The 56,652-nt window shown below is 61.3% G+C and carries 54 protein-coding genes (2 of these 54 running past the window's edge); 26 read left to right on the top strand and 28 right to left on the bottom strand.

The window, feature by feature from the left end; all coding sequences use genetic code 11:
* From ACXHXG_RS17810 to ACXHXG_RS17825, 4 genes are all read left to right on the top strand, one after another.
* A protein-coding gene (locus ACXHXG_RS17810; protein WP_457900149.1) for an ABC transporter substrate-binding protein crosses the window boundary here: on the top strand, positions 1-580 show its end. It extends 728 nt beyond the left edge of the window; 580 of the gene's 1,308 nt are visible here — the last part of the coding sequence; its start codon lies beyond the left edge, outside the window; it ends in the stop codon at positions 578-580.
* Between the two features lie 72 nt (positions 581-652).
* Entirely contained in the window at positions 653-1,591 is a 939-nt protein-coding gene (locus tag ACXHXG_RS17815) for a carbohydrate ABC transporter permease (protein ID WP_457900150.1), read from the top strand.
* Positions 1,584-2,432, top strand: coding sequence for a carbohydrate ABC transporter permease (locus tag ACXHXG_RS17820; RefSeq protein ID WP_104824765.1), 849 nt, complete (start codon positions 1,584-1,586; stop codon positions 2,430-2,432). The genes ACXHXG_RS17815 and ACXHXG_RS17820 overlap by 8 nt, the downstream gene beginning before the upstream one ends.
* 122 nt (positions 2,433-2,554) lie before the next feature.
* Positions 2,555-3,625, top strand: coding sequence for an ABC transporter ATP-binding protein (locus tag ACXHXG_RS17825; RefSeq protein WP_260303200.1), 1,071 nt, complete (start codon positions 2,555-2,557; stop codon positions 3,623-3,625).
* Here the strand turns inward: ACXHXG_RS17825 and ACXHXG_RS17830 are convergent.
* A complete protein-coding gene (locus ACXHXG_RS17830) occupies positions 3,622-3,999 on the bottom strand; it encodes a DUF427 domain-containing protein (protein ID WP_260303199.1) in 378 nt (125 codons plus the stop codon). The two genes, ACXHXG_RS17825 and ACXHXG_RS17830, sit on opposite strands and share 4 nt — an antisense overlap.
* A gap of 116 nt (positions 4,000-4,115) precedes the next feature.
* The gene (locus ACXHXG_RS17835; RefSeq protein WP_457900151.1) at positions 4,116-4,751 is read right to left on the bottom strand and encodes a TetR/AcrR family transcriptional regulator; all 636 of its coding nucleotides are present in this window, start codon (positions 4,749-4,751) and stop codon (positions 4,116-4,118) included.
* 279 nt (positions 4,752-5,030) lie between these two features.
* Here ACXHXG_RS17835 and ACXHXG_RS17840 point away from each other — a divergent pair, with 279 nt between their 5' ends.
* The 4 genes from ACXHXG_RS17840 to ACXHXG_RS17855 all read left to right on the top strand — a co-directional run bounded on the left by ACXHXG_RS17840 (position 5,031) and on the right by ACXHXG_RS17855 (position 9,981).
* Positions 5,031-5,522 carry a (2Fe-2S)-binding protein gene (locus ACXHXG_RS17840; protein ID WP_457900289.1) on the top strand — a complete coding sequence of 164 codons (492 nt, stop codon included), beginning with the start codon at positions 5,031-5,033 and terminating at the stop codon, positions 5,520-5,522.
* Positions 5,519-6,502: an FAD binding domain-containing protein gene (locus ACXHXG_RS17845; protein ID WP_457900152.1), complete on the top strand. Its 984-nt coding sequence runs from the start codon at positions 5,519-5,521 to the stop codon at positions 6,500-6,502. The genes ACXHXG_RS17840 and ACXHXG_RS17845 overlap by 4 nt, the downstream gene beginning before the upstream one ends.
* Positions 6,499-8,787 carry a xanthine dehydrogenase family protein molybdopterin-binding subunit gene (locus tag ACXHXG_RS17850; protein ID WP_457900153.1) on the top strand — a complete coding sequence of 763 codons (2,289 nt, stop codon included), beginning with the start codon at positions 6,499-6,501 and terminating at the stop codon, positions 8,785-8,787. Before ACXHXG_RS17845 ends, ACXHXG_RS17850 begins: the two co-directional genes overlap by 4 nt.
* 270 nt (positions 8,788-9,057) lie before the next feature.
* Positions 9,058-9,981, top strand: a complete 924-nt coding sequence (locus ACXHXG_RS17855) for an SMP-30/gluconolactonase/LRE family protein (protein ID WP_285168309.1) — start codon at positions 9,058-9,060, stop codon at positions 9,979-9,981.
* Here ACXHXG_RS17855 and ACXHXG_RS17860 read toward each other — a convergent pair.
* From ACXHXG_RS17860 to ACXHXG_RS17870, 3 genes are all read right to left on the bottom strand, one after another.
* Positions 9,978-10,406 (bottom strand): GFA family protein, encoded by a 429-nt coding sequence (locus ACXHXG_RS17860; protein WP_457900154.1) that lies wholly within the window; start codon positions 10,404-10,406, stop codon positions 9,978-9,980. The genes ACXHXG_RS17855 and ACXHXG_RS17860 overlap by 4 nt on opposite strands.
* Before the next feature lie 173 nt (positions 10,407-10,579).
* The gene (locus ACXHXG_RS17865) at positions 10,580-12,415 is read right to left on the bottom strand and encodes a M23 family metallopeptidase (protein ID WP_457900155.1); all 1,836 of its coding nucleotides are present in this window, start codon (positions 12,413-12,415) and stop codon (positions 10,580-10,582) included.
* 132 nt (positions 12,416-12,547) lie between these two features.
* Complete coding sequence (locus ACXHXG_RS17870; protein ID WP_457900156.1) at positions 12,548-13,903, bottom strand: Nramp family divalent metal transporter; 1,356 nt, start codon at positions 13,901-13,903, stop codon at positions 12,548-12,550.
* Positions 13,904-14,103: 200 nt separating this feature from the next.
* On the opposite strand from ACXHXG_RS17870, the gene mntR reads away from it, so the two are divergent.
* Positions 14,104-14,559 carry a manganese-binding transcriptional regulator MntR gene (gene mntR / locus ACXHXG_RS17875; protein WP_104824756.1) on the top strand — a complete coding sequence of 152 codons (456 nt, stop codon included), beginning with the start codon at positions 14,104-14,106 and terminating at the stop codon, positions 14,557-14,559.
* Between the two features lie 18 nt (positions 14,560-14,577).
* Here the strand turns inward: mntR and ACXHXG_RS17880 are convergent, their stop codons facing one another.
* Positions 14,578-15,330, bottom strand: coding sequence for a tryptophan 2,3-dioxygenase family protein (locus tag ACXHXG_RS17880; RefSeq protein ID WP_457900157.1), 753 nt, complete (start codon positions 15,328-15,330; stop codon positions 14,578-14,580).
* A 154-nt stretch (positions 15,331-15,484) separates the two neighbouring features.
* On the opposite strand from ACXHXG_RS17880, the gene ACXHXG_RS17885 reads away from it, so the two are divergent.
* Complete coding sequence (locus ACXHXG_RS17885; protein ID WP_457900158.1) at positions 15,485-15,955, top strand: Lrp/AsnC family transcriptional regulator; 471 nt, start codon at positions 15,485-15,487, stop codon at positions 15,953-15,955.
* A 34-nt stretch (positions 15,956-15,989) separates the two neighbouring features.
* Here the strand turns inward: ACXHXG_RS17885 and ACXHXG_RS17890 are convergent, their stop codons facing one another.
* From ACXHXG_RS17890 to ACXHXG_RS17920, 7 genes are all read right to left on the bottom strand, one after another.
* Positions 15,990-16,397 carry a type II toxin-antitoxin system VapC family toxin gene (locus ACXHXG_RS17890; protein ID WP_104825261.1) on the bottom strand — a complete coding sequence of 136 codons (408 nt, stop codon included), beginning with the start codon at positions 16,395-16,397 and terminating at the stop codon, positions 15,990-15,992.
* Position 16,398: 1 nt separating this feature from the next.
* Positions 16,399-16,632, bottom strand: a complete 234-nt coding sequence (locus ACXHXG_RS17895; RefSeq protein ID WP_104824754.1) for an AbrB/MazE/SpoVT family DNA-binding domain-containing protein — start codon at positions 16,630-16,632, stop codon at positions 16,399-16,401.
* Positions 16,633-16,809: 177 nt separating this feature from the next.
* Positions 16,810-17,064, bottom strand: coding sequence for a hypothetical protein (locus ACXHXG_RS17900; protein ID WP_104824753.1), 255 nt, complete (start codon positions 17,062-17,064; stop codon positions 16,810-16,812).
* A gap of 112 nt (positions 17,065-17,176) precedes the next feature.
* Positions 17,177-17,953 (bottom strand): molybdopterin-binding protein, encoded by a 777-nt coding sequence (locus tag ACXHXG_RS17905; protein ID WP_283047968.1) that lies wholly within the window; start codon positions 17,951-17,953, stop codon positions 17,177-17,179.
* Entirely contained in the window at positions 17,950-18,807 is an 858-nt protein-coding gene (locus ACXHXG_RS17910; protein ID WP_104824751.1) for a cytochrome b/b6 domain-containing protein, read from the bottom strand. The genes ACXHXG_RS17905 and ACXHXG_RS17910 overlap by 4 nt, the downstream gene beginning before the upstream one ends.
* 186 nt (positions 18,808-18,993) lie before the next feature.
* A complete protein-coding gene (locus ACXHXG_RS17915; RefSeq protein WP_457900159.1) occupies positions 18,994-19,617 on the bottom strand; it encodes a hypothetical protein in 624 nt (207 codons plus the stop codon).
* A 207-nt stretch (positions 19,618-19,824) separates the two neighbouring features.
* Positions 19,825-20,409, bottom strand: coding sequence for a TetR/AcrR family transcriptional regulator (locus ACXHXG_RS17920; protein ID WP_104824749.1), 585 nt, complete (start codon positions 20,407-20,409; stop codon positions 19,825-19,827).
* 179 nt (positions 20,410-20,588) lie between these two features.
* On the opposite strand from ACXHXG_RS17920, the gene ACXHXG_RS17925 reads away from it, so the two are divergent.
* Positions 20,589-20,741, top strand: coding sequence for a hypothetical protein (locus ACXHXG_RS17925; RefSeq protein WP_158704499.1), 153 nt, complete (start codon positions 20,589-20,591; stop codon positions 20,739-20,741).
* A gap of 109 nt (positions 20,742-20,850) precedes the next feature.
* On the opposite strand, the gene hutC is transcribed toward ACXHXG_RS17925, so the two are convergent.
* Positions 20,851-21,570: a histidine utilization transcriptional repressor HutC gene (hutC, locus tag ACXHXG_RS17930; protein ID WP_104824748.1), complete on the bottom strand. Its 720-nt coding sequence runs from the start codon at positions 21,568-21,570 to the stop codon at positions 20,851-20,853.
* Between the two features lie 83 nt (positions 21,571-21,653).
* Positions 21,654-22,997: a formimidoylglutamate deiminase gene (locus ACXHXG_RS17935; RefSeq protein ID WP_457900160.1), complete on the bottom strand. Its 1,344-nt coding sequence runs from the start codon at positions 22,995-22,997 to the stop codon at positions 21,654-21,656.
* 101 nt (positions 22,998-23,098) lie between these two features.
* Between ACXHXG_RS17935 and hutI the strand changes: the two genes are divergently transcribed.
* The 3 genes from hutI to hutU are packed head-to-tail and all read left to right on the top strand — an operon-like array spanning position 23,099 to position 27,574.
* Positions 23,099-24,355, top strand: coding sequence for an imidazolonepropionase (hutI, locus tag ACXHXG_RS17940; RefSeq protein WP_457900161.1), 1,257 nt, complete (start codon positions 23,099-23,101; stop codon positions 24,353-24,355).
* A complete protein-coding gene (gene hutH / locus ACXHXG_RS17945) occupies positions 24,352-25,887 on the top strand; it encodes a histidine ammonia-lyase (RefSeq protein ID WP_457900162.1) in 1,536 nt (511 codons plus the stop codon). Before hutI ends, hutH begins: the two co-directional genes overlap by 4 nt.
* Before the next feature lies 1 nt (position 25,888).
* On the top strand, positions 25,889-27,574 hold the full coding sequence (gene hutU, locus ACXHXG_RS17950) for a urocanate hydratase (protein ID WP_104824744.1): 1,686 nt from the start codon (positions 25,889-25,891) through the stop codon (positions 27,572-27,574).
* A gap of 3 nt (positions 27,575-27,577) precedes the next feature.
* On the opposite strand, the gene ACXHXG_RS17955 is transcribed toward hutU, so the two are convergent.
* Together ACXHXG_RS17955 and ACXHXG_RS17960 are read right to left on the bottom strand one after the other, a co-directional pair.
* A complete protein-coding gene (locus ACXHXG_RS17955) occupies positions 27,578-27,964 on the bottom strand; it encodes a type II toxin-antitoxin system VapC family toxin (protein WP_457900163.1) in 387 nt (128 codons plus the stop codon).
* Complete coding sequence (locus ACXHXG_RS17960) at positions 27,961-28,233, bottom strand: type II toxin-antitoxin system Phd/YefM family antitoxin (RefSeq protein ID WP_457900164.1); 273 nt, start codon at positions 28,231-28,233, stop codon at positions 27,961-27,963. Before ACXHXG_RS17960 ends, ACXHXG_RS17955 begins: the two co-directional genes overlap by 4 nt.
* 90 nt (positions 28,234-28,323) lie before the next feature.
* On the opposite strand from ACXHXG_RS17960, the gene ACXHXG_RS17965 reads away from it, so the two are divergent.
* The 4 genes from ACXHXG_RS17965 to ACXHXG_RS17980 all read left to right on the top strand — a co-directional run bounded on the left by ACXHXG_RS17965 (position 28,324) and on the right by ACXHXG_RS17980 (position 31,682).
* A complete protein-coding gene (locus ACXHXG_RS17965; RefSeq protein ID WP_457900290.1) occupies positions 28,324-28,887 on the top strand; it encodes a HutD/Ves family protein in 564 nt (187 codons plus the stop codon).
* Positions 28,888-28,964: 77 nt separating this feature from the next.
* The gene (locus ACXHXG_RS17970) at positions 28,965-29,627 is read left to right on the top strand and encodes a sulfite oxidase-like oxidoreductase (RefSeq protein ID WP_457900165.1); all 663 of its coding nucleotides are present in this window, start codon (positions 28,965-28,967) and stop codon (positions 29,625-29,627) included.
* A gap of 203 nt (positions 29,628-29,830) precedes the next feature.
* A complete protein-coding gene (locus ACXHXG_RS17975; RefSeq protein ID WP_104825260.1) occupies positions 29,831-31,270 on the top strand; it encodes an MFS transporter in 1,440 nt (479 codons plus the stop codon).
* Positions 31,271-31,373: 103 nt separating this feature from the next.
* A complete protein-coding gene (locus ACXHXG_RS17980; protein WP_104824741.1) occupies positions 31,374-31,682 on the top strand; it encodes a hypothetical protein in 309 nt (102 codons plus the stop codon).
* A gap of 16 nt (positions 31,683-31,698) precedes the next feature.
* Here ACXHXG_RS17980 and ACXHXG_RS17985 read toward each other — a convergent pair whose 3' ends face one another.
* Complete coding sequence (locus tag ACXHXG_RS17985; protein ID WP_104824740.1) at positions 31,699-32,094, bottom strand: type II toxin-antitoxin system VapC family toxin; 396 nt, start codon at positions 32,092-32,094, stop codon at positions 31,699-31,701.
* Positions 32,094-32,318, bottom strand: coding sequence for a type II toxin-antitoxin system VapB family antitoxin (locus ACXHXG_RS17990; protein WP_104824739.1), 225 nt, complete (start codon positions 32,316-32,318; stop codon positions 32,094-32,096). Before ACXHXG_RS17990 ends, ACXHXG_RS17985 begins: the two co-directional genes overlap by 1 nt.
* A 193-nt stretch (positions 32,319-32,511) precedes the next feature.
* On the opposite strand from ACXHXG_RS17990, the gene ACXHXG_RS17995 reads away from it, so the two are divergent.
* The gene (locus tag ACXHXG_RS17995) at positions 32,512-33,702 is read left to right on the top strand and encodes an acetyl-CoA C-acyltransferase (protein ID WP_285168314.1); all 1,191 of its coding nucleotides are present in this window, start codon (positions 32,512-32,514) and stop codon (positions 33,700-33,702) included.
* Positions 33,703-33,907: 205 nt separating this feature from the next.
* Here the strand turns inward: ACXHXG_RS17995 and cueR are convergent, their stop codons facing one another.
* Together cueR and ACXHXG_RS18005 are read right to left on the bottom strand one after the other, a co-directional pair.
* A complete protein-coding gene (cueR, locus tag ACXHXG_RS18000; RefSeq protein WP_104824736.1) occupies positions 33,908-34,294 on the bottom strand; it encodes a Cu(I)-responsive transcriptional regulator in 387 nt (128 codons plus the stop codon).
* Between the two features lie 91 nt (positions 34,295-34,385).
* Entirely contained in the window at positions 34,386-36,896 is a 2,511-nt protein-coding gene (locus tag ACXHXG_RS18005; protein ID WP_457900166.1) for a heavy metal translocating P-type ATPase, read from the bottom strand.
* Between the two features lie 171 nt (positions 36,897-37,067).
* Between ACXHXG_RS18005 and ACXHXG_RS18010 the strand changes: the two genes are divergently transcribed.
* The 6 genes from ACXHXG_RS18010 to ACXHXG_RS18035 all read left to right on the top strand — a co-directional run bounded on the left by ACXHXG_RS18010 (position 37,068) and on the right by ACXHXG_RS18035 (position 47,531).
* Positions 37,068-38,174: an RHE_PE00001 family protein gene (locus ACXHXG_RS18010; RefSeq protein ID WP_457900167.1), complete on the top strand. Its 1,107-nt coding sequence runs from the start codon at positions 37,068-37,070 to the stop codon at positions 38,172-38,174.
* Between the two features lie 100 nt (positions 38,175-38,274).
* A complete protein-coding gene (locus ACXHXG_RS18015) occupies positions 38,275-39,438 on the top strand; it encodes an amidase (protein WP_457900168.1) in 1,164 nt (387 codons plus the stop codon).
* Positions 39,438-39,575, top strand: a complete 138-nt coding sequence (locus ACXHXG_RS18020; RefSeq protein ID WP_285168318.1) for a hypothetical protein — start codon at positions 39,438-39,440, stop codon at positions 39,573-39,575. Before ACXHXG_RS18015 ends, ACXHXG_RS18020 begins: the two co-directional genes overlap by 1 nt.
* Before the next feature lie 227 nt (positions 39,576-39,802).
* Complete coding sequence (locus ACXHXG_RS18025) at positions 39,803-41,311, top strand: efflux RND transporter periplasmic adaptor subunit (protein WP_104824732.1); 1,509 nt, start codon at positions 39,803-39,805, stop codon at positions 41,309-41,311.
* Positions 41,308-44,427 (top strand): efflux RND transporter permease subunit, encoded by a 3,120-nt coding sequence (locus tag ACXHXG_RS18030; RefSeq protein WP_457900169.1) that lies wholly within the window; start codon positions 41,308-41,310, stop codon positions 44,425-44,427. Before ACXHXG_RS18025 ends, ACXHXG_RS18030 begins: the two co-directional genes overlap by 4 nt.
* Positions 44,424-47,531 (top strand): efflux RND transporter permease subunit, encoded by a 3,108-nt coding sequence (locus tag ACXHXG_RS18035; RefSeq protein WP_457900170.1) that lies wholly within the window; start codon positions 44,424-44,426, stop codon positions 47,529-47,531. The genes ACXHXG_RS18030 and ACXHXG_RS18035 overlap by 4 nt, the downstream gene beginning before the upstream one ends.
* Positions 47,532-47,558: 27 nt before the next feature.
* On the opposite strand, the gene ACXHXG_RS18040 is transcribed toward ACXHXG_RS18035, so the two are convergent.
* From ACXHXG_RS18040 to ACXHXG_RS18050, 3 genes are all read right to left on the bottom strand, one after another.
* Positions 47,559-48,581 (bottom strand): zinc-binding alcohol dehydrogenase family protein, encoded by a 1,023-nt coding sequence (locus ACXHXG_RS18040; RefSeq protein WP_457900171.1) that lies wholly within the window; start codon positions 48,579-48,581, stop codon positions 47,559-47,561.
* A 140-nt stretch (positions 48,582-48,721) separates the two neighbouring features.
* Positions 48,722-51,868, bottom strand: a complete 3,147-nt coding sequence (locus ACXHXG_RS18045; RefSeq protein WP_283047949.1) for an efflux RND transporter permease subunit — start codon at positions 51,866-51,868, stop codon at positions 48,722-48,724.
* A gap of 8 nt (positions 51,869-51,876) precedes the next feature.
* Entirely contained in the window at positions 51,877-53,187 is a 1,311-nt protein-coding gene (locus ACXHXG_RS18050) for an efflux RND transporter periplasmic adaptor subunit (protein ID WP_457900172.1), read from the bottom strand.
* A gap of 85 nt (positions 53,188-53,272) precedes the next feature.
* Between ACXHXG_RS18050 and ACXHXG_RS18055 the strand changes: the two genes are divergently transcribed.
* On the top strand, positions 53,273-53,956 hold the full coding sequence (locus tag ACXHXG_RS18055) for a TetR/AcrR family transcriptional regulator (RefSeq protein ID WP_104824726.1): 684 nt from the start codon (positions 53,273-53,275) through the stop codon (positions 53,954-53,956).
* A 134-nt stretch (positions 53,957-54,090) separates the two neighbouring features.
* Here the strand turns inward: ACXHXG_RS18055 and ACXHXG_RS18060 are convergent, their stop codons facing one another.
* From ACXHXG_RS18060 to ACXHXG_RS18075, 4 genes are all read right to left on the bottom strand, one after another.
* Positions 54,091-54,333 (bottom strand): hypothetical protein, encoded by a 243-nt coding sequence (locus ACXHXG_RS18060; protein WP_104824725.1) that lies wholly within the window; start codon positions 54,331-54,333, stop codon positions 54,091-54,093.
* Positions 54,334-54,465: 132 nt separating this feature from the next.
* Positions 54,466-55,191 (bottom strand): TfuA-like protein, encoded by a 726-nt coding sequence (locus ACXHXG_RS18065; protein WP_457900173.1) that lies wholly within the window; start codon positions 55,189-55,191, stop codon positions 54,466-54,468.
* Positions 55,188-56,408, bottom strand: a complete 1,221-nt coding sequence (locus ACXHXG_RS18070) for a YcaO-like family protein (RefSeq protein ID WP_457900174.1) — start codon at positions 56,406-56,408, stop codon at positions 55,188-55,190. Before ACXHXG_RS18070 ends, ACXHXG_RS18065 begins: the two co-directional genes overlap by 4 nt.
* A gap of 26 nt (positions 56,409-56,434) precedes the next feature.
* Positions 56,435-56,652, bottom strand: partial view of a hypothetical protein gene (locus ACXHXG_RS18075; RefSeq protein WP_457900175.1) — the 3' portion only. Its footprint extends 67 nt past the window's final position; only the last 218 of its 285 coding nucleotides appear in the window; the start codon falls outside the window, past its right edge; it ends in the stop codon at positions 56,435-56,437.

Raw genomic sequence — 56,652 nt, forward strand, 5'->3', positions numbered from 1 at the left:
GCAGCTTGCCGAACTCGGCAAGCTCGAGCCGTTCCAGCCCGGCTATCTCGGCACCACCTGGCCGCAGGCGCTCGGCGTCTTCGGCGACGGCAAGGCCGCGATGATCCTTGGCTTCGAAAACACCGCCGCCAACCAGCGCACCAATGCCGGCGACGGCAAGGGTCTCGCCGACGACAATATCGGCCGCTTCGCCTTCCCGGCGGTTACCGGTGGTGCCGGTCTTCCGACCGATACGCTCGGCGGTCTGAACGGCTGGGCCGTGACCAAGAAGGCCCCGCCTGAAACCCTCGATTTCCTGGCCTATCTGACCAATGCCGAGAACGAACGCACCATGGCGCAGGCCGGCATGATCATCCCGGTCGCCGTCGGCGCGGAAGACGGCGTCAAGAGCCCGTTGATGCACGCCTCGGCCGACCAACTGGCGCATTCGACCTGGCACCAGAACTTCTTCGACCAGGATCTCGGCCCCTCCGTCGGCCGCGTCGTCAACGACATCTCGGTCGGCATCGTCTCGGGCCAGATCGCACCGAAGGATGGCGCGCAGCAGGTCCAGGACGCCTTCGAGCAGGACCAGCTCTAGCACCATCCGGCGCCGGCCTCTCCCTTGTGCCGGCGCCGGTTTTTCTTTGAACTGCAATTGTCGAGACCGCCCATGACCGATGTCAGCGCAACGACCGCCATACCGACCATCGCCAGAGCGAAACCCGCAGCGCGGCGAAAATCGCCGGCCGCACGCGGCCGCATGCCCGTCATCCTGCTGTTCTTGCCGCCGGCGCTGCTGCTTTTCACCATCTTCGTCATCCTGCCGATGGGAGAGGCCGCCTGGTACAGCCTTTACAAATGGAACGGCTACGGCCCACCGACGGAGTTCATCGGGCTGCGCAACTTCCAGGTTCTGTTCAAGAACGGCGCCTTCCTGACCTCGCTGAAGAACAATGCGCTAATCATCCTGGTCTCGATCGCCCTCCAGGTGCCGCTTGCCATATGGCTTGCGACGATGCTGGCAAACCGCATTCGCGGCGTCGTGCTCTACCGGCTGATCTTCTTCCTGCCCTATGTGCTGGCGGAAGTGGCAGCGGGCTTGATCTGGCGCTTCGTCTATGACGGAGACTACGGCCTGTTTGCCGCGATCTCGCATTTTCTCGGCACCGCCACCCCTTACGTGCTCGCCGATAAGGATCTGGCGATGTATGCGGTGCTGGCGGTGATCGTGTGGAAATATTTCGGCTTCCACATGATGCTGTTCATCGCCGGCCTGCAATCCCTCGACAAAAGTGTGCTGGAAGCCGCCGAAATCGACGGCGCCACCGGCTGGCAGAAGTTTCGCTACGTCACCCTGCCGCTGCTCGGCTCGACACTGCGCCTGTCCGTCTTCTTCGCCGTCGTCGGCTCACTGCAGCTTTTCGATCTGATCATGCCGCTCACCGGCGGCGGACCGTTCAACTCGACCCAGACGATGGTGACCTTCCTCTACAATTTCGGCGTCACCCGCATGCAGGTCGGCGTCGGCAGCGCCGTCGGCGTCGTGCTGTTCGTGATCTGCGTCACCCTCGCCTTCGGCTACAAACGGATATTTATGCGCAATGACTGATATGGCCTCATCCGTTCGCATGACCACCGGCACGAAGATCTATCTCTACGTGTCGCTGACCATCATCGCCGCCATCGTGCTGATTCCGCTGTTGACCACGGCGCTCGGCGGATTCAAGTCGCTCGGCGATCTCCGAACCAATCCCTTCGGCCTGCCGGCCGAGTGGCATTTCGAGAACTATACCGGCATCCTCTTCGGCGATCGCTATTGGCGGCAGATGATGAATTCGCTGATCATCGCCACCCTGACCGTGTTCCTGACGGTCACCGTCTCGGCCATGGCAGCCTTCGCCTTTGCGCATGTGAAGTTCTTCGGCTCGAACTTCCTGCTGAATTATTTCCTGATCGGCCTGATGTTCCCGGCGGCAACCGCCATCCTGCCGCTGTTCATCCGCATCCGCGATCTCGGCCTGCTCAATACCTATTGGGGCGTGGTGCTGCCGCAGGTGGCTTTCGGCCTCGGCATGAGCATTCTTCTCTTTAGAAACTATTTTCGCAACCTTCCGGAAGAATTGTTCCAGGCGGCTTTCGTCGATGGTTGCGGCTATATCCGCTTCTTCTGGCATATCTCGCTGCCGCTCTCCCGGCCGATCGTCGCCACCGTCAGCATCATCTCCTTCGTCGGCAGTTGGAACAGCTACATCCTGCCGCTGATCATGCTGAATTCGGATTCAATCTATCCCTGGCCGCTCGGCATGATGGTCTATAGCGGCGAATTCGGCACGGAATGGGAACTGGTGCTCGCCTTCATCACGCTCACCATCATGCCCACCATCATCGTCTTCTTCCTGGCGCAGAAACACATCATCGCGGGTCTCACCGCCGGTGCCGTGAAATCCTGAGCCTAGAGCGGTTCAGCTTTTCACGGAAACTCTGAACCGCTCTATTTCTTTGTTTTCCAGCAATTCCGGACGGAAAACCGCTATGCACTTTTCCTGGAATTGCTCTCATCGGAGCAAACAACATGGCATCCGTCGAACTGCATAACATCCACAAGGCCTATGGGGCGCTTCCGGTCATCCACGATATCTCGCTGGCGATCGATGATGGCGAGTTCATCGCGCTTGTTGGCCCCTCTGGCTGCGGTAAGTCCACGCTGCTGCGGATGATCGCCGGGCTCGAGGAAATCACCGATGGCGACGTTTCGATCGGCGGGCAGGTGGTCAACAGCATGACGCCCCGCGAGCGCAACATCGCCATGGTCTTCCAATCCTACGCGCTCTATCCGCACATGACGGTGGCCGAGAATATGGGCTTCAACCTGAAGCTCTCGGGTCAGCCCAAGCCGGTGATCGAGCAGCGGGTCAACGAGGCGGCGCGCATGCTCGACCTCACCAAGCTGCTCGATCGCAAGCCGGCGCAGCTTTCCGGCGGCCAGCGCCAGCGTGTCGCCATGGGCCGCGCCGTGGTGCGCAATCCCGCCGTCTTCCTGTTCGACGAGCCCTTGTCGAACCTCGACGCAAAACTGCGCGTGCAGATGCGCTCGGAGATCAAGGCACTGCATCAGAAGGTGCAGACCACGTCGATCTATGTCACCCACGACCAGATCGAAGCGATGACGCTCGCGGACCGCATCGTCGTGCTGAACCAAGGGCGGATCGAGCAGCAGGGGACGCCGATCGAGCTTTATCGCCAGCCGGCCAATCTCTTCGTCGCCGGCTTCATCGGCTCGCCTGCGATGAATTTTCTCGATGGCATGGTGAATGGTGTTGACGGCTCACCGTCGGTGCGGCTCACAGACGGCACGCAGGTTCGCATCGCAGGCGAGCGCAGAGTGAAGTCCGGTCAGAGCGTGAAGATCGGCCTACGGCCGGAACATCTCAGCCTGACGGGCAGCGGCTCGCCGCTCACCGGCCAGACCTTGCTGGTCGAACCGACGGGCGCGCAGACCCATGTGCTGTTCGATCTGGCCGGCGAGCAAGTGACGGCCGTCGTCGACGGTGAGGCTCCGGTTCGCTATGGCGAGCAATTGAAGGTCAACGTCAATGCCGATCAGGTCTATGTTTTCGACAGCGGAAGCGGGATGGCGCTTTAGACATCGACCGTTATGGCATCCACCCGATCCGGGTAGAAGGCCATGTAATCCTTGATCTGGCTGACGGCGGCGCGCGGATTTTCGTAGGTCCAGACCGCATTCACCGAGCGCTCGCCGCCGACGGGGATGCTGTAATAGGAGCAATCGCCCTTATAGGGACAGTAAGTGGCATGGTCGGTCCTCTTGAGCGCGGACATGTCGATATCTTTGCGCGGCACATAAATGACCGCGGGATAGGAGGCTTCCTTCAGGGACAGCGCCTCACGCGTATCGGCAATAACCTTGCCGGCGACGGAGACGGTGACATGGGCACGCTTGTTCTCGATCGTGATCGGATGATCGGGACCGGGAATCTTGACCAGCTTTTCGGACATTTTGCTTTCCTCAGCTTTGGTGAATGTTAAGGGAGTTTGGCTCTGCCGCAGCAAGAAACTCGCCTGACGATCTCAGCTCAAAAGCATATAGGAAGTGCCCCGCCGATTATCAGGCCCTACGGCGCCCGCATTTTCGGTGCACCCCAGCGCAGGCCGTCCATCAGCAGGCGGACGAGGCGGCGGGAGCGGTCGTGCCATTCCGGTGAAGTGGGCATGGAATAGGTGCCGGACAGCGCATGCAGCACGTCGGTGCTGTCGACATCCGCGCGGATCGAGCCGTCGGCGACGGCCCGTTCGATCAGGCCGCGGAGCGCGATCGGCACCATGCCGTAGCTGTCGGCGAAGAGTTCGGAATTGCTGTTGAGCAGGATGCGCAGGCTGTCGGCCATGCCGCGCTTGGTGGCGATATAGCCGACGAAACGGTGCATCCATTCCTCCAGCGCCTGATCCGGCGCACGCTCGCGCGAAAGCTCTTCGGCCGCGTTGCAGAGCACCTCAACTTCATGGCGATAGACGACTTCGACCAGATGTTCGCGGGTTGGAAAATGACGGTAGAGCGTTCCGACGCCGACACCGGCGCGCCGCGCAATGTCTTCGAGCGAGGCAGCGGTGCCGTGGCTGGCGAAGGCTTGCGCCGCGGCTTCGATGAGCTTGTCGCGATTGCGACGCGCATCCGCACGCAGGGTTTTTGCGTCTGGCGGCGTTTCGTCTTTGAGCCCTGGCGATGGCTTCGAAGCCAATTTTTGCTCCATGCGGATTGCGACTTGACGATACCAGACAAGTCTCTAAGTTAATAAACGGAGGCGCCTCCGTTTATTCTGGAGTACCGAAGGATTGTTACCGCATTAAGGGCCGGGACGCCATTGCCGTCTGATCGGAGGATTAGGGACGGTGAAAGCGCAGCCTCCCCTCGGGCGTCCCACCACAACCGCACGCGCCGGCGAAAGCGCTGTCGCCTGATTACCTGGCGCCGGTCGGGCCGACATCAAGAGCGGATGTCATGACCGGCAGATCCTGATGATTGCAAGATGATGACCCGAACAGGGAGTGACCTGATGACTATTGTCCATCTCGATATCAACGGACGCGAGCACGAGCTTTCGCTCGATCCGCGTGTCACGCTTCTCGATGCCCTTCGCGAGCATCTCTGTCTGACCGGCACCAAGAAGGGCTGCGACCAGGGCCAATGCGGCGCCTGCACCGTTCATGTCGACGGCGAACGTGTGCTCTCCTGTCTGACGCTGGCCGCCCAGGCTGAGGGCCGCAAGATCACGACGATCGAAGGGTTGGCGGCGGAAAACGGCGATCTGCACCCGGTCCAGGCCGCTTTTCTGGAGCATGACGCTTTCCAGTGCGGTTATTGCACGCCGGGACAGATCATGTCCGCCGTTGCCTGCATCCGTGAGGGCCATGCCGGCTCGGATGACGAAATCCGCGAATATATGGCCGGCAATCTCTGTCGTTGCGGCGCCTATCCGCACATCGTCGCCGCCGTGCGCGAAGCAGCGGAGGCCAGCCGATGAAAGAGTTCTCCTATCTCCGCGCCGGCTCCGTCGATGAAGCCCGGCAAGCCGCGGCCTCTTCCGCCACCATGCTGCTCGCCGGCGGCACGACGCTGCTCGATCTCGCGAAATGCGGCGTCGCCGAGCCCGAGACGGTGGTGGATATCAGCCACCTTGCCGGCCTCGATACCATTTCTCTCACCGATCGGACCATAACGATCGGGGCGCTCGCCAGGATGAGCCGGGTCGCCGACGATGCCAATATCAAGGCGCAATTCCCGGCCGTTTCGCAGGCGCTGTCGCTTGCCGCCTCGGCGCAGATCCGCAACATGGCGACGATCGGCGGCAATCTGATGCAGCGCACGCGCTGCCCCTATTTCCGCGATCCGGCGACCTTTCCGGCTTGCAACAAGCGCGCGCCCGGTTCCGGCTGCTCGGCAATCGGCGGCGTCACGCGCAATCATGCCGTTCTCGGCACGAGCGAGGCCTGTATCGCTACCAATCCCGGCGATCTGGCGGTCGCTCTGGTGGCTTTCGATGCCGTCGTGCATCTCGGCAGCCGCCAAGTCGCGATTGACGATTTCTTCCTTTTGCCGGGAACGACGCCCGATCGGGAACATGCGATCGAGCCGGGCGAGATGATCACGGCGATCACCATTCCGACATCCGCGGCCGCACGCCGTTCGACCTATCTCAAGGTGCGCGATCGGCAGTCCTATGAGTTCGCCGCCGCCAGCGCCGCGGTCGGGCTCGAACTGGAGGCGGATGGCCGAACGATCCGCGATATCAGGGTGGCGCTTGGCGGCGTCGCCACCAAGCCCTGGCGCGCCCGCGCCGTCGAAGAAGCATTGAAGGGCCAGGTGCTTGATGCAGCCGCTGTGAAGCGCGCCAGCCTGCTCGCCGTCAAAGGTGCCGTCTATCACGGTGCCAATCATTACAAGATTACGCTTGCGCCGCGTGTCGTCGAGCGTGCCATCCTGACGATGGGAGAATTGGCATGACCATCATGGAAACCAGAAAACACAGCGCCGCCGACGGCGCGCTCGGCGGACGACTGTCGCGCCTTGACGGAACGGCGAAGATCAAGGGCGAGGCCGACTATGCCGTCGAGCACGATCTTGAAGGGCTGACCCATGCGGTGATGGTGCAAAGCACGATCGCCGCTGGCCGCATCGTCGGCATGGATATATCGGCGGCGGAGAAAGCACCGGGCGTGCTGCTGGTGCTGACGCCGGATACGATGCCGGACCTGAACTCGCCGACTACCTGGCTCGACACCCCCGGCCCGGAAGGCCCGTATCGGGCGCTTGTCACGGACATTACCTATAGCGGCCAGCATGTCGCCGTCGTCGTCGCTGAAACTTTTGAGCAGGCGACAGCGGCGGCGGCGTTGGTCAAGGTGACCTATGAGGAGACCCCGGCTATCTTCAGCCTCGATGATCCAAAGGGCGGCGAAGGTTTTCCCATCGATCCGATGACCAGGGAATGGGGCGATGCCGCAGCCGCCCTGGCCGCAGCTCCGGTCAAGATCGAGGCGGAATACAAGACGCCGCGCGAATACAATGTGCCGATCGAGCCGCATGGGCTGATTGCCAAGTGGGATGGTGACATGCTGACCCTCTGGGAGCCGAGCCAGTGGATCGACGGCATGGCGCGCACCTATGCCGAATGGTTCGGTATTCCCTTCGAGAATGTGCGGATGATCTCGCCCTATATCGGCGGCGGCTTCGGCTCCAAGGCGTTGGCCTTGCCGCATGGGGCTGTTGGTGTCATGGCGGCGAAATTGCTCGGCCGTCCGGTGAAGCTAGTCATCACACGGCCGCAAACCTTCACGTCTTTCGGCGGTCGGCCCGGCACGCGCCAGACGATCGCTCTAGGGGCGACGAAGGACGGCAAGCTTCTGTCCATCGTTCATAGGAGCGCCAACGAGACTTCGGTGGGCGACGTGGCGGTCGAGCCGCTGGGTGTCGTAACCTCGATCATGTATGCGACGCCCAATCTCTCGTCGCGGCAGAACATCGTGCGGGTGAATACGGTAAAGCCCGGCGCATTACGCGCGCCCGGCGAAAATCCCAGCGCCTGGGGCATCGAAAGCGCCATCGACGAGCTCGCCTACCAACTCGGCATGGACCCGCTGGAAATTCGGCTGAAGAACTATGCCGAGCGCGATCAGGAAGCGGACAAGCCCTGGTCGACAAGGCAATTGCGCGAGGCTTTCGAGGCCGGTGCCAGGGCTTTCGGCTGGGCGAAGCGCTCGCATGCGCCGCGCTCCATGCGGGACGGCAAGCATCTGATCGGCTGGGGGGTGGGCGCCGGCACCTATCCGGTGCGCCGCACGCCGGGCGAAGCGCTGGTGCGCATCCTCGCCGACGGCTCGGCGGAGGTGGCGAGCAGCGGCATCGACATGGGGCAGGGTACCTATACGATCCTGGCCCAGACGGCGGCCGAAACGCTCGGCATTCCGATCGAACAGATCCGCGTCAAGCTCGGCGATTCCGCCCTGCCACGCGCGCCCGTCGCGGGCGGTTCGCAGCTTGCAAACCTGATGACCGGCGCCGTCTACAAGGCGGCAGTCGCCGCCCGTGAAGAGCTGGTGGGTCTGGCGATCAACGATCCCAACTCGCCGTTCCGAGATCTACAGGCCAATACGCTGATCGTTTCGGAAGGCCGCATTCTGCCGCCACGCGACGGCGGTAATGGCATCGCTATTGCCGATCTGCTGCGGCAGATCGGCCGCGACAAGATCGAGGTGCTGCGCAATACCCTGCCGGAAGACAAGCAGAGCAAGGCGGATCATTACCGCAACTTCTCGACCATCGCGACCATGCTGTCGCCGACGGAGGGCGACTATTCGATGCATAGCTGGTGCGCGCACTTCATCGAAGTGCGTGTCGACGAGGATTTCGGCACAGTGCGCGTCTCGCGCGTCGTTTCGGCGCTCGATTCCGGCCGGCTCTACAATCCGAAGCTCGCCGAAAGCCAGTGGAAGGGCGGCATTATCATGGGCATCGGCCAGGCGCTGCTTGAAGAGGGCATTGTCGATGAGCGCTACGCGCGCGTCATCAACAACAACCTCGGCGACTATCTCGTGCCGACCAATGCCGATATTCCCGACATCGAAGTGATTTCCGTCGGCATCCCCGATCCGCATGCCTCCGTGCTCGGCGGCAAAGCGGTCGGCGAACTGGGGATCGTCGGCGTTGCGCCGGCGATTGCCAATGCGGTTTTCCACGCGACGGGCAAACGGATACGCGATCTGCCGATTACGTTGGAGAAGTTGCTGTAATTTTTGAGGGATTTGGGGATGGTCGGGCAAGCGTGGTTTCGCCGCGCTCGCCTGCCCGGCCACTCACCCTAGCCCTTTCCCGCATTGCGGAGAGCGGGGACGATGGAGCTGGCAGGATAGATCTTCCAGCAACGAAAAAGACGCCGGTAAAAAGCGTGTCATGTCCGCAGCTTGTTTTTGACAGCCGATGATTGCTGTCTCTAGATTGGCTTCCGACTACGGGAGGCCGGTCCGGAGGTTGGCTGGCTGTGAGGAACAGGGCGGAGCATCATGAGCCAGTATGATATTCTCGATCAGCGCTTCAAGGCGCTGATCAATGGTTCTGCAAAATTGGAGCAGCTTTGGACGGGCGGGCGTTGGACCGAGGGACCCGTCTATGTGCCAGCCGCGCGTCATGTCGTGTGGTCTGATATACCGAACGACCGAATCCTGCGTTATGACGAGGTGACGGGCGCAGCCGGCGTCTTCGAGAGCCTGGTTGGTTATCACAATGGCCATACGCTCGATTTCGAGGGCCGGATCGTCGCATGCGAGCACGGCCGCCGCCGTGTCAGCCGGCTTGATCATGACGGCGTGTGGCGGTCGCTCGCCGAACATTTCGACGGCAAACGGCTGAATTCGCCGAACGACGTCGTCGTGAAGTCGGATGGCTCGGTCTGGTTCACCGATCCGACCTATGGGATCGACAGTGATTATGAGGGCTTTGCCGCACCATCGGAAATCAACGCATCGAATGTATACCGCATCGATCCGGCGGACGGAACGGTGACGCTGGTCGCCAGCGACCGCGTCAAGCCGAACGGCCTTGCCTTTTCGCCGGATGAAAGCGTGCTCTACGTCTCCGATACCGGTGGTTCGCATGTGCCCGGCCTGCCGCCGACAATCACGGCCTATTCCGTCAATCCGGACAGGCGCAGTCTTAGCGAGGGGCGGGTCTTCGCCACCTGCGAAGTCGGCATGTTCGACGGTTTCCGGGTCGATCGCCATGGCAACATCTTTGCCTCCAGCGGTGATTCGGTCCGGGTTTACGCGCCGGATGGCACATTGATCGGCCGCATTCTCGTTCCCGAAGTCATATCGAACCTCTGCTTCGGCGGCCCGAAGCGCAACCGGCTTTACATCACCGCCACGAGCTCGCTCTATGCGATTTATGTGAATAGCGGACCTGCTGAGCCGGCTAATCGTTTGCGTTAAGTGGAGTCTCGATTCGAATTTTTTGCCGCACTGCTTTGTTGGAAATGTTCGACGGCGCCATCCATTTGAACCCAATGGTGTTTCGACTGCTCGAAAACCGATATAACGGGAGCCGGGAATTTGGGATCTGCCAGCGCGCCGACGGCAACGCCGATCAGCGACGGTAGTCTGTCTGCCTTCCAATAGACGGTTGAGCCGCAGTTCGGACAGAAGTAGGTGTGGACCTTCCCGCCGCTTGCCGCATCGCGGCTGAACTCTTTTGGAGTTCCGGAAATGGCGACGGCATCGGCGGCATAAAAGGCGCCGACGCTAAACGGCGCGCCGGTCCTGCGTTGGCAGTCAAGACAATGACAGGCGACAACCAATTTCGATGGTTCTGAAAGCGTCAGCGTGAGAGCGCCGCAACTGCATCGGGCATCAGCCATTGGAACATCCTCCGTTTTCTGAAGCGGGATCGTGTGGAGATTTCAAACCAGCGCTGCGACGCCCTCCCGCTGCGCATCGTTCAGCATGCATCTGAGGCTGGTTCCAATTTCCAGCCGCGAACCAAAACTTCACTGTTCGGGGAATCTCGGTCGTGCCGCTATAATCGCGGCAATCAGGGCCTGCCGGAATGACCGGGGCCAGCGCCTGCGCCTGGGCCTCGCTCTGGTCCCTGGTCGAAGGCGGTGAAGGGGCGGGCTTCGCTTTGCGGCGGCGGCACGTCGAGGTAGGTCATGATATTGTCAACGTGGCTGACCTGCGAGCGCAGGCTGTCCAGCGACTTGCCGGTAAGATTGGTGCCGGCCGGCAACTGGGCGGTCAGCGGGTTTTCGTAGCGGCCGTTGACGCGCAGTTCGTAGTAGAGATGCGGACCGGTGGAATAGCCGGTAGAGCCGACATAGGCGATGACTTGGCCCTGGGTAACGCGCTCGCCGACATGCAGGTCCGACGGCGTCGAGGAAATGTGGGCATAGGTCGTCTCGTAGCCGCCGTCGTGGCGGATGCGGACATATTTGCCGTAGCCCGTTTCCCAGGAAATCTTTTCGACGGTGCCGTCGCCGGCTGCCATGATCGGGCTGCCCATCGGCGCGCGGAAATCGACGCCGTTGTGGAATTTCCGGACGCCGAGGATCGGATGAATGCGCCAGGCAAATCCGTCACCAAGCGTGCCGTTGGGCACGGGACGATGGGTCAGCACCTTGGCGACGGAGTGGCCACCCTCGTCGTAGAATTCTGAGGCACCGTCGCCGCCGTCCTTGTGCAGATAGAAGCGATGCGTGTCGCCATCGGTGTGGAACTCGATGAACATCAGTTCGCTTTTGCCATTGTCCGCCTTGCGAAACAGCAGGTCGACGCTATCGGGCGCATCGTCGCCACCCGTCAATGAAACGCCGTTCGCCTTGGCGAGCTTCATGAGCTGATCGACGCTTTCATCGGAAAGCCCCGCTTTCTTCAGCTTGGCGCTGATCGTCGACCGATCGTTGCTGTCGATGCCCTTGAGGTCGACGGCAGCCACGTCCGAAGAGGACGGCGTGTCGGCCTGGCTCTCGCTATAGAGCGTGGAAAACAGCCGGTCATCGGTAAGAGGCACGAAGCCGTCGGCATCGTCGCGCGCCACAATGCGCTCGGGTGTCTTCTCGCCGCTGAGGCGAGCCATGATCAGCTTCGGCTGCGCATCGGCGGTCTTTTTCTCCAGCAGCAGTTCCAGGCTGTCGCCGGGCGAAACCGTATCGGTTTCCAAGGCACGCTGCAGCTCGTCGCCAGCATCTACACCAAGACCGGCGGAGGCGAGGATATCCTGCAGGTCCTGCCGGTCCTTGGGCATGGAAACCAGCCTCTTGAACTCGCGGCCTGCCTCGCCCGTGGTCGCCCTCGACACGCTGACATTCAACGGCACGCCGCGAACCGGGAAGCGCGAGCGGCGGACCGCGTCGTAGCGATTGACATGCGGATAGATGCCCTGGCGGATATCCGCGAGCGACGGTGGCGAAAACAGAGCGTTCTCAGTCCGTGTATCGCCGTCATAGGCCGCATTGATGGCCGCGGCATCACTGTCTGCGGGTTCGGTAACCTCGGCTTTGAAGACCAGTGTCGTGCGGTGATAGGTGAAGATACGGGTTTCGCCGCTCGAGGTCTTTTCCGCCACCTGCGCAAAACGGGCGCCGTCGAAACGCTGTTTCGTGGCAAGCCGGTCGCTCTTGTGCAACGCCGGCTGCGATTGGACGAGCTGGGCTGTGTGAATCGGAACGGCCTGCTCGATCGTATGGCGGGCAAGCAGCGGGTAGAGAACGGTCGCGAGAAGGCCGCAGGAGGCGGTGCCGGCAAGGCCGATGGCGATCAGGTGGCGAAGATGGGCGGATCGGGGCAGAAAGGGAATATGAAATTCGTGATGCGGCCGCGCCTGAATCGCAGCCTCTGCAGGAAATTGGACGCGCAATGGACTTTCGACCATGAATTGAGGAACCCTGCAGACTGCGGTGGGCCCAAACTAGGGCAAATCATGTCAAAATCTGGGCAAATATTACGTATCTGTTAATTACCGTGATCTTCCAGGTTCGCAGATTCTCGCATCACGGGTGATTCGTCAACCGAAGATGGTGTCGTAAAGGAGCTTGAAATTCAGAACCAGGATGACGCCTGCAACCAGCCAGGAGAGGACGGCAACGCTCCTCGGAATGGTGAATCTGCCCATTTTTCTGCGATCTGTGACGAATTGGACAAGCGGAATGACCGCGAAGGGCAGTTGCATGGACAGAATGACCTGGCTCAGAACGAGCAGATCGGCAGTGCCTTTTTCACCATAAAATGCAGTAACAAAAACAACCGGAATAATTGCGAGGCCGCGCGTCAAAAGCCGTCTGGCCCAGTGTGGAATACGCAGGCGGAGGAAGCCTTCCATGACGATCTGGCCGGCGAGCGTCGCCGTCACGGTGGAATTAAGGCCGGAGGCGAGAAGTGCGACGGCAAACAGCGTCGAGGCGATCCCAAGGCCGAGCAGCGGCGACAGCAATTGAAAGGCCTGGCCGATTTCGGCGACATCCGAATGCCCGCTATTGTGGAAAGCGACGGCTGCGACGATCAGGATCGAAGCATTGACGAAAAGTGCCAGCATTAAGGCGATGGTGCTGTCAGTCGTCGCCCATTTGATCGCATCGCGACGGCCTTCATCCGTGCGCTTATAGGCGCGCGTCTGCACGATCGAGGAATGCAGGTAGAGGTTATGCGGCATGACGGTCGCGCCGATGATGCCCATGGCGATGTAGAGCATCTCGTGATTGGTGACGATCTCGGGCGACGGGATGAAACCATTGAGGATAGCGGCGATCGGAGGGGCGGCGGCGGCGATCTGGATGGCGAAGCAGACGGCGATGACGATGAGGAGCGCGATGACGAAGGCCTCCAGGAAGCGGAAGCCCTTATTCATCAGAAGCAGCAGCAGGAAGGCGTCGAGCGCGGTGATCAGCGCGCCGCCGATCAATGGGATACCAAAGAGCAATTGCAGCGCGATCGCAGTGCCGATGACCTCGGCGAGATCGCAGGCGATGATGGCAAGTTCGCAGGCAAACCACAGGGCCAGATTAACCGGCCTCGAATAGTGGTCACGGCAGGCCTGCGCCAGATCGCGGCCGGTGACGATGCCGAGCCGGGCCGCAAGTGCTTGCAGCAGGATCGCCATCAGATTGGACAGCATGATGACCGCTAGTAGCGTGTAGCCAAATTGCGCACCACCAGCGAGGTCGGTCGCCCAGTTGCCTGGGTCCATATAACCGACGGAGACCATATAGCCCGGCCCGAGGAAGGCGATCAGCCGCCGGACCCAGGTGCCGGCGTGCGGAACATGAATCGTTGCATTGACTTCCGGAAGGCTCAGCCGCGCCTCTTCATCTGGGCGGGCAAATTTCCACGCTTGCGGCGAGGCTGCTTCCTGAATCTGCGTCATGCGGGGCTCCGGGATCGAATTACGATGTGACTAAAGAAATATGCTGGATATCAACATTATGCAATAGGCTATATTTTATAGTTGCGGCGTTGTGATGGCGATGATGGCGCGTCGCAAAAATCATCATCCGCTTTCAAGATTGAAGCTCGTGCTATAAAGATCAAAGCGAGTTTATTCGTGCGTCCAGGGAGCCAAACGCATTGCCAGCCAGAAAACCGCCGATCCATCGCGACGAACCGCTGCCGGATGCCGAGACGCATTCGGAGGGTTTTCGGCATACGCGGGAGGCCACCCGTGGCGCTCTGGTGGAAGATTATGTCGAGCTGATCGCCGATCTCATCGATGATGGCAACGAGGCCCGGCAGGTGGATATCGCGGCAAGGCTTGGCGTGTCACAGCCGACGGTCGCCAAGATGCTGGCACGGCTCTGCGAAGACGGGCTGGTATCGCGGCGGCCCTATCGCGGCGTTTTCCTGACGGAGGCGGGCAACAAGATCGCCCAGAACATCCGTGCCCGCCATCAAACGGTCGAAGCGTTCCTACGCTGGATAGGCGTTAGCCCCGAGACGGCGCGTATCGACGCCGAGGGCATGGAACATCACGTCAGCGCCGAAACGCTGAAAGCGTTCCGTCGCACCATGCAGCGCGACGGGTGATCGGGGAGATCGCGTATCCTATTCCGCCGCGTCGTCGTGTCTGGAAATGGAATCGCGCACCACGCCATATTGGCTGCCCCAGCGGTCGGTCATTTCGGCGCGGATATCCCAGAGATCGGGGAAGAAGCGATGGCGAGCGCCGGCCTGTAACAGTTCGACCGGCCGGCCCTTGAGGGATTTCGAGCCGAGACCGATGGAGCGCTGGATCAGATAGATGTGGTTGGCGCGAAATTTCTGGAACAGTTCGTCGTACTCGGCCAATGCCTCGGCGACGACATAGCTGTCGCCATGATCGTATTTATCGTCATAGACATCCTCGACCGTTAGTCCGAGCGCGTCGAGATAATGGGCCTTGAAGGCCCGCCAGAGATCCGGCGGCATGCGCAGCAGAAATTTGAAGCCGGGCGATTCCTGGCCGCTGCCATTGCCGAGCTGCAGGCGGATCTGCTGATATTCCTTCGGCGACATGGTTTCGAGCAGATCGAGCTGCGCCGTCATCATCCGCATCAGCCGATGCACGCGGCCCATCAGCGTCACCACGCGATGGGTCTTGTTTTCCTCGATGAAGGCGATCACGTCGACCAGCGTATAGGCGATGAGCTTCATCCAGAGCTCTTCCACCTGATGGACGATCTGGAACTGCAGCTCGTCGCCGTTGACCATCCCGTTTAGTGGCTTCTGGCAGGCGAGCAGCTTGTCGCATTGCAGATAAACGCCATAGTCGCGCATGTCTGGCGCCTCGATCCGCGCGTAATAGTCTTGCTTCTGCATCTTCGTTCCCTTTGTCCCGGCCTTTGCCGCTGGCATATTTGCCCTTTTGGAAGGATACGAAATTTTCCCTTGAACATTGTTCCTAATTGTCTTCTAAAATTGCCAATCAGGAGTACGATCAACCTTATGAAAGGCAATCGAGGGAACGCTGGACTTGGACGCGCTCGACCATAAGATCGTCTCTGCCCTGGAGGCCAATGCCCGCATCTCCTTTGCCGCGCTCGCCGATCTGGTCGGTCTCAGCAAGACGCCGTGCTGGAAACGGGTGAAGGCGCTGGAAGAGGCCGGTGTGATCCGCGGTTACCGGACGATCCTCGATCCGGCACAGCTCGGCTTTGGCCTGGAAGCCTTCGTGCAAGTGTCGATCGACGTCGAGCGCTTCGATGCCTTCGAAGCCGCGGTGCGCCGCCATCCGCTGATCTGGCGCTGCCATGCGACGACGGGGGAGGCCGACTATCTCCTGCACATATTGGCCGCCGACATGGCCGCCCTCGATCGGCTGCTGCGTCAGGAACTGAACCGGCTGCCGGGCGTGCGGCATACGGTAACGTCGATGTCGACACGAGAGATCAAGTCGGACATCTCGTTTGCCGACGCCGCGCGACATATTGGCGGTAGCCGCTAGGCTGCGGAAAGGCCGGCTGATCCGGTAGCGATAGTTATACTGTTGGCGGGCTAATGAGCGTTACCGATTTGAAGTAGGTCTGGAAACGCTTGGTGTCGCGCGTCAGTACGGAGAGGCCGCTGACGGTCGCATGAGAGCCGATGAAGAAATCCGGCAGAACGCCTGTGCGCGTTCCACCAGCTTTTCGATATTGGTCAAAAACCTTGCCAGCAAGGAAAAGTGCCGCTCGTGGAATCGATATGATGCTGACGCCAGTCCCGACAAGCATCTCATCGAGATCTTCAATGCGCTGGTAGCGAACGGATATTTCGGCGTAAACGACGTCGTTGATGTAGAGAGGACCCACGAGCGATGCTTTGTCGAGCTCGCCGATGGACCAGTCATACCAAATCGGATCGTCGGTAATAATATCCAGAAGTATGTTGGAATCGACGAAGATCACATCAATCGTCGCCACGCGTCAGTGCCATAATCTCGTCAGTGCTCAGGCCTTTTCCGGCATGTCCTCGAAATTTGGCAAAACGGCTGATTTGTCTGCCGGTTTCCACCGGGACAAGGACAATGCTGCCATCGGCAGCTCGGCGAAAATCGATCTGGCTTCCGGGGCCAATGCCGAGCTTGTCGCGAACGGCTTTTGGAATCGTGACCTGTCCTTTTGCAGTTACGGTCGTACTCATGGGAATCCCGGTAATGATTGCTAAAATAGAGGTATTACTTTTAACCGCGACTTTCAAGACAGGCCGGTTTCGGCGAGCTTATGGGTATCCAAACATCGGCTTCTCGCACCCCCGACAAACTTAAGGCCCGGAAGCCCGGGCCTTGTCCTCCGAATCCACCAAAGCAACGGCGAGCCGTTACATCTTGCTCATGCCCTTCTCGGCATTTTCCATGTGGGTCACACAATTTTTCATCTTGTGCGCCTTCATGGCGTCTTTTGCCATAGTCACCTGTTTGGTGGCGGCTGTCTTTTTCGTCTGGTCGGTCATTGCATCCACTTTGGTCTGCAAGGCCATAATGGAAGCATCGTCACATTTCACCGTGGCTGCGGCATAAACGGGCATGGTGCTCGCCGCTGCAAGCACGGCCGCGATCAAAATCGATCTCAGCATGTGCATTTCCTCCGAAAGGGCATAATTGCCCTTTGCGAGAACGTACCTGCACGCATAAGTGTTCCGGCCTGAAGCGACCTGCGACAAATTGAAACATGCTAAAGTAATGCCTTCAAATTCCGGCATACCATTCGTAGCCGCGATCTTCCCAGAAACCACCTTTGCCGCCCCAGAGATCGTTGAATTTGTCGCGGATTTCGATGCGCATGACATATTTGGCGTGCTTGTAGCCGAGCTGGCGCTCGACGCGCAGACGTAGCGGCGCGCCATGGGCGACTTCGAGATCCTTGCCGTTCATCGAATAGGCGAGGATCGTCTGCGGATGAAAGGCGTCGATCAGGTCGAGGCTCTCGTAGTAGCGGCCGCTGCCGTCGAGCGTCTGCTCTAATTCGTCGGCGCAATAGAACACCGCATAACGCGCGCCCGGCTTCAGCCCGGCGCTCTGCAGAATGAGGCCAAGCGGCACGCCGGTCCATTTGCCGATGGCGCTCCAGCCTTCCACGCAGTCGTGCCGGGTGATCTGCGTGCGCGACGGCAGTTGCTTTAGGTCGGCCAGCGAAAACTCCATCGGCTGGTTGACCATGCCGTCGATCTTTAGCTTCCAGGTGGAGAAGCCGTTTTCCACCATTGCGGCATAATCCGCAGTGCCGGGATTATCCGTGCCGTTCGAGCGGAAGGTCGGCGAGAGGTCCTTTTCGGTATATTCGCGGGCAAGCGTCTGCGGCGGGACGAGAAGGCGTTGTGTGCCCATGGTCAGACCTTCGGCCAGCGCGAGAACCTTCTGGACGTTCTGGTTCTCGGTGACGTCGTCGCAGCCGGTAAGGCCGATAGCGCCGAGGCTGGCGACAGAACCGATGAGGAAACCGCGGCGGCTGACGATCTTGCTCATGCGTCCTCTCCTTCCCTACGGATGGCGTAGCGGCCGGTGACCATGGAGCGCATGTTGTTCCAGAGACCGGACAGGATGACCATCGCCACATGGACCAGGACGAAGAGAACGATCGTCCAGGCGGTGATGAAATGAATGCCGCGCGCCGTCTGCCGCCCGCCGAAGATATCGAGCAGGAACGGGTAGCCGGCATCGATGCCGGGCGACATGGTGAGCCCGGTCGCCAGCATCAGCGGCAGCAGGATGAAGATGACGATCAGGTAGCTGAGCTTTTGCAATGCATTGTAGCGCTTTGCCTTCTCGCCTTTCGGGAAGCGCAGGCGGGCGTGCTCAATGATTTCATGCCAGAGATTGCGCGGCGAGACCTCGGCACCCGAGGGCGCCAAGTCGCGGCGGAAATGGCCGGCAATGAAGCCATAGAGCAGATAGATCAGGCCGTTGAAGACGAAGAGCCAGGCAAAGAAGAAATGCCAGCGCCGGCCGGCGGCCAAGTCCTGGTAGCTCGGGATCGTTGCCCAGGCGGGAAAAGCGCGTTCGGTCCATTCGCCATCCTCTTTCGAGGCGCCGAGAACGCCGGTCGTCGGGATCGTCAGGCCGCCGATGCGGAAGGTGCCGTAGGGCTGGTTGTCGCCATCGGTGGCCGATATCTGCAGCCAGGATGGATCGGCATTGGCGCCGTACTGCCCCCAGTAAAGGGCAGGATGGGCGTTGAAAATCTGCATGCCGCTCATCAGCAGCAGCGAAAGACAGAGCACATTCAGCCAGTGCGTCAGGCGGGTAACGATCGAATGCCGGCGAATGTAGATCGTCCGGGGAGGCGCAGGTGGTGCACCGGTCGTATCGATGTCGGCCATGGCTAGGCTCCTCTCGAAATCTTCAATGAACCCTTTGGAAACCCTGGCTGCAGAGTACCACAAATCCACCGGGAAAGTGGCGGCGCCCCATCAGCGAGGGAACTGAATCTGGAGCGCCGCATGGCAGGCTACGGCGGGGGCGGGTGCCGATTGGCCTGCAGGCTTCCCTTGGGCGGGAAGGGAAGATCACATCGGCGGAACAGTGCCGTTGACGCCGACGGCAACGAGATTGGTGGAAACGATGCCGTCACCTGTGGTTTGGCCGGTGATGAAGACACCGGCGCCTACCTTCAGATCGTCCTTGGTGGCCGAGGTGAAGGTCACGACCGGAGTTCCGTCCGGAATGTTGATTTTCTTCTCGCCGCCCTTATAGGTCAGGGTGAGCGTCGGGCCATTGACCGACTTGACGGCATTGGCGACCGTGGCATTGGTCATCGAGCTGTTCGGCTTCGAATCCCAGGGGCGGTCGCCTTCGCCGGTGCCCTTCATCGAGGCGGGGAAGATCACGACTTCGATGGCGCCGGCAACGCCGCTGGCGGTTGGCTCATTGGCGATGCCGACGAAATCGCCGGGCTTGATATTGGCGGCTGAGGCCTTGGTGACGCCGGCGACGGCCCAGCCGGATTTCAGCATGACGGCGATGTCCTTGCCGTCGCGGGACTTGACGTTGAGGGTGTCGCCATCGAGGCTTTCGATCGTGCCGCGTACGCGGACGGGGTCGGCGGCATTGGCGCCCTGTAGCGCGGCGAGCGTTACGACAGCGCCGGTGGCCAGTGCCAATATGCCCTTCGTCAGATGCTTGCGATCCATGAATAGTCTCCTTTGATCTACCTACTAATCGGTAGGTTTTTTCGACAGAGCGGCCAAGGTCGGCCAACAGAATTCCTTGCATGAGAGAACCGGAGGAAGTCATCTCGATTGCAACGAAGGCGATCCTATCTACCACTCGGTAGCTCCGCCAATCAAACAAGCGTGAGAGCCGCGTTATCGGTCCACATCACGAAAATCTGAATAATTTCAATGGAGAGTGGCCAGCCGATCGAACAGCGGTTCGACGATGGTGGCAAAGACTGACGGGTCGCCATAGGCTCGCGCCGAGAGCATGGCGCCATGCACGGTTGCCATGAAGGACAGAGCTTCCCCCGCTGCCGGGCGCGGCAAAATAAGACGGCCTTCGGCCGCCCCTTTTTCCATCACGGCGGCAAGCCAACTCGAGAGATCCCGGAAATGCCCTCGCACTTCGGCGGCAACATCGGCCGGCAGCACCGGCAGTTCGGCGGCAAGCATGGCGCAGATGCAGAAGGGTGCGGTATTGTCTCGGATGCATGCTTCCCAGAAGCCCGTATAGGCGCGAAGGCGTGCAACGGGATCGGCAATATTGGCGTCGACCCCGGCGAGACCCTGCCGAGCCTCTTCCCGATAACGCGCCACGACGGTCCTGACGAGATCGGCCTTGGTCGGAAAATGGTGATGAATGCTGGCTTTGCGAATGCCGACCTCTGCCGAAATATCAGCGAAGCTGAAGCTGTTATAGCCGCCCGCGATGATCAGGCCGCGTGCCGATTGGACGATCTCGTCCGCTTTTGTCGAAATATTGCTCATTCACTTTGCCTACCTATTGGTAGGGTGTCTGTCAAGTCCGAGCCAAAACTCCGATCAATTCGGGGATTGAGGTTGAAATTTTGCAGTTTGGCGCAATGTTTAAGCGCAAAAAAGCTGGTTGCCTCAAAATCCCCTTCCTGTCACGTTATGGCTAGGACACGAAAGATTGGAGAACCGAAATGATCGCGATTCGTCCACTTTTGATCGGCCTTACCCTCATCCTTGCGTTGGTGCTGATTGCGCTCAGCATTTTGCTGGTCAATCCCGTAAAGCCCATCCATCAATCCGACAACCTTATCCCGATGCAGACCGAGCCCGCCCAGCGCCAGTAGCGGCTAAGCAATTCCAGGAAAAGTGCGAAGCGGTTTTCCGTCTGGAATGCGTAGAAACAAAGGGATAGAGCGGAAAGCGATTCCGTGAAACGCTTTCCGCTCTACGGTTTCAGCTTGACGGCGTGAAGCGCGCCACCAGCGTATGACGATCGCCGGGATAGGTGAGGCGGACATGTGTGATCGGTCCGAGGTTGCTCCAGGTGCGCCGTTCGATGACGAGGCAGGCGGTGCCTTTGGCAATGTCGAGGCTCGTGGCGGCCTCGCCCTCGGCGGGGATGGCGCGGATCTGGTGCTCGGCCGTGCTCCATGGCACCTGATTGATCAGCCACGGTCCCGGCGGCAATGCGTCGAAATCGACCTGAGCCGCCTCCGGTACGGCGTCGAGATTGATGACGCGGTCTTCCAGACAGAAAGGCCGGCGGCCGGCGTAGTGAATGCAGGTGATGTCCAGCACCGAGACCGCGCCGGCAAATTGCAGCCGCCGCGCATCCTCGGGACGACCCTTGCGCTTGGCGCGTTTCACGATCTTATGGGAGTAGGGCAGGTTCAGCGACAGGATTTCCGACTTGATGTCGTGGATTTCCAACACTGCCGATTGCGCCTGTGGCTGAGTGACGAAACTCCCTGAGCGCTTCCGCCGCTCGATCAATCCGGCCCGGGCAAGCTGCGTCAGCGCCTTGTTCACCGTCATGCGCGAACAGTCATATTGTTCGGCCAGGGCAAGTTCGAAGGGAATCCGATGGCCGGGCGGCCAATCGCCGGAAACGATCCGGCTCTCGATATCGTTCAGGATACGCTGATGGAGCGTCGCCTCTTTACCTGTGGTCATGCCGCCGACCGCTTCCTCGTGAGACCTGGGTAATCGTCACTTTGTTTATTTAGGATTTCATTGTCGCGAGGAAAAATTCTTTTTCAACCGATTAGTTCGCTCATCACAGCGCGGAATCGAGCGGAGATTGCTTCCCGTCTGTTGTGCCGCCCGCCTTCGACCTGTTTGCGGCCCTGCGCCCAGACGCTGTCGACGGCAACGCCGCCGGCAAACATCCATTGATCCAGGATTTGATCGCCGGAGAGATAGGGAACGGCGCTGACATTGAGGGAAACCACATCGGCGTAACGGCCTATGGCGAGCCCGGCCGGCGCCTTCAATGCCACACCGCCACCGGCGATTGCGTGATCGAACAGTGCGCGCGCCGTCGAGCCGCCCGATGAAGCGATGACATTGCGGGCCCTCAGCGCCAGGCGCTGCGAATATTCCAACTGCCGCAGCTCTTCCGGAACGGAAATCAGGATATTGGAATCCGAGCCGATGCCATAGCGGCCGCCTTCCTCCAGAAACAGCGGTGCCGGAAAGGTGCCGTCGCCGAGATTGGCTTCCGTCACCGGGCAGAGGCCGGCGATCGCACCGCTTTTCGCCATCCGCCGGGTTTCGTCATCGGTCATGTGGGTGTCGTGGATTAGGCACCAGCGCCCGTCGACCGGGGCGTGATCGAGCAGCCATTCGACCGGTCGCGCGCCGGACCAGGCAACGCAATCCTCGACTTCCTTCACCTGTTCGGCGACGTGGATATGGATCGGTCCATCATCGGCGAGCGGCACGAGTTTTGCCAGCTCCTCGGGCGTTACTGCCCGCAGGCTGTGCGGGGCAAGGCCGAGTTCGGCACCCGGCACCCGATCAACGATCGTCCGGCAGCCGGCCATCAGGGCCTCGAATCGATCGAGCGAATTGATGAAGCGTCGCTGGCCGTCGATGGGGGCTGCGCCGCCGAAGCCGGAATGGGCGTAGAAGACCGGCAGCAGCGTCAACCCAATGCCGGTTTCAGTGCTTGCCGCGCCGATGCGCTCGGCAAGCTCGGCAATATTGGCATAGGGGCTGCCGTCCTTGTCGTGATGCAGATAATGGAACTCGCCGACCCGGGAAAAACCGGCTTCCAGCATTTCCATGTAGAGCTGCGCGGCCACCGCCTCGACATGATCGGGGGTCATCGAGAGCGCGAACTTGTACATGACGGTCCGCCAGCTCCAGAAGCTGTCGTTCGCCGGGCCTCGGACTTCGGCAAGGCCGGCCATGGCGCGCTGAAAGGCATGGCTGTGGAGGTTGGGCATGGCAGGAACCAGAACGTCGTGCCGCTCGTCACCGGCCTCTGCCGCAACATCAGCCTCGATGCCGGCAATGCGGCCATCCTCCAGAGTCAGTCGGACATTTTCCCGCCAGCCATCCTGAAGCAGTGCCGAACGTGCATGGAGTTTCGTCATGACCTAGCTCTTTCCTTTTGGATACTGAGTCCAAAATCCCTCTTGTCAGTTCTTTTAATATGTATATACATTATGAGCCCATAAGGAAAGGCGTAAAGCTGATGAGTGGGAACAATTTTTCCGGCGATAGCGTAAGATCCGAGGGCGAAAGCCGCCTTTGGCGCAATGCCCGTCTGGCGACCTTGCGAGAGGATGGGCCGGGGCTCGGCATTGTCGAGAAGGGTGCGATCCTGACCAAGGGTGGCCGCATCCTTTTCGCGGGCAGCGAAAGCGATGCGCCTGAGATCGGCGATGCCGAAACCATCGATCTCGAAGGCCGCTGGGTTACGCCCGGTCTCGTCGATTGCCACACGCACATCGTTCACGGCGGTAACCGCGCCCGCGAATTCGAGATGCGTCTGGAAGGCGCGAGTTACGAAGAGATTGCGCGGGCCGGCGGTGGCATCGTTTCCTCCGTCAACGCAACGCGCGCGCTTTCCGTCAACGATCTTATTGCGACGGCCTTGCCGCGCCTCGATACGCTGCTTGCCGAAGGTGTCACCACGATCGAGGTAAAATCCGGCTATGGCCTCAGCATCGAATCCGAATTGAAGATGCTGCAAGCCGCCCGGGCGCTGGAAGACGCCCGTCCGGTCCGCGTCGTCACATCCTATCTCGCCGCGCATGCGACGCCGGCGGATTACAAGGGCCGCAACGACGACTATATTTCCGATGTCGTGTTGCCGGGTCTCGAGCAGGCGCATGCCAAGGGCTTGGCCGATGCCGTCGACGGCTTCTGCGAGGGGATCGCCTTTTCGCCGGCTGAGATTGCCCGCGTCTTCGATCTTGCCAAGTCGCTTGGCATCCCGGTGAAACTGCATGCCGAGCAGCTTTCCAATCTCGGCGGCGCCAAGCTTGCCGCCTCCTATGGCGCGCTTTCCGCCGACCATGTCGAATATCTGGATGAGGACGGCGTGAAGGCGATGGCGGATGCCGGCACGGTCGCGGTCCTTCTGCCCGGCGCCTTCTACGCCATTCATGAGAAGCAGAAGCCGCCGGTCAAGGCGCTGCGCGAGGCGGGTGTTCCAATCTCCATCGCCACCGACTGCAATCCCGGCACCTCGCCGTTGACCTCCATGCTGCTGACGATGAACATGGCAGCAACCCTCTTCGGCCTGACGGTCGAGGAATGCATCGCGGGTGCCACCCGTGAAGGCGCCCGCGCGCTCGGCCTGCTTTCCAAGACCGGCACGCTGGAGGCCGGCAAATCGGCCGATTTCGCCATCTGGAATATCGAAAGCCCTGCCGAGCTTGTCTATCGCATCGGCTTCAATCCGCTCCACGCCCGCATCTTCAAGGGGGAAAGATTCGACCGATGACTGTCACTCTCCATCCCGGCTCCGTTTCGCTGAAACAATTGGCCGCGATCTATTGGACCGGCGAGCCTGCCAAGCTCGATGCCTCCTTCGATGCCGGCATTCTCAAAGCTGCAGCGCGTATCGCCGAGATTGCCGCCGGCAATGCGCCGGTCTACGGCATCAATACCGGCTTCGGTAAACTGGCTTCCATCAAGATCGACAGCGCCGACGTCGCCACCCTGCAGCGCAACCTCATTCTTTCGCATTGCTGCGGCGTCGGCCAGCCGCTGCCGGAGAACGTCGTTCGCCTTATCCTGTCGCTGAAGCTGATCTCGCTTGGCCGCGGCGCTTCCGGCGTGCGTCTGGAACTGGTGCGGTTGATCGAGGCGATGCTGGAAAAGGGCGTCGTGCCCGTCATCCCCGAGAAGGGTTCTGTCGGCGCTTCCGGCGATCTCGCCCCGCTCGCGCATATGACCGCTGTCATGATGGGTCATGGCGATGCCTTTTATGCCGGTGAACGGCTGGACGGCGCAGCCGCGTTGGAAAAGGCCGGACTGACGCCGGTCGTGCTTGCCGCCAAGGAAGGGCTGGCGCTGATCAACGGCACGCAGGTCTCGACCGCGCTCGCGCTTGCCGGTCTCTTTCGCGCCCATCGCGCCGCGCAGGCAGCGTTGATCACCGGCGCGATGTCGACGGATGCCGCCATGGGTTCTTCGGCGCCGTTCCATCCCGATATTCATACGCTGCGCGGCCACAAGGGGCAGATCGATACCGCCGCTGCCCTCCGCGGCCTGCTTGCCGGTTCGGTGATCCGTCAAAGCCACATCGAGGGCGACGAGCGCGTTCAGGATCCCTACTGCATCCGCTGCCAGCCGCAGGTCGACGGCGCCTGTCTGGATCTCCTGCGTTCGGCCGGCCGCACGCTTGAAATCGAGGCCAATGCGGTCACCGACAATCCGCTTGTGCTCTCGGACAATTCCGTGGTTTCCGGCGGCAACTTCCATGCCGAGCCGGTAGCTTTCGCTGCCGACCAGATCGCCATCGCCGTCTGCGAGATCGGCGCGATCTCGCAGCGCCGCATCGCGCTCTTGGTCGATCCGGCACTGAGCTATGGCTTGCCGGCCTTCCTCGCCAAGAAGCCCGGTCTGAACTCCGGACTGATGATTGCCGAGGTAACTTCGGCTGCGCTGATGAGCGAAAACAAGCAGATGTCGCATCCGGCTTCGGTCGATTCGACGCCGACCTCCGCCAATCAGGAGGACCACGTGTCAATGGCATGCCATGGCGCCCGCCGGCTCCTGCCGATGACTGACAATCTCTTCGGCATCGTCGGCATCGAGGCGCTGACGGCCGCACAGGGCGTCGAGCTACGTGCGCCGCTAACCACCAGTCCCGAACTGACACTCGCCATCGCCACCATCCGTGCCGCAGCGCCTACGCTGGATGAAGACCGCTACATGGCAAACGACCTCAAGGCCGCCAGCGACCTCGTCGCTTCCGGCGCACTCAACGCATCCGTATCCGCCGGCATCCTGCCCTCTTTGGAGATATGACATGACCAACCCACGCCATAATATCCGCGAAATCCGCGCGCCTCGCGGCCCGGAGCTCAACGCCAAGAGCTGGATGACCGAAGCGCCGCTGCGCATGCTGATGAACAACCTCGATCCGGACGTTGCGGAAAACCCGAACGAGCTGGTCGTCTACGGCGGCATCGGCCGCGCCGCTCGCACCTGGGACGATTTTGACCGTATCGCCGCGACGCTGAAGACGCTGAACGAAGACGAGACGCTGCTCGTACAGTCCGGCAAGCCGGTCGCCGTATTCCGTACCCATAAGGATGCGCCGCGCGTGCTGATCGCCAACTCCAACCTCGTGCCGCACTGGGCGACCTGGGATCACTTCAACGAGCTGGATAAAAAGGGCCTTGCCATGTACGGCCAGATGACGGCCGGCTCGTGGATCTATATCGGCACGCAGGGCATCGTGCAGGGCACCTACGAGACCTTTGTCGAGGCCGGTCGCCAGCACTATAATGGCAACCTGAAGGGCAAGTGGATCCTGACCGGCGGTCTCGGCGGCATGGGCGGCGCACAGCCGCTGGCCGCCGTCATGGCTGGTGCCTGCTGCCTCGCCGTCGAATCCGACGAAACCCGCATCGATTTCCGCCTGCGCACCCGTTATGTCGACGAAAAGGCGAAGACGCTCGACGAAGCGTTGGCCCTGATCGACAAGTGGACGAAGGCTGGCGAAGCCAAGTCTGTCGGCCTGCTTGGCAATGCTGCCGAAATCTTCCCGGAACTGGTGAAGCGCATGAAGGCTGGCGGCCCGCGCCCCGATATCGTCACCGACCAGACCTCGGCGCACGACCCGCTGAACGGCTACCTGCCGGCCGGTTGGACGGTGGCCGAACACAGGGCCAAGCGAGAGAGCGATCCGAAAGCCGTCGAAGCTGCCGCCCGCGCTTCGATGAAGGTGCATGTCGAAGCCATGGTCGCCTTCTGGGATGCTGGCGTGCCGACGCTCGACTACGGCAACAACATTCGCCAGGTCGCCAAGGATGAAGGCTTCGAAAATGCCTTTGCTTTCCCGGGCTTCGTGCCGGCCTATATCCGTCCGCTCTTTTGCCGCGGCATCGGTCCCTTCCGCTGGGCTGCTCTCTCGGGCGATCCGGAAGATATCTACAAGACCGACGCCAAGGTGAAGGAGCTGCTGCCCGACAACAAGCACCTGCACAACTGGCTGGACATGGCGCGCGAGCGTATCGCCTTCCAAGGTCTGCCGGCACGCATTTGCTGGGTCGGTCTCGGCGATCGCCACCGTCTCGGCCTTGCCTTCAACGAAATGGTCAGGAATGGCGAGCTGAAGGCGCCCGTCGTCATCGGCCGCGACCATTTGGACTCTGGCTCGGTCGCTTCGCCGAACCGCGAAACGGAAGCCATGAAGGACGGCTCGGATGCCGTTTCCGACTGGCCGCTGCTCAACGCCCTGCTCAACACCGCATCCGGCGCTACCTGGGTATCGCTGCATCACGGCGGCGGCGTCGGCATGGGCTTTTCCCAGCACTCCGGCATGGTCATCTGCGCCGACGGCACCGATGATGCGGCCAAGCGCCTGGAGCGCGTTCTCTGGAACGACCCGGCAACCGGCGTCATGCGCCATGCCGATGCCGGCTACGACATCGCCCTCGATTGGGCCAAGAAGCAGGGCCTGCGCCTGCCGGCCATCCTGGGGAACTGAAGCCTACACCAGCCGCACAAGACCGCCGTAGCTTGCGACGGTCTTGTCGGCGGTGATCAGAGAAATACTCTCGACAAAGGCTTGAGCGACCAGAATTCGGTCGAAAGGATCTTTGTGAATATCGGGCAGATCCGCGACCGCGGCCGCGTGCTGTCCGAGAACGGGTAGTTCTTCATATCCGTTTTCAAGCAGATTTTCGTAGAGCCTGCGGGCATCGACCACAAAGTCGGGTCGCGCCAATCCCGTCTTGATCGCCACCTCCCATATGCTAGCAGTCGAAAATGCAATCGTATTGTCGAGGTCTTCAATCAAGTTGCGGGCTTTCTCCGGCAGTCGCTGGGAAGCGACCGTTGCCCAGAGCAGAATATGTGTGTCCAGGAGAAATCTCATCGATCTCTAATGCTTTTGAAATCATTGAGATTGCCACGAAACATCTCCTCGATTTCAGTGGACATCATCGTGTCGAAATCTTCGGGAACCACGATCTCACCTTTCATGAAGCCGATGCGGCGCTTCTTCGGAGCTTCTTTCTCCTCTAGGGGCACAACTTTCACCATCGGCTTGCCCGCCTTGGCGATAATGAAAGCTTCGCCCTTGGCCGCTTTCTCGATCAGTCGCGACAAATGCGTCTTCGCCTCATGTATATTGACGGTTTCCATGACAGGCTCCGAATGGACTTAGTCCACCAAACTTAGTTTACTCTGGATCGAATTGCAATGATTGGACAGGAACCTATGGCAACGCCAAAAATCATGATTCTCCGCCGCGATAGGCACCGTCGCATGCCCTGGAAAAACGGCGGCGGGGAGACGGTGGAGATCGCCGTTTCGCCCGACGGCGCCGGGCTTGCCGACTTCGACTGGCGCGTCAGCATGGCGACCGTTGCCATGGATGGACCGTTCTCGGTCTTTCCGGGCATCGATCGTACGCTATCCATTCTTGATGGCGAGGGTATGACCCTCTTCATCGAGGGGCGCGGGCCGGAGCGCCTGACGCAGGCGAGCGACCCGCTACCCTTTGCCGCCGATGCGCCAACTTCGGCAACTTTGATTGACGGGACGATCACGGATCTCAATGTGATGACGCGGCGGGCGCGCTTTACGCATTCGGTGCGGCGTGTCTCGGTCGACGGAAATAGCGAAGTCGCTTTCGAGGGCGGGACCAGCCTTGTTCTTTGCCATCGCGGCGATGTCGAGATTGACGATGCTGTGCTTGCCGCGGGCGATTGCCTTCTTGTTTCGAATGACGTCGCCACAAGGCGCTCGATCTCTGGCAAGGCGGAGCTGTTCTGCATCGCCATCGAGGCAATATAGTCGGCTATTAACTGCCCCTGGCTTGACACTCACCCGGCTCGACTATCCTATTTCTGCGCAGCAGAGAGGATGCCTGCATGAGCGACGATCAGATCCCCGCCGATAGCAAGCTCACCACGTCAAAGCGCCGCTGGGCGGCGGAGGGCAAGTTTCTGACGGGGCGCATCAGCCGACCCGAGACCGAGCGGCTGCCGCCGGGGCAGCATCTCGTCAAGAACTGGCCGGTGCTCGATCTCGGCGTGCAGCCACATGTGTCCTTGTCGAGCTGGCGGCTCGATGTGGTCGGTTTCGTGGAAACGCGGCTCAGCCTCGATTGGGCGGCTTTCCAGGCGATCGAGCAAAGCACCCGCGTCAGCGACATCCATTGCGTGACGACCTGGTCGCGCTACGACAATCGCTGGGAAGGGGTTTCGACGCGCGATATGCTCGATCTCGCTATGCCGACGGCCGAAGCGCATCATGTGCTGCTGACGAGTTATGACGGCTACACCACCAACCTCCCTCTTTCGGATTTCGCGGCCGAAGATGCGATCCTCGCCACTGCCTGGGAGGGCCAGCCATTGACCGGCGAGCATGGCGGCCCGATGCGTCTCGTCGTGCCACATCTTTATTTCTGGAAGAGCGCGAAGTGGCTGAACCGCATCGAACTCATCAGTGCCGACAGGGCCGGCTTCTGGGAGAAGAATGGCTATCACATGTATGGCGATCCCTGGCGGGAGCAGCGCTATTCGGACGATTGACGCCCGTAGGATGCTGTCGGCGGAGATATAGCTTAGGTAAACTCGGCAGGAATCGCGGTTTCTTATGTCACCGTGTCAATTTTTGATGGCTGCGGCGCGGGTTTGCGGCTTTGCAATCCATGGCGATGGGCGTATTCAATGATCGTATGATTGTTGCCGGAAGCGCCCGGTCCCTTGAACGCCATTCTCTGAAATTTCATGTCATGACCATTGCCCGGACCACAGATCAGCCTTCCGAAGCAAGTTTCGGCCGGCAGTCCCGCATCATCGCCCTTGTCGTCGCCGTCTCCTTCTTCATGCAGATTCTGGACGGCACCATCGTCACGACCTCATTGCCGCAGATGGCTATGACCTTCGGCATCCAGCCGGTGTCGATGAGCATCGGCATTACGGTCTATCTGTTGACGATGGCGGCCTTCGTGCCGCTGGCGGGCTGGGCCGGCGACCGCTACGGCGCGCGGCGGGTGTTTTTGGCGTCGATCGCCATCTTCACCGTGGCGTCGCTGTTCTGCGGCCTCTCCGGCAATCTCTTCGAATTCGTCATTGCCCGCGCCGTACAGGGCGTCGGCAGCGCGTTGATGACGCCGGTCGGTCGCATCATCGTGCTGAAAAACGCGCGCAAATCCGATCTGGTGCATGCCGTGTCGATGATTACCTGGCCGGCGCTGACGGCTCCGGTCATCGGCCCGGTGCTCGGCAGCTTCATCACCACCTATTTCAGTTGGCACTGGAATTTCCTGATCAATATTCCGATCGGGATCATCGGCCTCGGCCTCGTCCTGCGCTTCGTGCCGGATCAGCGGGAGGAAAAGGTCGCGCGGCTCGATTTCATCGGCTTCCTGCAATCGGCGGCGGGGCTGACCTTCCTGCTGGCCGGTCTGGAGTTCGTGGTCCAGGGGACGACGGGATTGGCGCCCAGCATCGGGCTCATTGCCGCCGGCGTGGTTTTCTCCGTCATCGCCACCCGGCATTTCATGAGGGTCGATGCGCCCTTGCTCGATCTCTCCGCCTTCAAGGTGCAGACCTTCGCCATGTCGACGCTTTCGGCGGGAACGGCAAGCCGGGTTGCGATCAATGCCACGCCCTTCCTGATCCCGCTGCTTTTCCAGGTCGGCTTCGGGCGTACGGCGATCGACGCCGGCACCTATCTGCTCTTCTACTTCGCGGGCAATCTCGGCATGAAGGCGATCACCACGCAGATGTTGAAAGTCTTCGGCTTCCGCAACGTGCTTGTTGTCAATGGCCTGATCTCGTCGGCCAGCATCGGTGGATGCGCGTTTCTGTCGCCGTCGACGCCGGATCTGCTGATATATTGCCTGCTATTCATTGCTGGCCTGTCGCGTTCAATGAACTTCACGGCGCTGAATACGCTCGGCTTTGCCGATATCCATGCGGCGCAGCGCAGTTCCGCCTCGACGCTCTCGAGCATGCTGCAGCAGGTCTCGCTGTTGCTCGGCGTTGCCGTCGCCGCCGCCGTGCTCAATCTCTCGCGCATCATCCATGGCGGAGAGACGCTTTCCCTTGTCGATTTTCACTGGGCTTTTCTGGTCGTTTGCCTCATTGGCGCGGTCTCGTCGCTGCGCTTCCTCCGCTTGCCGCATGATGCGGGTGCCGAGGTGTCGCGGCATCGCATCAAGACATGAACATGGCTTTCAAATAATTGCGATATTTGACCTGCCCGCCGCTGTAAATCGGGTTACAGGCTCCCATATGAATAGAGGTTCAACGCCCATGGGAGGCAGTCTTATGCTGCTTAAAGCTCTTACCATTTCGGCCCTCGTCATCGGAATGTCCAGCGTCGCCATGGCGGGGCCGGCGCATAAACATCGCACCACAACGTTCGACGCACAGGCAATCCAGACCGACGTCGGCAATTTTGACCATTCCAAGGACGCAATCCTTCCGGATGGTACGATCAACACCGATCCGTCTGTGACCGGCCCGATCAGAGCGGGCGATGCGATATCGAGGCTGCAATGCGCGGCGGCGCCAAACGCCGTTGGCGTTTCGAACACATACGCCGCCGGTCCCACCTCGCTTTGCCCTGGGCAGTAGTTTCGAAGCAGACAGGTTAGACCACCTCGATATCGGTCTGGGCGAATGCATCGCTCCGGAACAGAAGCGGCTGGCGATAATAGCGGGCGCAGGCATAGGTCATGCAGTCGTCGAGGCTGAGAGCCGCCGGATGGCGACCCTCGCCGTACCGCTCATGAGCTTCGATCGCCAGAAAGGCGGCCCGCGGCGGAATTGCGAGAAGCTGGATGTTCATCAGCTCCAGAAACGTCCGGACCGCATTCCCGGCGTCGACGATTGTGAGGTCAAGACGGCCGGCGACGCTGATCGCCGCCTGGGTTACCGCTAGCGGCGACGTCATGCGCGCGGTCGCAGCCTGCATGCGGGCGGCAAAGTTGCGGGCTTCTTCCTCATCGGTCATCATTGCGGAAAGCACCGAGGCATCGACAAACATCAGGCATCCCCTTCCGAAAGAGCATCCGCCTTGGTGCCGGCCTTCTGCTTCAGGTTACGACAGAAAGTGACGGCGATATCGACAAGCGACGGCTTGGCAAGCTCCTCGTTCAGCGCCTTTTGCAATGCCAGCCGCACGGCTTCGGTTTTGGTGGACGTTTTCGTCAGCGCCTGGTAGCGCCGGGCCAATCGATCGATGGCATCGTCTTTGATGTAGAGAGGCATGGGATATCCATTTCTTTAGAGATGGATATCCTTAGAATATATCCACGAGGAGGACAATCATCGCGGTAGTCGGGATCGGGCAATAGCGGGCACTTCGTCCGAAGAAATGTTTCCGCGATATTTACATGACGAACATCATCTAACGTGATAGCAATAGCTTGATCCCTTAACTTGCAGATTGCGAGGAGCCATCATGTCCGTTACCGATCCTGTCGTTATCGTCTCCGCTACGCGCACGCCGCTCGGCCGTTTCCAGGGCGAATTGTCATCGTTGCAGGCGCCGGAACTCGGCTCCCATGTCATCCGTGCTGCCTTGGAGCGTGCCGGATTGTCGGCGGAGAAGGTGGACGAGGTGCTGTTCGGCTGCGTCCTGCCGGCGGGGCAGGGGCAGGCACCGGCGCGGCAGGCGGCGCGCGGCGCGGGAATGCCGGATGCGGTTGGTGCCACCACGATCAACAAGGTCTGCGGTTCCGGCATGAAGGCGACCATGCTGGCGCATGACCTGATCCTTGCCGGTTCCGCCTCGATCGCGGTCTCCGGCGGCATGGAGTCGATGTCGAATGCGCCCTATCTGCTCGCCAAGGCGCGGGGCGGCTATCGCATGGGCCATGACCGCATTTTCGACCACATGATGCTCGACGGGCTGGAAGACGCCTATGAGAAGGGCCGCTCGATGGGCGACTTCGGCGAGTTGGCGGTGGAAGCCTATCAGTTTAGCCGTGACGACCAGGATGCCTATGCCGTCGAGACGCTGACGCGGGCGCGCAAAGCGATCGAGACAGGGGCATTCGAGGCCGAGATTACGCCGATTTCCGTTGCTGCCAAGGGCGGACCGGTGACGATCGCCAAGGATGAGCATCCGCAGAAAGTCTCGCCGGAAAAAATCCCCGCGCTGAAGCCGGCTTTCCGCAAGGACGGTACCATCACCGCAGCCAGTGCCTCGGCCAATGCGGACGGCGCGGCTGCGCTGGTGCTGACGCGACGCTCGATCGCCGAGCGTGAGGGACTGCCGATCCTCGCCGAGATCAAGGCGCATGCCACCCATAGCCAGGAGCCGGCGTGGTACACGACCGCGCCGATTCCGGCGATCCGCAAGGTGTTGGACAAGACCGGCTGGAAGGTCGGCGATGTCGACCTCTTCGAGATCAACGAAGCCTTCGCCGTCGTCGCCATGGCCGCCGCCAAGGATCTCGGCATTGCCCGCGACCGCCTCAACGTCAACGGAGGCGCCTGTGCGCTGGGCCATCCGATCGGAGCTACGGGCGCGCGGCTGATCGTAACGCTGCTGCACGCGCTGGAGCGCCAGGGTGCAACGCGAGGTGTCGCCGCACTCTGCATCGGCGGCGGCGAGGCGACGGCGATTGCGGTGGAGCGGGTAAACTAAAGATAGGGGGCGGTGGCCGCCTCGTTCTTCGAGGCCCTGTCGCTTCGCTAACGCTTCATCGCCTGGGCACCTCAGAATGAGGCGGAGAGAGTGCGACGGAAAGGCGTCAGAAGGTCAGGTGGCTGGCGAGAAGATCAGCCCTCACTCTGAGGTGCGGAGGCTGAAGCCGGAGCCTCGAAGAGCGAGGGCGGGTGGCTGGGCAACCTCACCCCTCCGATAGCTCCTCCAGGATCGGGCAGTCCGGCCGCTCATTGCCCTGGCAGGCATGCACGAGATGTTCCAGCGTGCGGCGCAGCTCGGTCAGTTCGCGGATCTTGCGGTCGATCTCGGTGAGCTTCGATGTGGCGATTTCCTTGACGTCGGCGCTGGCACGGCTTTTGTCTTCGTAGAGGGCCAGCAGTTGCCGGCACTCATCGACGGAGAAGCCGAGGCTGCGGGAGCGGTGCAGGAAGCGTAGCTTGTGCACGTCGTCAGAGCCATAGTCGCGGTAGCCGTTGTCGCCTCGATCGGGGCGGATCAGGCCGATATCCTCGTAGTAACGGATTGTCTTTGCCGGCAGGCCGGAGCGGCCCGATGCTTCGCCGATATTCATGTGAACCCTCCTTATTTCGGTAGAGCGCTGTGCGTTCGTTTGAACGCACAAAGGTCGCTCTAGTCTTTTGAATCTAGAGCATCTTATCCGCTTACAGGCTGTTCCGCCTGAAAGCGGGATGCTCTAGTCTCAGCCGCAGCGCGTTGGCGATGACCGAGACCGAGGACAGGCTCATGGCCGCCGCCGCGATCATCGGCGATAGAAGCAGGCCGAAGACCGGGTAAAGCACGCCCGCGGCAAGCGGCACGCCGAGAGCATTGTAGCCGAAGGCGAAGGCCAGGTTTTGTTTGATGTTGCGGATCGTGGCTTCCGAAAGGTGCCGTGCCCTGACGATGCCATTGAGATCGCCCTTCACCAGGGTGATGCCGGCACTTTCCATCGCGACATCGGCGCCAGTGCCCATGGCGATGCCGACATCGGCGGCGGCCAGCGCCGGCGCGTCGTTGACGCCGTCACCGGCCATGGCGACCACCTTGCCCTTGGCTCGCAGCTCGTCGATCAGCGTTTTCTTCCCTTCGGGCAACATATCGGCGCGGATTTCGTCGATGCCGAGACGCGCAGCGACGGCCTTGGCGGTCTTAGCGTTGTCACCCGTTGCCATGATGATCATCAAGCCGCTGTCGTGCAGTGCCTTGATGGCGGCCGCTGTCGTCGGCTTGATCCGGTCGGCAACGGCGATGATGCCGGCCAACCGGCCATCGAGGGCGACGAACATCACGGTCTTGCCGTCACCGCGCAGACGCTCGGTTTCAGCCTGCAGCTCGTCGGTCGCAACGCCGAGATCGGTCATCATCGCGACATTGCCGAGGGCGATCGCCGTATCGCCGGCGCGGCCCTCCACGCCCTTGCCGGTCTTTGCCGCGAAGCCGGATATGTCGAAAAGGCTCGCGCCGCGCTCCTGTGCGCCGGTTACGATCGCTTCGGCCAGTGGATGTTCGGAGCCGCGTTCCAGGCTGGCTGCGAGCGACAGCAGGCGGGTTTCGTCGACGCCGGCGGCGGGGACGACATCGGTCAGGTTCGGCCTGCCCTCGGTCAATGTGCCGGTCTTGTCGACGATCAGCGTGTCGACCTTGGCGAAGCGCTCCAGCGCCTCGGCGTCGCGCACCAGTACGCCCTCCTGCGCGCCTCGGCCGGTGGCGATCATGATCGACATCGGCGTGGCAAGCCCCAATGCGCAGGGGCAGGCGATGATCAGGACGGCGACGGCGGCGAGCAGTGCCTGCGCCAGCCTCGGCTCCGGTCCGACAAAGGCCCAGACCGCAAAGGCGATGATGGCGGCAACCACGACGGCGGGCACGAAGACGGCCGAAACACGATCCACCATCGTCTGGATCGGCGCGCGGGACCGCTGCGCCTTGGCGACCAACTCGACGATGCGCGATAGTGTCGTTTCCGCGCCGACCTTTTCGGCGATCATGATCAGCGTGCCGTTCTTGTTGATCGTACCGCCGGTCAGCGCGTCGCCTTCGGTCTTCTCGACCGGGAGCGGCTCGCCCGTGATCATGGATTCGTCGATGGTCGACTGTCCCTCGGCAACGGAGCCGTCCACCGGCACGCGCTCGCCGGGCCGAACGCGCAGATGGTCGCCGGCCAGGATATGATCGATAGGCACATCCGTCTCGCTACCGTCGGCGCCGATGCGGCGGGCGGTCTTGGGTGCGAGGTCGAGCAGCGCGCGGATCGCCGAGTCGGTGCGCTCGCGCGCCTTCAGCTCCAGCACCTGGCCGACGAAGACCAGGGCGACGATGACCGCAGCGGCTTCGAAATAAACGGGCACAGCCTCGCCATGGCCGCGAAAGCTCATAGGGAAAATACCGGGCGCCAGCGTTGCCACGAGGCTGTAGAGATAGGCCGTGCCGACGCCGAGGCCGATCAGGGTCCACATGTTGGGGCTACGGTTGCGAACCGAATTCCACGCCCTGCGGAAGAAGGGGAGAGCGGCCCAGAGCACGACCGGGGTCGCGAGCGCCAGCTCGATCCAGGTGGCGGTGGGCTCGCCGATTTGGTCGCGCAGAGGGAGGCCGAACATTGGTCCCATACTGAGGATCAACAGCGGCAGCGACAGGGCAGCGCTCATCCAGAGGCGTCGTGTGAAATCGACAAGCTCCGGGTTCGGGCCTTTATCGGCGGCTGGCACCCCCATCGGTTCGAGGGCCATGCCGCATATCGGGCAATCGCCGGGATGATCGCTGATCACCTCGGGGTGCATCGGGCAGGTATAGAGCGTGCCCTTCGGAATCGGTTTCGGTGTTGGCTTTTCGTCACCAAGATAGGCCACCGGGTCGGCTTCGAATTTTGCTTTGCAGCCTGCGGAGCAAAAATAGAATTTCTCGCCCTCATGCTTCAGGAAATGTCGCGCGGTGGCGCGGTCGACATCCATGCCGCAAACCGGGTCTTTGGCCGTCAGGTAATTTTCGGGCGTTGCTTCGAATTTGTCGCGGCAACCTTCGCTGCAAAAGTGGAATGTATGGCCACGATAGTCCAGCGATGGTTTGCCCGCCTTGGGATCGACGGTCATGCCGCAGACGGGATCGCGGATCACCGCATCCTGTGGCGCATCGTGATGATGATGGTGGTGGTCATGTTCGTCGTGGAATGCCATCGGAAACTCCAGCGCTCGGAAGCGAGCATGGCTAGGTTTATGAACCTTCCTGTTACTGGAAGGTCAAGAGGAAAATAGGAAGTACCGTCCACAGTTGAAAGAGGCTGCTTTCTATCCCGATGCCGTTAGGGGTGTTAACTTCCGTTAGATCAAATCAATCATGGGATTCCAATGCGATATGATCTTGCCAACTTGCCGCTGACGACACTTCTGCCCGCGATGACCAGAGCAGAGGATATGCTGGCGCGGCTGGATGAGCGAGCGTTGCGGCATGCTGTCGGCAACGGTTTTCGTGAGCGCGGGCATTTTTTCGATGCCGTTGGCGCGCTCTGGGTTGGCGGCGAACTGGTGCACGTCGAGGATCTGGTACTGCATGATGCACATGTCGACGCTCGCGCGCCGACGCATGAGCTGGTCATTGCGCATGCTGTGCTGCGCGCCCGGCGACGGCTGTGGAGCGCCGAGCCGGACTGGGGGCTGGGAATGGCTGGCATTGCCGCCCTGCGCGGCGACATCGGCGATGCTGAGGAAACGGCCACTCCGCGCCCCATCTCTGTCGAGATGGCGGAAATGGAAGAGGAGGAGGATGACGATGATGATGATTTCGGCATGGACTTTGCCGAGATCGATGCCGTCATCGCCCGCTCCGGCCAGGTGCTGGATGGAAAGATTCCCGAAGCCAGGATGGTGATGGCAGACGATCCGCTCGGCCTGATTCGTGACGACGATTGGGACGAGAACGAGCGGCTGGAGACCTGGCGCGCCATCATCCACCAGGCCGATCTCCTGCCGCCGGCTTTGGGTGGTGCCGTGCTGTTCGATGCATGGGAGCGGATCGAGCCGCTGCGGCGGCAGCATTGGCTCGGCAGCCTGCTCGTCAGCGCCTATCTTCGCAGTCGCGGCAAAGTCACGTCGCACCTCTTCTGCCTCAATACCGGGCTGAAGTCCGTACGGCGGGAGCGCCGCCGCTCGCCGGACGGCACCATGCGATTGACTGCTTTTCTTGAAGCCATGGCACTATCGGCCGAAGCGGGGCTGAAGGAGCTCGATCGCCTGTCGCTCGCCAAGATACAGATGGAACAGCGGCTCAAGGATCGGCGGTCGAATAGCAGTTTGCCCGGCGTCATCGAGATCGTGCTTTCCCGGCCCATCGTCTCCGCCAGCATGGTTGCCCGCCATGTCGGTGTCACTTCCCGTGGCGCCCTCAATCTGGTGACGGAACTCGGTGTGCGCGAGATGACCGGACGCGGGCGTTATCGCGGCTGGGGTGTCCTTTGATGCGGTGAGCGCTAGATTGCTCATCGGAAGGTGGTGCCGTCATTGTTCGAAGGACGGAATGGGGCTAGCCTGATATTCCCGCCTTCACGGACATGCACCCATGCCTCTGATCGATACCGCCAATGCCTTCATCGAGCTCTTCGCACAACCCGTCCGTGCCACGGATAGCGGCTCGGTGGCGGGGCTGACCTTTGCTGCCAAGGACAATATCGATGTCGAAGGGCGGATCACCGGCAACGGCAATCCGATCTGGCGGCGCGCCCATGGCCCGGCGGTAGCGCATGCGCCTGTCGTCGCCCGACTGCTGGCAGAGGGGGCAGTGCTCGCCGGCAAGACGCATATGGATGAATTTGCCTATAGTCTGATGGGCACCAACGCGCATTACGGCACGCCGCTGAACAGCGCGGCGCCCGACCGTGTGCCGGGTGGTTCCTCTTCCGGCTCGGCTTCGGCGGTGGCCGCCGGCCTGGTGGAATTCGCGCTGGGGACGGATACCGGCGGCTCGGTACGGCTGCCGGCCTCCTTCAACGGCATTTTCGGCATGCGGCCCAGTCATGGGGCGATCGACATGGGCGGCGTGGTGCCGCTCAGCCCCGGTTTCGATACGCTTGGCTGGTTTGCCCGCGATGTCGAAACGCTGGTTCGCGTCGGTCGCGCCCTTGGTCTTGCCGGCGAGGCGAATTTTTCGACGGCCTGGCTGCCTTCGGATATCTGGACGGGCGTCGATCCGGGACTTGCCGCATTGCTGCGGCCGATGACGGAAAAGATCGCGGCGTTGTTCGACAAAACCGTTACCGATCCGTTGCCGATCGTCGGGCCGGAAGAAAGGTCAGAAGCCTTTCGCTTCTGGCAGGGCTATGATGCATGGAAAGCGCTGGGCGGCTGGATCGAGGCGCATGATGTCGACCTCGGGCCTGACATCGCCTCGCGTTTCGCCGTGGCGCGATCCGTCAGCGACGAGACCTTTGCCAAGGTCGATGCGGTGCGCCACGAAATTGCTACTGCAATGGACGCGGCACTTGCCGGCGGTTTGGTGATGATCATCCCCACGGGCCCGGGTCCTGCGCCGCGCAGGGATTCATCGCAAGAGATATTCGACGCCTACCGGCAGCAGGCCATAGGCCTCCTCTCGATCGCCGGCCACGCCAGCCTGCCGCAGATTTCCATGCCGGCCGGGAAGATGGATGGCGGACCGGTAGGGCTGTCGGTCATCGGCCGCCGCGGTTGCGATGGCGGGTTGTTGGATCTGCTGAAAAGGCTGTGATGCCTGCCCTCGCGGCCCTTGTCGATTGCCTGACGATCAGCCCGCATCCGCTGGATGCCCGAGGGCCGCCTGGGTTGGCGGGAGCCACCTCCAGCGTGCCGACGACGGCGGGAATGATCTGGCTGCCCGAACCATAAGCGTCGCTCAGAGTTTGTAAGACAGCGAGGACATGGTGTGCCCTTGCTCATTTGCAACCACAACCCTGGTTTTCGTCCAATGTAACAGTTTGTTGCGCTAAGCCACACAAAAATGGACAAAATTTAATGGCCCTACCAAATTCCTAAGCGACAAGCTGCAAGCTAAAGTCGCGCCTATATCGCACCGGCAGATCATTGAAGCCGGAGCTGTGAAGGAAGGTATGTTGATGGCTCGGACATTTCGGGTCCTGATGTCGGTAGCAGTGATTGGCGCCGTGGCCTACGGCGCCTATGTGACACGCGATCGCTGGCTTGGCAGTGCCGAGCGTCTGCTCGGCTATCAGAGCGCGGCCGCGCCCGGCGAGCAGGCCCAGGGCGAACACCGTGGCAATCAGGGGCAGGGTTTTGGCCAAGGCGGCGGACGGCGGCGTGGCAGTCTTTCGCAATTCACCGGTCCGGTTCCAGTGCTGGCGGCGGATGCGAAATCCGCCGACGTCCCGGTCTATATCGACGGTGTCGGCTCGGTAAAGGCGCTGAACACGGTGACGGTTCGCGCCCAAGTCAGCGGCAAGATTGTCGAAATCGGTTTCGAGGAAGGCCAGGACATCAAGAAGGGCGACGTCATCGCCCGCATCGACGATGCCGTCTATAAGGCCCAGCTCGACCAGGCCATTGGCAAGAAGGCGCAGGACGAGGCATTGCTGGCCGGCGCGAAACGCGATCTCGATCGTTTTCAGCGCATGGTGCAGAGCGCTTCGGGCACGCAGCAGCAGGTCGATACCCAGATATCGCTTGTGGCGCAATATACGGCGGCGATCCAGTCCGACCAGGCAGCCATCGAAAGCGCGCAGGCGACGCTCGACTATACGACGATCGAGGCGCCGATCGACGGACGCACCGGCATCCGCAATGTCGATGTCGGCAATCTCGTCAGCTCGTCGGACGCAACGGGCATCGTGACGCTCTCGCAAATCAAGCCGATTTCCATCCTGTTCTCCATTCCGCAGCAGCAGCTTGCCCGCGTCAATGCGGCGAGCGCGGCGGGTGCGCTTTCCGTCCAGGCGATCGCAAGCAACGGTCAGACGGTGATCGACAACGGCACGCTGGCGGTGGTCGACAACCAGGTCGATCCGACCACGGGTACGGTGAAGCTGAAGGCCAATTTTCCGAACGACAAGCTGGCGCTCTGGCCCGGCGCCTTCGTCAACGCCCGCCTGCTGGTCGAGACGCTGAAGGGCGTGACGGTCATTCCGACCGCTGCCGTGCAGCGTGGCCCGAACGGCACCTTTGTCTACATCGTCCGACAGGATCAAACGGTTGCCATGAAGCCGGTAACGGTGCGCCAGCAGGACGATGTACAGGCCGTCATCGCCGATGGCGTAGCCCCGGGCGACAAGGTGGTGACGACGGGCTTTGCGCGCCTACAGGACGGTTCGAAAGTACAGATTTCCGAAGGGGCCGGCGCGGGCGCACCGCCTGCAACGACGCCCGCGGTCGATGGGCAGCCGGTTGCCGAAAACGCAAACCAAACCAATCAGACCCAAACCAACGGCAATACGGCCAGTGATGGCCAGCGGCCGCATCGCCAGCATAATGGCCAGGGCGGTGGCAATGGTGGTCACCGCAGGCAGAAGGCGGATGGTGCCGGCGGCAATGATGCCAATCCCAACGCCAATACCGGTGGCGGCGATGCCGCTTCCACCAATCCACCCGCTACGTCAACGCAACAGCAATGAACGTCTCGTCGCTCTTCATTTCCAGGCCTGTCGCCACCTCGCTTCTCGGGGTCGCGGTGCTGTTGGGCGGCATTCTCGGCTTTCTCTTCCTTCCGGTCGCGCCGCTGCCGCAGGTGGATTTTCCGACGATCCAGGTGACGACGCAACTGCCGGGCGCCGATCCCGATACGATGGCGGCATTGGTGACCGCGCCGCTGGAGCGGCCGCTCGGGCAGATCCCGTCGTTGGCGTCGATGACCTCCTCGAGTGCCTTCGGCATCAGCCAGATCACCCTGCAGTTCGATCTCGGCCGCGATATCGATGGCGCGGCCCAGGATGTGCAGGCGGCGATCAATGCCGCCGGTTCGACATTGCCGCGCACGTTGCCCTATCCGCCGACCTATTCGAAGGTGAACCCCGCCGATACGCCGATCGTCACGCTGGCGCTGCGCTCCAACAGCTATTCGATCCGCGAACTCAGCGATTTCGCCGATACGATGATGGCACAGCGACTAAGCGAAGTTTCAGGGGTCGGCGATGTCAACATCCAGGGCGGCGTCAAGCCGGCGATCCGCATCCAGGCCGACCTGCCGCGGCTTGCCTCTTATGGTCTGGCGCTGGAGGATCTGCGCACCGCAATCACCAATGCCAGCGTTGCCGGCGCCAAGGGCGCGCTCGACGGCACGCAGCAGAGCTTCACGCTCGCCGCCAACGATCAGATCGTCGATCCCGACATCTACAAGTCCGTGATCGTCGCCTATCGCAACAATGCGCCGGTGCAGTTGAAGGATGTCGCCACCGTCGTCGAAGGGCTGGAGAACAACCGGGTCGGCGCCTGGTATCAGGGTCAGCCGGCTGTCATCCTCGACATCATGCGCCAACCGGGCGCCAACGTCATCCAGACGGTCGAGGGCGTGCAGAAGCAGATCCCGCGGCTGAAGCAGGCGCTGCCGGCCGGTATCTCGCTCGACATCGTCAACGACCGCACCGAGACGATCCGTGCTTCGATCCATGACGTACAATGGACGCTCGTCGTCAGCATCGGCCTGGTCATCCTCGTCGTTCTCCTGTTCCTGCGGACGGTGACGGCGACTTTCATCGCCGGCGTGGCCTTGCCGCTGTCGCTGATCGCGACCTTCGGCGTCATGTGGTTCGCCGGCTTCAGCCTCGATAATCTATCGCTGATGGCGCTCACCATCGGCACCGGTTTCGTCGTCGACGATGCCATCGTGATGATCGAGAACATCGCCCGCCATATCGAGGAGGGCGAGAACCCGATGCAGGCTGCGCTGAAGGGTGCCGGGGAAATCGGCTTCACCATCATCTCGCTGACCTTCTCGCTGATCGCCGTCTTCATCCCGCTGCTGTTCATGACCGGCATCGTCGGGCGTATGTTCCGCGAGTTCGCGTTGACGCTGACCATCGCCGTGGTGGTGTCGGCGGTGATTTCGCTGACGTTGACGCCCATGATGTGCGCCCGCATCCTGCGCAAGCCGAAGGAGCATCGCGGCGGTTTGCTGGCGGGCACCGATCGCGGCATGGGACGGCTGGTCGAAGGCTACCGTCGCAGCCTCGTCTGGGCGGTGGACCGCAGTGGATTCATGCTGCTGGTCACGGTGGCGACGCTTGCCGCTACGATCGCGCTTTACATTGTCATTCCGAAAGGCTTCCTGCCGCCGCAGGATACCGGCCTGATCACCGCCGTCGTCGAAACCGAGCCGACCATCTCCTTCGAAGCGATGAAGCAGACGCAGGAGATCGTGGCCGAGCGGTTACGCAAAGACCCTGATGTAACCGGTATCGTCTCGGTTGTTGGCACCAGCGCCAGCAACCTGACGCCCAACACCGGCAATCTCAGCCTGGTACTGAAGCCCAGGAGCCAGCGCGCGGCGTCGGCGGCCGATATCATCGACCGCATGCGTGGCGAAGTGGCCGATCTGCCCGGCATCCACGTTACGTTCCAGAGCGTGCGAGGCATCTCGATCAGCACGCGCGTCAGCCGCGCACCCTATCAATATACGCTGACCGGCACGGATACGGCGACGGTGGTGGACTGGGCGGAAAAACTGGCGCAGCGGCTGCAGCAGAGCCCGAAGCTGATCGACGTCGCTTCGGAAGTCGAGATGGGCGGCGGCCGCATCTTCGTCAATGTCGACCGCGAAACCGCTTCGCGACTCGGCGTCTCGATGCAGGCGGTCAGCGACACGCTGAACGACGCTTTCGGCCAGCGCCAGATCGCCACGATCTACGGTCAGGTCAATCAGTATCGCGTCATCCTCGAGGCTGCACCGCAATATCAGTCCGATCCGAAATCTCTTGACAAGCTCTACGTCGCCGGCGCCAGCGATACACAGGTGCCGCTCAACGCCTTTACGACGGCGTCGTTCATGACGGCGCCGTTGGTCATCAGCCATGACGAACAGTTTCCGGCCGTGACGCTCAGTTTCGATCTCGCCAAGGGCGCGTCGCTGAGTGAAGCCGTCACCGAGATTCAGGCGGCGGAGCGCGATATCGGCATGCCAAGTTCGATCCAGCGCAATTATTCCGGCGATGCAGAGGAATTTGCCTCGTCGCTTGCGGGCGAGCCCTGGCTGATCCTGGCGGCTGTCGTGACGATCTATATTGTCCTTGGCCTGCTTTACGAGAGCGCCGTGCATCCCGTGACGATCCTGTCGACTTTGCCGTCTGCGGGCGTCGGTGCGCTGCTGGCATTGATGCTGTTCGGACAGGACCTGTCGATCATCGCACTGATCGGCATCGTGCTGCTGATGGGTATCGTGAAGAAGAACGCGATCATGATGATCGACTTCGCGCTGGAGGCCGAACGCAAGGAGGGGTTGGTGCCGCGCGAGGCGATCCTGAAAGCCTCGATCCTGCGTTTCCGCCCGATCATGATGACGACGCTTGCGGCGCTCTTCGGCGCACTGCCATTGGCGTTGGCGCAAGGTACCGGAGCGGAGCTGCGCATCCCGCTTGGCATCACCATCATCGGCGGCCTGGTGCTGTCCCAGCTTCTGACGCTCTATACGACACCGGTGATCTATCTTGCTTTCGAAAGCTTGCGTGCCCGGATCGTCGGGCGTCCGACGGGCACGCCGGCTCCGGAACTGGACGAAGTCGCGGGTGGCGGGACATGAGCCTCTCCGAGCCTTTCATCAAACGTCCTGTCGGAACGACGCTTCTGGCGATCGGGCTGATGATCCTCGGCATCGTTTCCTATCGCTTCCTGCCGGTGGCGAGCCTGCCGACTGTCGATCTGCCGACGATCGTCATTTCCGCCAGCCGTCCCGGCGCCGACCCGGCCAGCATGGCGGCAAGCGTCGCGGCGCCGCTGGAGCGACATCTCGGCACGATTGCCGGCATCACGCAGTTGACTTCGGTCAGTTCGCTTGGATCGAGCAGCATCGTCGCGCAATTCGATCTGTCGCGCAGCGTCGACGGCGCGGCGCAGGACGTGCAGGCAGCGCTGAACGCGGCGGCGACCGACCTGCCCGGCGATCTGCCGACCTTGCCTTCCTTCCGCAAGATCAACCCGGCGGCGGCGCCTGTGCTGATCCTGGCGCTGACATCGGGCAATGTGTCGCCGAGCGCCATCTATGACGCGGCCGATACCGTGGTGGTGCAGCGCATCTCGCAGGTGGACGGCGTCGGCGGCGTCACGGTCAGCGGCGCCGACCAGCCGGCCGTGCGCGTCAGGCTCGATCCCGATAGGCTCTCCGCCATGGGTCTGTCGCTGGACAGCGTTCGCACGGCAATCGTCAACGCCAATGTGCTCGGCCCCATCGGCTCGATCGACGGCAGCAATGCCGCCTTCTCCATTTCCATGAATGGCCAGCTCCGGACGCCGGAAGATTATGGCCGGATCATCGTGCAGAGCGGCGATGGTACGGCCGTTCGCCTCTCTGATATCGCCACCGTCGAGCCCGGCGTGCGCAATAGCCGCTCGGATGCCTGGTATGACGGCAAACCGGCGGTGCTGCTCAACATCACCAAGGAAGCGAACGCCAACGTCATCGCCACGGTGGATGGCGTCAAGGCGCTGATCCCCGAATTGCAGAGCCTCATTCCGTCCGGTGTCCACATCTCGGTTCTTTCCGATCGCACCACGACGATCCATGCCAGCGTCACCGATATGCAATGGACTCTGCTTGCCACCATCTGCCTGGTCATGGCCGTGGTCTTCGTCTTCCTGCGGCGCGCCACGACGACTTTCGCAGCCGGGGCCACCGTGCCGCTATCGCTCTGCGGCACCTTCGCCGCCATGTGGCTCTTCGGACTGTCGATCGACAATCTGTCGCTGATGGCGCTTGCCGTTTCTGTCGGTTTCGTCGTCGACGATGCCATCGTGATGATCGAGAATATCTATGCCAATCTCGAAACCGGCGTGAAGCCGATGCGGGCCGCACTTGAGGGCGCGAAACAGATTGGCTTCACGGTCGTTTCGATCAGCCTTTCACTGCTTGCCGCCTTCATTCCCCTGTTCTTCATGGGCGGCATCGTCGGCCGGTTCTTCCAGACTTTCTCGCTGACGCTCGGTTTCACCATCGTCGTCTCGACCCTGGTGTCCCTGACGCTGACACCGATGATCTGCGGCCACCGGCTGCGGGCGCGCGACATGGAGGCCCGGCCGGGCCTGTTCGGCCGGATCGTCGAAGGAACGCTCGGCGCAATCACCAATTTCTACGGTCGGACGCTGAAGGCGGTGCTGCATCATCGCGTGCTCTCCGTCCTCGTCATCCTCGCTTGCGTCGTCATATCAGCCTATCTTTATATCAAGGTGCCGAAGGGCTTCATTCCGCAGGATGATACCGGCTTCATTCAGGGCGGCACGCAGGCGGCGACCGACATCTCCTATCCCGCCATGGTCAAGCTGCAGCAGCAGGCGGCCGATATGGTCGCCAGGGATCCGGCCGTCTCCGGTGTCGGCTCGTCCGTGGGCGGCGGCGGGTTTTCCAGTTCGATCAATCGCGGGCAATTGTTCATTTCTCTGAAGCCCGAATCGGAACGCGTCTCGACCTCCGAGGTGATAGACCGGCTGCGCAAGCAACTGATGGCCATTCCCGGTCTCAGCACCTTCCTGTTTTCGCCGGGCGATATTCGCGCCGGCGGGCGCCAATCGCAGTCGCAATATCAGTTCACGCTCTGGGGCGCGAATTACGACGAGCTGGTGGATTGGGCGCCGAAAGTGCTGGCACGCCTGCAGACGCTGCCGGGGCTGACCGATGTCGCCACCGACCGGCAGCCGAACGGCTTGCAGGCGACGGTCAATATCAATCGCGACGAAGCCTCGCGGCTCGGCGTCAGCATCCAGTCGATCGACGCTGCACTGAACAACGCCTTCGCGCAGCGGCAGGTGTCGACCATCTATACCCAGCGCAATCAATATCGCGTCGTGCTGGAGGCCGATCCCAGCTATGCCCGCGATCCCAATGATATTTCCAAGCTTTACGTGCCGGCGTCTGGCGGCATCCAGATCCCGCTCAGTGCGGTGGCCTCGGTCGAACGGACTCTGGCGCCGCTGGTGGTCAATCATCAGGGGCAATATCCTTCCGTCACCATCTCCTACAATCTGGCGCTCAATACCATGCTGGAGGCAGCAAACGATGCCATTCAACAGGCGGTGCTCCAAATGCATCTGCCGGATACGCTGCATGCGGATTTTGCCGGCGATGCGGCCAGCATCACGCAATCTTCGAGCAGCCAGCCGCTGTTGCTCCTGGCGGCGCTGCTGACGGTCTATATCGTCCTCGGGATCCTCTACGAGAGCCTGGCGCATCCGTTGACGATCATCTCGACGCTACCATCAGCCGGTCTCGGGGCGCTGCTGGCGCTGGTCATCAGCGGCACGGAACTGACGATCATTGCGTTCATCGGCATCATCCTTCTGATCGGCATCGTCAAGAAGAATGGCATCATGATGGTGGATTTCGCACTGCAGGGCGAACGCAAGCTCGGCCTGCCGTCGGAAGAGGCGATCTACGAGGCTTGCCTGAAACGCTTCCGGCCGATCCTGATGACCACGCTCGCCGCCTTGATGGGCGCCATCCCGCTGATCATCGCCACCGGCCCCGGCGCCGAACTCCGCCGTCCCCTCGGCATCACCATCGTCGGCGGCCTGATCGTCTCGCAGGTGCTGACACTCTACACGACGCCAATCATCTACCTGATGCTGGCAAAGCTGCACAGCAGGTGGTCGACGAAGCAACCGGCAGAGACGCCGATGTCCTCGACGTCGGCATGATTGGGTTACTTTGGAAGCGTGTGAGTGTCAGGCGCCGCGCTCAATCACAATCTTGAGCGCGTTGCGGTGGCTATCCCAATAAGGCAGCGCTTTTTCCGCTTCTTCAAAAGGGAAGACCTTCGAGATCAACGCGTCGGCCTTGTCGCCGATCTCTTCGAGATGGCTGATCACGTTTTGAAAATCACGCATCAGGGCGTTGCGGGAGCCCATGATGTCGAGTTCCTTCAGGTTGAAGAACTGTGTCTGGTAGGTGACCGGCGCCTTGGAATAGCCGACATAGACGACACGGCCGCCGAAGCAGGCGAGATCGATGGCTTGGGTGAAGGTCGCGGGCAGGCCGACCGCCTCGAAAGCGACATCCACGCCATCGTCACCCGTCAGTTCGCTGACCCTGGCGACGACATCCTCGCTGCCCGCATCGATCGCCTCGACGGCGCCGAACTGCCGGGCAAGCGCACGTTTCTCCTCGCTGAGATCGACGGCGATGACCTCGGCGCCGCGAGCGACGGCGGCGATCAGGACGCCCATGCCGATCATGCCGCAGCCAAGCACAACGACGCGATCGCCTTTCGCCACTCGCCCACGTTCGACCGCGTGAAAGCCGACGGATAGCGGTTCGACCAAAGCCAGATGGCGCGGCGGCAGCGTATCGTTGAGGATCAGCTTTTCAGCCGGCAGCACGATCTCCTCGGCCAGACCGCCATCCTGCTGCACGCCGAGCGTCTTGTTGTAGCGGCAGGCATTGAGCCGGCCCTTGCGACAGGAGGTGCACTCGCCGCAATTCGTGTACGGCATGACGATGGCACGGCGGCCGAGTGCATAGGCGGGATCAACACCGGGGCCGACGGCAAGGATCTCGCCGCCGATTTCATGGCCGGGAATGCGTGGCAGCTTCACCAGGGGGTTGAGGCCCTTGAAGGTGTTGAGGTCGCTGCCGCAGAGCCCGATGTGCCGGACACCGACGCGGACCTGGCCGGCGCCCAACGACCCTTCCGGGACCTCGTGGAAGCGAGTCACGTTTTCCGCCTCGATCATCAAAGCCCTGATCACAGCATTCTCCTCCCTTAAAAGCCATGCAAATGACGCTTCTTAAAGCAATTCCAGGAAAAGTGCGAAGCGGTTTTCCGTCCGGAATGCGTAAAAACAAAGGTGTAGAGCGGGAAAGCGATTCCGTGAAACGCTGAACCGCTCTAGTGCGCCGTGTCCGGGGTTGGCTCGGATGTAGTGGTGCTTGTCGGCCGCTTCCCGCCCTTGAAGATGCGACGCACGGAGACGAAGAGCAAGGGGATGAAGAAGATGCCGAGTACGGTCGCCGAGATCATGCCGCCCATGACGCCGATGCCGATCGAGTTCTGGCTGCCGGAGCCTGCGCCGTTGGCGATCGCCAGCGGCATCACGCCGAGGATGAAGGCGAGCGAGGTCATCAGGATCGGTCGAAGGCGCTGACGGGCCGCTTCCAGCGTCGCCGGGATCAGATCCTTGCCGTTCGCCTGCTGCTCGATCGCGAATTCGACGATCAGAATGGCGTTCTTGGCCGCCAATCCTATGGTCGTCAGCAGGCCGACCTTGAAATAGACGTCGTTCGACTGGCCGAAAATGGTGGCGGCGAGAAGGGCACCGAAAATGCCGATCGGCACCGACAGCATGACGGCAAGCGGGATCGACCAGCTTTCGTAGAGGGCGGCCAGCGCCAGGAAGACGACCAGGATGGAGATGGCATAGAGCTGGGTCGCCTGATTGCCGGAAAGCTTTTCCTGGGCCGAGAGGCTCGTCCATTCATGGCTGAAGCCCGGCGGCAAGCTTGCCATGATCTGGTCGATCTGGTTCATGGCGTCGCCGGAGGAGACGCCCGGGGCGGCGGAACCCTGGATTTCGACGGCGGATGAGCCGTTGTAGCGTTCGAGACGCGGCGAGCCATAGGTCCATTCACCCTTCGAGAAGGCGGAGAAGGGCACCATGGCACCATCGGAATTGCGCACATACCAGCGGCCGAAATCCTCCGGCTGCATGCGGAAATTCTTATCCGCCTGAACATAGACCTTCTTGACGCGGCCACGATCGATGAAGTCGTTGACATAGGTACCGCCCCAGGCGGTCGAGAGCGTCGTGTCAATGTCGGAGAGTGCGATGTTCAGCGCGCTCGCCTTTTCCTGATCAATGTTCAGCGAATATTGCGGCGTGTCTTCCTGGCCGTTGGGACGCGTGCCGAAGAGCTTCTTATTCTGCGCCGCTGCGCCAAGTAACTGGTTGCGGGCGGCGATCAGGTTAGCATGGCCTGCGCCGTTGATGTCCTTGATGAAGAAATCGAAACCGCTGGAGCTGCCGAAGCCGGGAATGGCCGGCGGCGCGAGCGCAAAGACGCTGCCATCCTTGATTTTCGAAAAGGCGCCCATGGCGCGGCCGGCAATCGCCTGTGCTTTCGATTGTGGCGTCTTCCGCTCGGCAAAGTCCTTCAATCGGACGAAAACGATGCCGACATTCTGGCCCTGACCGCTGAAGCCGAAACCGGCGACGGCGAAAGCGCCTTCGACATAGTCTTTCTCATTGTTGAGATAGTAGTCCTTCACCGTGTTAAGTACGGCCCAGGTGCGGGAATTCGTGGCACCCGGCGGAAGCTGGATCGCGGTCAGGAGGATGCCCTGATCCTCATCCGGCAGGAACGAGCTCGGCAGGCGGTTGAACAGATAGCCGACGGCGCCGCCGATCAACACGAAAACCAGCAAGAAGACCGCCGTCAGGCGGATCATGCCGTGAATGCCGCTTTGGTAGCGAAGCGTTGCGCGCTCGAAATTGCGGTTGAACCATCCGAAGGCGCCACGCTGCTTGGAACCGTGCTCGGGCCTCTTCAGAATGGTGGCGCAGAGTGCCGGCGTGAGGATCAGCGCGACGATGACCGACAGGATCATCGCCGAGACGATCGTCACCGAGAACTGCCGGTAGATGACGCCGACGGAACCCGAGAAGAAGGCCATCGGAATGAACACAGCAGAGAGAACCGTCGCGATGCCGATCAAAGCACCGGTAATTTCCTGCATCGACTTGATCGTCGCCTCGCGCGGCGAAAGACCTTCCTCCTCCATCACGCGCTCGACGTTTTCGACGACGACGATCGCGTCGTCGACCAAGAGGCCGATCGCCAGCACCATGCCGAACATCGTCAATGTGTTGATCGAATAGCCGAACAGCGACAACACGCCGAAGGTGCCGAGCAGCACGACGGGAACGGCGAGCGTCGGGATCAAGGTAGCGCGGATGTTCTGCAAGAAGACGAACATGACGATGAAGACGAGCACGATGGCTTCGAACAGCGTCTTGACCACGTCTTCGATCGATAGCTTGACGAAGGGCGTCGTGTCGTACGGATAGACGATTTCGACATTCGGCGGGAGAGTCTGGCTCAAGCTGCTGATGGTCGATCTCACCGCTTCCGCGGTATTGATGGCATTGGCGCCGGAAGCGAGCATGACGGCGAGACCGGCCGAAGGATGGCCGTTATAGGTGCTCGACGTGGTGTAGCTTTCCGCTCCAAGCTCGACCGTCGCGACATCGTTGAGGCGGACCAGCGAGCCATCGGACTGGCTCTTCAGGATGATGTTGTTGAACTGCTCGGGCGTCTGCAGGCGGCTCTTGGCCGTGACCGTCGCGTTGAGCTGCTGGCCCTTTCGCTGCGGCAGCGCGCCGAGCTGGCCGGCCGAGACCTGCGAATTCTGCGACTGGATCGCGTTGGTGACGTCGCTGACCATCAACTGGTATTTGGCCAGCTTATCCGGATCGACCCAAATGCGCATGGCATAGCCGGCGCCGAAGATCTGGGTGTTGCCGACGCCTTCGATGCGCTTCAGCGTGTCATTCAGCGTGCTGGAAACATAGTCGGCAAGGTCGTTGGAATTCAGCTTGCCGTCTTTCGACACGAAGCCCACGACCATCAGGAAGTTCGATGTCGACTTGGAAACAGTGATACCCGTCGACTGCACCGTTTGCGGCAATTGCGCGGTGACGAGCTGCAGCTTGTTCTGCACCTGCATCTGCGCGACGTCGGAATCGGCCTTGTTGGTGAAGGTCAGCGAGATGGAGGCCTGGCCCGTCGATGTCGACGTCGATGTCATGTAGTCGAGATTGTCGATGCCGGTCATGCCCTGCTCGATGACCTTGGTCACCGAATTCTCGACGGTTGCGGCATCCGCGCCGGGATAGTTCGCGTTGATGCTCACCGTCGTCGGTGCGATCTGCGGATATTGCGAGATCGACAGCGTCAGGATCGACAACGCGCCGGCCAGCATGATGACGATGGCGATGACCCAGGCAAAGATCGGCCGGTCGATGAAAAAACGCGACATCGCTTACCTCACTTCTGAGCGCCAGGGGCGGGCTGGGTTTCGGTCTTTTCCAGCTTGGCCTGTTCAGCGGGCTCGCCGGCGACCTGCTTTACTTCGCCGGTCGCGTCGTCGATCGTGACGGCGGCGACATTGACTTCCTGGCCGTCCCGGACGCGCTGGCTGCCTTCCACGACCAGACGGTCGCCATCCTGCATGCCTTCGTTCACCAGCCAGCTATTGCCGACGCTGCGTTGCACCTTCAGCACACGCTGCTGCACCTTGTTGTCGGCGGTCACGAACATCGCCGTCGGTTCGCCTTTGGTGTTGCGGAAGACGGCGCGCTGCGGCAGGAGATAGCTGTTTTCCGCGATAGCTTCCTCGATGCTTGCGCGAACATACATGCCGGGCAGCAACACGCGTTCCGGATTGGGGAAGACAGCGCGTACGGTGATCGTTCCGACGGTCTCGGCGACAGAGGCCTCCGAAAATTGGAGTTTGCCGGTCTGCTTGTAGTCGGAACCGTCTTCCAGCGTCAGGTGGACGGAGACGTTGTCGCCACTTGTCTTCAATCGGCCTTCCGCAATGGCGCGGCGGAACTCAAGCAGGTTTGTGCTCGACTGCGTGACGTCGACATTGATCGGGTCGAGTTGGCGGATGGTGGTCAGCGCCGTCGTCTGGTCGGCGGTGACGAGCGCGCCGACGGTGACTGTCGAGGCATCGACGCGGCCGCCGATCGGTGCGCGCAACTTGGTGTAGTCGAGATTGATGCGTGCGGTCTCGAGCGCGGCCTTGGCGGAGGCGACATCGGCCTGCGCCTGGACAAGGGTCGCCTGCGCAGTGTCGTAGTCCTGCTGGCTGACAGCGTTCTGGGCGCTCAATCCCTTGTAACGATCCATCTTGGCCTGTGCGCTCGGTATGGCGCCTTCTGCCTTCTGCAGAGCGGCGGCTGCGCTGTCATAGGCGGCCTGATAGGTGGCGGGGTCGATTTCGTAGAGCACGTCGCCCGCCTTGACCTCGCTGCCTTCCTTGAAATTACGGCTGCGGATGATGCCGCCGACCTGCGGCCTCACTTCGGCGATCAGGTAGGCGCTGGTGCGGCCGGGCAGCTCCGCGGTGATCGCAACCGATTGCGGATGCAGCGTCATGGCGCTGACTTCGGTCTTGACGGCCGGTGCATTGTTTTGGGCAGCCTTCTGCTCGTTGCAGCCTGCCAGCAGCAACGTGGCGGCGATCCCTGCGGCAACCAATGAGATGCGTGTGGCTGGGAGGCGTTTGGATGCCGCCGGACGTACGAATACAGGGGTAGAAGAGGCGCGCTTTTCCACGTTGCTATTTCCCATTGCCTTATTTACAGTACCAATTAGTACAGAAAATATTTGTACCGCTATAAATGTCAATGTCATTTGGCTTTTTTTGAGGTTGGGAATGGAAGCACGGACGGGGGCAAGAGCTAGGGAAGCAGAGCAAACTGCCGCTCGCCGCCCGCGCGGCCGTCCGAAGACCGCGAGTGACGACGCAAAGCGGGCGGAGATCGTCGCGGAAGCCCGCGCGACGTTTCATGAGCTTGGCTACGGCGGCACGACTATGGATCTCGTCGCGGCGCGGTGCAGGATTTCCAAGCAGACCCTCTACCGCTTGTTTTCGAGCAAGACCGAGCTGTTTATGGCGATCATCGCCGAGCATCGTGCCTCGATGCTGGCCCTGCCGCGCGACCCCAAGGAAAATCTGCCGCTCGACAAAGCGCTGGAACAGATTTTCATGATCGACATCGATGAAGTGGCGGAGCGGGACCGCGAGGCCTTCATTCACTTTGCCGTGAACGAAGCGCAGCGGTTTCCCGAAATGGCGTCGCTGCTGCGCACCTACGGTGCCGAACAGTCGCGGCAGATGCTGGCCGATTGGCTCCGCCTGCAGCAGAAACGCGGCCTGATCGAGATTGCCGATGCCGCAAGCGGCGCGCGCATGCTGATGAACATGATCTTCGGCGCGATGATTTCGCATCCCGGCAAGCTGAACGACTGGCCAGACCGCGAAACCCGGCTGCGGCATCTGCGTCATTGTATAGCAATCTTCCTGGCGGGTGTGCAGGCGCATCGGAAGCGCCGATAGGCCTTCAGTCGTTCGCTAAACGACGCCGGACGTTTCGAGATCAGCTCCCGCCAAAAAAGCGATGCCGGCATGGCTCCGAAGAACCACACCGGCATCTTTCTCCGGCCCCCCGCCAGAAAACCTAAAAACTGCGCTTAGTGTGCGACAGCCCTATTCACTTTGTCTACGCCCTCTTCGAAAAGCGGCATCTGCAGGCCATTTGCGTACATTTCCTGCAAGACGGCTCCGAGCGCGAGATCGAGGCACCAAACTGGGAATTCGGCGTTCATGCTCTTGGCGCTTTGACGCGCATAGGTGATCAACCGTGCGATCGACGCCAGTTCTTTCAGTGAATCCGAATCGTGATGTGCCATTTCGATAGGAAGTATTGCTGTCATGTCATGCCCCTTTGCCCCCGTTCCTGGCGAACTAGATACTCATCGCCAGGAACATGAGCAGACATTAACTCAAGTCGGACACCTTGGCGCGTGACATACAGCGTGACACGAGCGGGGATTGCGAGCTGCTTTTTACGGCGCAATTTCAAGGCGGTGGAAGGCGAACCGCCACAAACTATTGGCCTGGAACGTCCAGTCGTGCGGTGGTTGTTGCCGTTCGTCCGGGCAATCGGCAAGGATGCGGAGCAGGTCCAGGGCATCCGCTCGCTTCTGGTTGACTGCATTGGCACGCAGCAGGCGAGCGATCTCGCTGCGCCGCGACGGGTCCGGCAGGTCGGCCGTTTCCGCCAGGGAGCGATAGGTCAGTGATTTGAAGAAGATTGATTCCGCGCATGTCCGCAGGATGTCTCGCTCCGTCTGACTGATAGCGCCGGTCTCCGCCAGCGCCTGCAAGGTTGCCTGCACGTTGACGAGCGGTTCGCTGAGGGGCAGATGGCCAAGTTCCTGCGGCGCATGGATTTGCGCTACCGCCGAATCGTCCGCCAGCGCACCGGAGGCATATGCCTCGAAGATGCGGCCGATGCCGATCATGCCGAAAGCGGCGCATTCGGCGGCGCGCAGCGCGCCCATGCTGGCGGCGCCATAGACGCGGACGCCTTTCGACAGGGCAAAGAGGATTTCCTTGTGCCAGACGGGCGCGACATTTTCGAAAAGTCCGTCGATCAGGCCGATGACGTTCGCGCCATTCTCGAGGGCTTCGACGATATCGCCTTGCTTTGCCGGCGGACGGAGAGCGATGCCGGGATCGGCGATCTCGGCGGCATCGGGAAGCGTGGGGCCGACGAACAGGATCTTCATAGCAGTTGCAACGTTTTCGAGATGGCGCGATAGCCGAAGCGGCGCTTGCGGTCCCCAGCCGGATTTTCCAGTTGCGGCACCACGAGTTTGGCGACCGCAAAGGGAAGCGAGGCGTCGCCAAGGGAAAGGGCAATGGCGGAATTGATGCCCGCCTGGCGCAAACGGTCGATGGTCAGGTGAAGTAGGGCTTCGGCGCCATGCGTCAGGACTTCATTCGGTCTTGCTGCTGGCTTCGGCACGGCGCTGAAACAACGGCGGATGCTGTCTGGCAGTTCGCGGGTAAAATCCTCGGGATGAATATCGTCCCGGGCGCCGCTGATGAAGGTGAGGCGCGATTGCGCCGCCTCTGTAACAGCGCGGATCGCCGCCCGCACCGACGATGGATGCGCACCGCTGCCCATGGTGACGTCGAGATAACGGACATGTTTTGCTCGCGCGATTTCGACCGGGCCGAGAAAGGCGGCGAAGGCCGGGATTCGGACATCGCTCGTTACGTCGAATAGTTTGAGCGTCAGATCGGCGGCTTCAACCTTGCGTATCAGTGCGTCCATTACCGGGTCGGCAAGTGAGGTGGGATCGATGCACGTATCCATGCGCAGGGCCGGTTCGGAAATATCCCACAGCACCTTGGCGTCACGCTCGATGCGTTCGAGCAAGCCGTGCAGAATGGCTTCCGTCAGCACATTGCCGGAGGCGAGACCATCGGAGCATTGCCAGAAGCGTGATTTGCGGGGGGTGCGGTCGAGGGTCACTGCCTCGAAGGGAATCCAGGCGTTTCGACCGGTTATCAGATCGTGACCTTCTACCCAGGCGATTTCCTCGTCATCGGCGATATCAGCCTGACCGCGGCCGATGAGAGACGGAAGCGGGTCAGCATGGTGTTCTTTGGCCAGCAGTTTCTGCCGGCTGGTGAAGATGGACTTGACCGCAGGGGCGCCGGCGATCGTTCGTTCCAGCGCCTCCATGGCGGCGGAGACCTTGGCGTCGATATCGGTGATGCCCTTGCCGTTGTTGATGACAATCGACCTAGCATTCGGACTGACGGCCTGCCAGACAGGCAGGCCGATCTTGTCGAGCCCGGTCAGCCGGCCAAGGCGAGTAACTCCGTGGCTAGCAAGACAGGGTTCTATGCGTCGAAACGTCTCTTCGGCCGCGCAGATGCGATCAGAATAGGATGGACCAACAGCAACGTCCTGCTGGCCCGAATTGTGAGGCAAGAGCCCTGCCGGAGATAACGCTGCGATCACGGTTTGACGTCGGTATCAAACTGGCCCGAAGCAGGCCCCTCGTCGAATTGGATAGTCGCGGCTTGGTCGTCGAATTGACCACTGGCGGCATGAGCAGAGCTGCCGACCGTAACGGCGAGATTAACGCCCTTGACAATGGTTGCACCGGCATTGCGCAACTGATCGGCAATGCCGAGAGTGCTGCCGGTCGGTGAGTTGATCGGTGACACCGTGC

It is taken from the genome of Rhizobium sp. LEGMi-198b (genome assembly GCF_054114205.1).

Coding starts and splice junctions, on each gene's coding strand:
- ACXHXG_RS17895 (WP_104824754.1), bottom strand. CDS start 16,632: ATGAGTACGACCGTAACTGCAAAAGGACAGGTCACGATTCCAAAAGCC.
- ACXHXG_RS17860 (WP_457900154.1), bottom strand. CDS start 10,406: ATGGCTGATGCCCGATGCAGTTGCGGCGCTCTCACGCTGACGCTTTCA.
- ACXHXG_RS17880 (WP_457900157.1), bottom strand. CDS start 15,330: ATGCAGAAGCAAGACTATTACGCGCGGATCGAGGCGCCAGACATGCGC.
- ACXHXG_RS18055 (WP_104824726.1), top strand. CDS start 53,273: ATGGAAGCACGGACGGGGGCAAGAGCTAGGGAAGCAGAGCAAACTGCC.
- ACXHXG_RS17830 (WP_260303199.1), bottom strand. CDS start 3,999: ATGTCCGAAAAGCTGGTCAAGATTCCCGGTCCCGATCATCCGATCACG.
- ACXHXG_RS17985 (WP_104824740.1), bottom strand. CDS start 32,094: ATGTTTGTCGATGCCTCGGTGCTTTCCGCAATGATGACCGATGAGGAA.
- ACXHXG_RS18050 (WP_457900172.1), bottom strand. CDS start 53,187: ATGGGAAATAGCAACGTGGAAAAGCGCGCCTCTTCTACCCCTGTATTC.
- ACXHXG_RS17935 (WP_457900160.1), bottom strand. CDS start 22,997: ATGACGAAACTCCATGCACGTTCGGCACTGCTTCAGGATGGCTGGCGG.
- ACXHXG_RS17840 (WP_457900289.1), top strand. CDS start 5,031: ATGACCCGAACAGGGAGTGACCTGATGACTATTGTCCATCTCGATATC.
- ACXHXG_RS18020 (WP_285168318.1), top strand. CDS start 39,438: ATGCCTGCCCTCGCGGCCCTTGTCGATTGCCTGACGATCAGCCCGCAT.
- ACXHXG_RS17915 (WP_457900159.1), bottom strand. CDS start 19,617: ATGGATCGCAAGCATCTGACGAAGGGCATATTGGCACTGGCCACCGGC.
- ACXHXG_RS17845 (WP_457900152.1), top strand. CDS start 5,519: ATGAAAGAGTTCTCCTATCTCCGCGCCGGCTCCGTCGATGAAGCCCGG.
- ACXHXG_RS18035 (WP_457900170.1), top strand. CDS start 44,424: ATGAGCCTCTCCGAGCCTTTCATCAAACGTCCTGTCGGAACGACGCTT.
- ACXHXG_RS18030 (WP_457900169.1), top strand. CDS start 41,308: ATGAACGTCTCGTCGCTCTTCATTTCCAGGCCTGTCGCCACCTCGCTT.
- ACXHXG_RS17975 (WP_104825260.1), top strand. CDS start 29,831: ATGACCATTGCCCGGACCACAGATCAGCCTTCCGAAGCAAGTTTCGGC.
- hutH (WP_457900162.1), top strand. CDS start 24,352: ATGACTGTCACTCTCCATCCCGGCTCCGTTTCGCTGAAACAATTGGCC.
- ACXHXG_RS17990 (WP_104824739.1), bottom strand. CDS start 32,318: ATGCCTCTCTACATCAAAGACGATGCCATCGATCGATTGGCCCGGCGC.
- ACXHXG_RS17815 (WP_457900150.1), top strand. CDS start 653: ATGACCGATGTCAGCGCAACGACCGCCATACCGACCATCGCCAGAGCG.
- hutI (WP_457900161.1), top strand. CDS start 23,099: ATGAGTGGGAACAATTTTTCCGGCGATAGCGTAAGATCCGAGGGCGAA.
- hutU (WP_104824744.1), top strand. CDS start 25,889: ATGACCAACCCACGCCATAATATCCGCGAAATCCGCGCGCCTCGCGGC.
- ACXHXG_RS17925 (WP_158704499.1), top strand. CDS start 20,589: ATGATCGCGATTCGTCCACTTTTGATCGGCCTTACCCTCATCCTTGCG.
- ACXHXG_RS18065 (WP_457900173.1), bottom strand. CDS start 55,191: ATGAAGATCCTGTTCGTCGGCCCCACGCTTCCCGATGCCGCCGAGATC.
- ACXHXG_RS17995 (WP_285168314.1), top strand. CDS start 32,512: ATGTCCGTTACCGATCCTGTCGTTATCGTCTCCGCTACGCGCACGCCG.
- ACXHXG_RS18015 (WP_457900168.1), top strand. CDS start 38,275: ATGCCTCTGATCGATACCGCCAATGCCTTCATCGAGCTCTTCGCACAA.
- ACXHXG_RS18005 (WP_457900166.1), bottom strand. CDS start 36,896: ATGGCATTCCACGACGAACATGACCACCACCATCATCATCACGATGCG.
- ACXHXG_RS17960 (WP_457900164.1), bottom strand. CDS start 28,233: ATGGAAACCGTCAATATACATGAGGCGAAGACGCATTTGTCGCGACTG.
- ACXHXG_RS17955 (WP_457900163.1), bottom strand. CDS start 27,964: ATGAGATTTCTCCTGGACACACATATTCTGCTCTGGGCAACGGTCGCT.
- ACXHXG_RS17865 (WP_457900155.1), bottom strand. CDS start 12,415: ATGGTCGAAAGTCCATTGCGCGTCCAATTTCCTGCAGAGGCTGCGATT.
- ACXHXG_RS17835 (WP_457900151.1), bottom strand. CDS start 4,751: ATGGAGCAAAAATTGGCTTCGAAGCCATCGCCAGGGCTCAAAGACGAA.
- ACXHXG_RS17910 (WP_104824751.1), bottom strand. CDS start 18,807: ATGGCCGACATCGATACGACCGGTGCACCACCTGCGCCTCCCCGGACG.
- cueR (WP_104824736.1), bottom strand. CDS start 34,294: ATGAATATCGGCGAAGCATCGGGCCGCTCCGGCCTGCCGGCAAAGACA.
- ACXHXG_RS17980 (WP_104824741.1), top strand. CDS start 31,374: ATGCTGCTTAAAGCTCTTACCATTTCGGCCCTCGTCATCGGAATGTCC.
- ACXHXG_RS17905 (WP_283047968.1), bottom strand. CDS start 17,953: ATGAGCAAGATCGTCAGCCGCCGCGGTTTCCTCATCGGTTCTGTCGCC.
- ACXHXG_RS18060 (WP_104824725.1), bottom strand. CDS start 54,333: ATGACAGCAATACTTCCTATCGAAATGGCACATCACGATTCGGATTCA.
- ACXHXG_RS17855 (WP_285168309.1), top strand. CDS start 9,058: ATGAGCCAGTATGATATTCTCGATCAGCGCTTCAAGGCGCTGATCAAT.
- ACXHXG_RS17820 (WP_104824765.1), top strand. CDS start 1,584: ATGACTGATATGGCCTCATCCGTTCGCATGACCACCGGCACGAAGATC.
- ACXHXG_RS17825 (WP_260303200.1), top strand. CDS start 2,555: ATGGCATCCGTCGAACTGCATAACATCCACAAGGCCTATGGGGCGCTT.
- ACXHXG_RS17870 (WP_457900156.1), bottom strand. CDS start 13,903: ATGACGCAGATTCAGGAAGCAGCCTCGCCGCAAGCGTGGAAATTTGCC.
- hutC (WP_104824748.1), bottom strand. CDS start 21,570: ATGACCACAGGTAAAGAGGCGACGCTCCATCAGCGTATCCTGAACGAT.
- ACXHXG_RS17970 (WP_457900165.1), top strand. CDS start 28,965: ATGAGCGACGATCAGATCCCCGCCGATAGCAAGCTCACCACGTCAAAG.
- ACXHXG_RS18045 (WP_283047949.1), bottom strand. CDS start 51,868: ATGTCGCGTTTTTTCATCGACCGGCCGATCTTTGCCTGGGTCATCGCC.
- ACXHXG_RS18010 (WP_457900167.1), top strand. CDS start 37,068: ATGCGATATGATCTTGCCAACTTGCCGCTGACGACACTTCTGCCCGCG.
- ACXHXG_RS17920 (WP_104824749.1), bottom strand. CDS start 20,409: ATGAGCAATATTTCGACAAAAGCGGACGAGATCGTCCAATCGGCACGC.
- ACXHXG_RS17850 (WP_457900153.1), top strand. CDS start 6,499: ATGACCATCATGGAAACCAGAAAACACAGCGCCGCCGACGGCGCGCTC.
- ACXHXG_RS17900 (WP_104824753.1), bottom strand. CDS start 17,064: ATGCTGAGATCGATTTTGATCGCGGCCGTGCTTGCAGCGGCGAGCACC.
- ACXHXG_RS18025 (WP_104824732.1), top strand. CDS start 39,803: ATGGCTCGGACATTTCGGGTCCTGATGTCGGTAGCAGTGATTGGCGCC.